The organism is Bilophila wadsworthia ATCC 49260 (assembly GCF_000701705.1).
Lineage (GTDB): Bacteria > Desulfobacterota > Desulfovibrionia > Desulfovibrionales > Desulfovibrionaceae > Bilophila > Bilophila wadsworthia.
In genome coordinates, this window is sequence record NZ_JNJP01000004.1 from 57,672 (window position 1) to 115,342 (window position 57,671).

42 protein-coding genes and 1 pseudogene (2 of these 43 cut by a window edge) are annotated in these 57,671 nt (G+C 60.0%); 25 read left to right on the forward strand and 18 right to left on the reverse strand.

What is annotated here, in order from left to right:
- Positions 1-486 carry the start of a magnesium-translocating P-type ATPase gene (gene mgtA, locus T370_RS0103075; RefSeq protein ID WP_029434711.1) on the reverse strand. Its footprint begins 2,217 nt before the window's first position, so 486 of the gene's 2,703 nt are visible here — the first part of the coding sequence; its start codon is at positions 484-486; its stop codon lies off the left edge, out of view.
- Between the two features lie 848 nt (positions 487-1,334).
- Here mgtA and T370_RS0103090 point away from each other — a divergent pair.
- From T370_RS0103090 to T370_RS0103130, 9 genes are all read left to right on the forward strand, one after another.
- Complete coding sequence (locus T370_RS0103090; RefSeq protein ID WP_029434713.1) at positions 1,335-1,970, forward strand: uracil-DNA glycosylase family protein; 636 nt, start codon at positions 1,335-1,337, stop codon at positions 1,968-1,970.
- Positions 1,971-2,143: 173 nt separating this feature from the next.
- Positions 2,144-2,914, forward strand: a complete 771-nt coding sequence (locus T370_RS0103095; RefSeq protein WP_005029730.1) for a helix-turn-helix transcriptional regulator — start codon at positions 2,144-2,146, stop codon at positions 2,912-2,914.
- 72 nt (positions 2,915-2,986) lie between these two features.
- Positions 2,987-3,658: a B3/B4 domain-containing protein gene (locus tag T370_RS0103100; protein WP_029434714.1), complete on the forward strand. Its 672-nt coding sequence runs from the start codon at positions 2,987-2,989 to the stop codon at positions 3,656-3,658.
- 68 nt (positions 3,659-3,726) lie between these two features.
- Complete coding sequence (locus T370_RS0103105) at positions 3,727-4,596, forward strand: DMT family transporter (protein WP_005029726.1); 870 nt, start codon at positions 3,727-3,729, stop codon at positions 4,594-4,596.
- A gap of 674 nt (positions 4,597-5,270) precedes the next feature.
- Positions 5,271-6,410 (forward strand): ABC transporter substrate-binding protein, encoded by a 1,140-nt coding sequence (locus T370_RS0103110; RefSeq protein WP_029434715.1) that lies wholly within the window; start codon positions 5,271-5,273, stop codon positions 6,408-6,410.
- A gap of 140 nt (positions 6,411-6,550) precedes the next feature.
- On the forward strand, positions 6,551-7,444 hold the full coding sequence (locus T370_RS0103115; RefSeq protein ID WP_005029723.1) for a branched-chain amino acid ABC transporter permease: 894 nt from the start codon (positions 6,551-6,553) through the stop codon (positions 7,442-7,444).
- Positions 7,441-8,484, forward strand: a complete 1,044-nt coding sequence (locus tag T370_RS0103120; RefSeq protein WP_029434716.1) for a branched-chain amino acid ABC transporter permease — start codon at positions 7,441-7,443, stop codon at positions 8,482-8,484. The genes T370_RS0103115 and T370_RS0103120 overlap by 4 nt, the downstream gene beginning before the upstream one ends.
- Positions 8,481-9,278, forward strand: coding sequence for an ABC transporter ATP-binding protein (locus T370_RS0103125; RefSeq protein ID WP_005029718.1), 798 nt, complete (start codon positions 8,481-8,483; stop codon positions 9,276-9,278). Before T370_RS0103120 ends, T370_RS0103125 begins: the two co-directional genes overlap by 4 nt.
- Positions 9,271-10,005, forward strand: coding sequence for an ABC transporter ATP-binding protein (locus tag T370_RS0103130; RefSeq protein ID WP_029434717.1), 735 nt, complete (start codon positions 9,271-9,273; stop codon positions 10,003-10,005). Before T370_RS0103125 ends, T370_RS0103130 begins: the two co-directional genes overlap by 8 nt.
- A gap of 66 nt (positions 10,006-10,071) precedes the next feature.
- Here the strand turns inward: T370_RS0103130 and T370_RS0103135 are convergent, their stop codons facing one another.
- The 10 genes from T370_RS0103135 to T370_RS0103200 all read right to left on the reverse strand — a co-directional run bounded on the left by T370_RS0103135 (position 10,072) and on the right by T370_RS0103200 (position 24,024).
- On the reverse strand, positions 10,072-10,899 hold the full coding sequence (locus T370_RS0103135; protein WP_029434718.1) for a formate dehydrogenase accessory protein FdhE: 828 nt from the start codon (positions 10,897-10,899) through the stop codon (positions 10,072-10,074).
- A gap of 356 nt (positions 10,900-11,255) precedes the next feature.
- Positions 11,256-11,900: a 4Fe-4S dicluster domain-containing protein gene (locus T370_RS0103145; protein ID WP_005030722.1), complete on the reverse strand. Its 645-nt coding sequence runs from the start codon at positions 11,898-11,900 to the stop codon at positions 11,256-11,258.
- An 11-nt stretch (positions 11,901-11,911) separates the two neighbouring features.
- On the reverse strand, positions 11,912-14,962 hold the full coding sequence (fdnG, locus tag T370_RS0103150; protein WP_148399558.1) for a formate dehydrogenase-N subunit alpha: 3,051 nt from the start codon (positions 14,960-14,962) through the stop codon (positions 11,912-11,914).
- Between the two features lie 849 nt (positions 14,963-15,811).
- Complete coding sequence (locus T370_RS0103160; protein ID WP_029434720.1) at positions 15,812-17,407, reverse strand: sensor domain-containing diguanylate cyclase; 1,596 nt, start codon at positions 17,405-17,407, stop codon at positions 15,812-15,814.
- A 331-nt stretch (positions 17,408-17,738) separates the two neighbouring features.
- Complete coding sequence (gene mtgA, locus T370_RS0103170; RefSeq protein WP_051643722.1) at positions 17,739-18,473, reverse strand: monofunctional biosynthetic peptidoglycan transglycosylase; 735 nt, start codon at positions 18,471-18,473, stop codon at positions 17,739-17,741.
- A 365-nt stretch (positions 18,474-18,838) separates the two neighbouring features.
- A complete protein-coding gene (locus T370_RS0103180) occupies positions 18,839-19,669 on the reverse strand; it encodes an SDR family oxidoreductase (RefSeq protein WP_029434722.1) in 831 nt (276 codons plus the stop codon).
- A gap of 56 nt (positions 19,670-19,725) precedes the next feature.
- Positions 19,726-20,649: a polysaccharide deacetylase family protein gene (locus T370_RS0103185; RefSeq protein ID WP_029434723.1), complete on the reverse strand. Its 924-nt coding sequence runs from the start codon at positions 20,647-20,649 to the stop codon at positions 19,726-19,728.
- A gap of 14 nt (positions 20,650-20,663) precedes the next feature.
- Positions 20,664-21,533 carry a polysaccharide deacetylase family protein gene (locus T370_RS0103190; RefSeq protein ID WP_029434724.1) on the reverse strand — a complete coding sequence of 290 codons (870 nt, stop codon included), beginning with the start codon at positions 21,531-21,533 and terminating at the stop codon, positions 20,664-20,666.
- A gap of 28 nt (positions 21,534-21,561) precedes the next feature.
- The gene (locus tag T370_RS0103195; protein WP_005030710.1) at positions 21,562-22,350 is read right to left on the reverse strand and encodes an SDR family NAD(P)-dependent oxidoreductase; all 789 of its coding nucleotides are present in this window, start codon (positions 22,348-22,350) and stop codon (positions 21,562-21,564) included.
- 81 nt (positions 22,351-22,431) lie between these two features.
- Positions 22,432-24,024, reverse strand: coding sequence for a sodium/glutamate symporter (locus tag T370_RS0103200; protein ID WP_029434725.1), 1,593 nt, complete (start codon positions 24,022-24,024; stop codon positions 22,432-22,434).
- Positions 24,025-24,166: 142 nt separating this feature from the next.
- On the opposite strand from T370_RS0103200, the gene T370_RS0103205 reads away from it, so the two are divergent.
- The 5 genes and pseudogenes from T370_RS0103205 (at position 24,167) to T370_RS23405 (ending at position 29,722) form a co-directional block, all read left to right on the forward strand.
- On the forward strand, positions 24,167-27,250 hold the full coding sequence (locus T370_RS0103205; RefSeq protein WP_029434726.1) for a sigma-54 interaction domain-containing protein: 3,084 nt from the start codon (positions 24,167-24,169) through the stop codon (positions 27,248-27,250).
- A 217-nt stretch (positions 27,251-27,467) separates the two neighbouring features.
- Positions 27,468-28,046: an EAL domain-containing protein gene (locus T370_RS22580; protein WP_029434727.1), complete on the forward strand. Its 579-nt coding sequence runs from the start codon at positions 27,468-27,470 to the stop codon at positions 28,044-28,046.
- Positions 28,009-28,137, forward strand: a pseudogene (locus T370_RS26240) (hypothetical protein); the annotation flags it as partial. The gene T370_RS22580 and the pseudogene T370_RS26240, both read left to right, overlap by 38 nt.
- Positions 28,138-28,213: 76 nt before the next feature.
- Entirely contained in the window at positions 28,214-28,588 is a 375-nt protein-coding gene (locus T370_RS25485) for an extracellular solute-binding protein (protein WP_051643723.1), read from the forward strand.
- A 42-nt stretch (positions 28,589-28,630) separates the two neighbouring features.
- On the forward strand, positions 28,631-29,722 hold the full coding sequence (locus T370_RS23405) for a 5'-nucleotidase (protein ID WP_156034321.1): 1,092 nt from the start codon (positions 28,631-28,633) through the stop codon (positions 29,720-29,722).
- A 307-nt stretch (positions 29,723-30,029) separates the two neighbouring features.
- Here T370_RS23405 and T370_RS0103225 read toward each other — a convergent pair whose 3' ends face one another.
- Genes T370_RS0103225 through T370_RS0103235 form a run of 3 tightly spaced genes read right to left on the reverse strand, consistent with a single transcriptional unit; the run spans position 30,030 to position 34,403 of the window.
- The gene (locus T370_RS0103225) at positions 30,030-31,874 is read right to left on the reverse strand and encodes a cytochrome c3 family protein (RefSeq protein ID WP_081847466.1); all 1,845 of its coding nucleotides are present in this window, start codon (positions 31,872-31,874) and stop codon (positions 30,030-30,032) included.
- Positions 31,871-33,226 (reverse strand): c-type cytochrome, encoded by a 1,356-nt coding sequence (locus tag T370_RS0103230; RefSeq protein WP_029434729.1) that lies wholly within the window; start codon positions 33,224-33,226, stop codon positions 31,871-31,873. Before T370_RS0103230 ends, T370_RS0103225 begins: the two co-directional genes overlap by 4 nt.
- Before the next feature lies 1 nt (position 33,227).
- The gene (locus T370_RS0103235) at positions 33,228-34,403 is read right to left on the reverse strand and encodes a hypothetical protein (protein ID WP_029434730.1); all 1,176 of its coding nucleotides are present in this window, start codon (positions 34,401-34,403) and stop codon (positions 33,228-33,230) included.
- A gap of 329 nt (positions 34,404-34,732) precedes the next feature.
- On the opposite strand from T370_RS0103235, the gene T370_RS0103240 reads away from it, so the two are divergent.
- On the forward strand, positions 34,733-35,044 hold the full coding sequence (locus T370_RS0103240; RefSeq protein ID WP_005030688.1) for a c-type cytochrome: 312 nt from the start codon (positions 34,733-34,735) through the stop codon (positions 35,042-35,044).
- Positions 35,045-35,325: 281 nt separating this feature from the next.
- Here the strand turns inward: T370_RS0103240 and T370_RS0103245 are convergent, their stop codons facing one another.
- Positions 35,326-35,958 carry a GntR family transcriptional regulator gene (locus tag T370_RS0103245; protein ID WP_029434731.1) on the reverse strand — a complete coding sequence of 211 codons (633 nt, stop codon included), beginning with the start codon at positions 35,956-35,958 and terminating at the stop codon, positions 35,326-35,328.
- 194 nt (positions 35,959-36,152) lie between these two features.
- The gene (locus T370_RS0103250; RefSeq protein WP_005030684.1) at positions 36,153-36,977 is read right to left on the reverse strand and encodes a DUF169 domain-containing protein; all 825 of its coding nucleotides are present in this window, start codon (positions 36,975-36,977) and stop codon (positions 36,153-36,155) included.
- Between T370_RS0103250 and T370_RS24780 the strand changes: the two genes are divergently transcribed.
- From T370_RS24780 to T370_RS0103290, 9 genes are all read left to right on the forward strand, one after another.
- Complete coding sequence (locus T370_RS24780; protein WP_156034322.1) at positions 36,976-37,227, forward strand: hypothetical protein; 252 nt, start codon at positions 36,976-36,978, stop codon at positions 37,225-37,227. The genes T370_RS0103250 and T370_RS24780 overlap by 2 nt on opposite strands.
- Before the next feature lie 54 nt (positions 37,228-37,281).
- Entirely contained in the window at positions 37,282-38,817 is a 1,536-nt protein-coding gene (locus T370_RS22590; RefSeq protein WP_248604196.1) for an acetate--CoA ligase family protein, read from the forward strand.
- The gene (locus tag T370_RS25885) at positions 38,763-39,434 is read left to right on the forward strand and encodes an acetate--CoA ligase family protein (protein ID WP_248604197.1); all 672 of its coding nucleotides are present in this window, start codon (positions 38,763-38,765) and stop codon (positions 39,432-39,434) included. Before T370_RS22590 ends, T370_RS25885 begins: the two co-directional genes overlap by 55 nt.
- A gap of 17 nt (positions 39,435-39,451) precedes the next feature.
- On the forward strand, positions 39,452-41,227 hold the full coding sequence (locus T370_RS0103260; RefSeq protein ID WP_029434732.1) for a thiamine pyrophosphate-dependent enzyme: 1,776 nt from the start codon (positions 39,452-39,454) through the stop codon (positions 41,225-41,227).
- A gap of 10 nt (positions 41,228-41,237) precedes the next feature.
- Positions 41,238-41,822 (forward strand): indolepyruvate oxidoreductase subunit beta, encoded by a 585-nt coding sequence (locus T370_RS0103265; protein ID WP_029434733.1) that lies wholly within the window; start codon positions 41,238-41,240, stop codon positions 41,820-41,822.
- A gap of 837 nt (positions 41,823-42,659) precedes the next feature.
- Entirely contained in the window at positions 42,660-42,932 is a 273-nt protein-coding gene (locus T370_RS25890) for an amidohydrolase family protein (RefSeq protein ID WP_029434735.1), read from the forward strand.
- A gap of 262 nt (positions 42,933-43,194) precedes the next feature.
- On the forward strand, positions 43,195-44,160 hold the full coding sequence (locus T370_RS0103280; RefSeq protein ID WP_005030670.1) for a TAXI family TRAP transporter solute-binding subunit: 966 nt from the start codon (positions 43,195-43,197) through the stop codon (positions 44,158-44,160).
- 79 nt (positions 44,161-44,239) lie between these two features.
- Entirely contained in the window at positions 44,240-46,156 is a 1,917-nt protein-coding gene (locus T370_RS0103285) for a TRAP transporter permease (RefSeq protein ID WP_029434736.1), read from the forward strand.
- A 28-nt stretch (positions 46,157-46,184) separates the two neighbouring features.
- Complete coding sequence (locus T370_RS0103290; RefSeq protein WP_029434737.1) at positions 46,185-47,333, forward strand: pyridoxal phosphate-dependent aminotransferase; 1,149 nt, start codon at positions 46,185-46,187, stop codon at positions 47,331-47,333.
- Positions 47,334-47,472: 139 nt separating this feature from the next.
- Here T370_RS0103290 and T370_RS0103295 read toward each other — a convergent pair whose 3' ends face one another.
- Positions 47,473-55,665, reverse strand: a complete 8,193-nt coding sequence (locus tag T370_RS0103295) for an autotransporter outer membrane beta-barrel domain-containing protein (protein WP_162177130.1) — start codon at positions 55,663-55,665, stop codon at positions 47,473-47,475.
- A 1,237-nt stretch (positions 55,666-56,902) separates the two neighbouring features.
- The gene (locus tag T370_RS0103300; RefSeq protein ID WP_029434739.1) at positions 56,903-57,502 is read right to left on the reverse strand and encodes a TetR/AcrR family transcriptional regulator; all 600 of its coding nucleotides are present in this window, start codon (positions 57,500-57,502) and stop codon (positions 56,903-56,905) included.
- 128 nt (positions 57,503-57,630) lie between these two features.
- On the opposite strand from T370_RS0103300, the gene T370_RS0103305 reads away from it, so the two are divergent.
- On the forward strand, positions 57,631-57,671 hold the beginning of the coding sequence (locus T370_RS0103305) for a rhodanese-like domain-containing protein (protein WP_029434740.1). It continues 373 nt past the right edge of the window; only the first 41 of its 414 coding nucleotides appear in the window; it begins with the start codon at positions 57,631-57,633; its stop codon lies off the right edge, out of view.

The window sequence follows — 57,671 nt, forward strand, 5'->3', positions numbered from 1 at the left end:
TTCCCGGCTCTCGCCGTCACGCAAGACCGCAATGGTGGTCTTGACCATCGCCTGCAAACGTTCCGCCGCGTTGCCCGAGCGCACTTCCTGCACAAACCGCAGCGTGCCGCTGATGAAAACCATGATGCCGACGATGAGAACGGCGGTGAGATCGCGATCCTCCGGCTCGACGATGACGTAGTCGGTGATGAAGGAAATGACCGCCAGAACAATGAGAACGACGGTAAACGGGTTGATGAAGGCTTTGAACAGACGCTTCAGGATGGAGTCCGCCTTTTTGCGGGCAAGCTCGTTCCGTCCGAACAGCGCCCGCATGATGTCGGGCCGGGGCTGTCCTTGGGGCGTCGTTTCGTAGGCTGCAAAGACCTCTTGCGGCGTCTGGCGGGCCGCCTCAAGAAGCCGGGCGGACGCGGGGCGGGCGGCAAGTCCGCGGACCTCCTGCGTGACGTTCAGGTCCTTTTCCGTTTCGAGCTGCTTTTTAATCATAGTTTCAACCTCATGAATGCTTTTCGGATCAGGCGGGAACCGATCCGACGGTGACTCCGAATCACGGCTGCAAGGCAGCCTTTCCACGCGCGGGGAACGAACGCCGCATGAGCGGCGGGGTTCCCGGCGAACAGCCTGCGGCAACAGGCAATGTCCACAAGACACCTCCGATGTTGTCATTGATAAAACGAAGCGGCGACGGAGCGCAGCCTCATGCAACGCTGAGTGAGAAGCCCTGAAAAGGGCACGGCAAGAGACGAACGGCGGTTAACGGCCGCGTTCGTGAGGAGAAAGGCGCAATCCGAAGAGGGTGCGCCGCGAGAAGGACGGGCGAAGAGAGAAAGCCCCGGCCATACGGAGACAGCCGAAAGGCGCAAGTAAAGACGCCGGGAGCTGGAATTCCCGAAAAAAACGGACAAGGGCACGCGAGACGCCGCCCGCATACGAATACGGAGAGAAGAAGGGCATGGAAACCTCCTGAGCCGCCGGGGGTGCGCCCCGGGCTCGTCAGAAGGCCAGGAGAAGCGCGCCGGCAGCGGTTGCTGTGGCACTATCAGTTGACGGGCAACTGTGGCTACTGTCGGACGACATGCTTTTCCTCCTTGGCGAGATGTGGAAATGCCGCTTTCGCAGCTTCCGGGGCGATCCCTAAACAACTCTCCCGTTAAAGTCAACGCATGATATGCGATCGTACAGCTTCCAATACGGTATCTGCGGCGGCAAACGGGCTTTTCCGGTTTTTGGCGCGGAACAACGTGATTTCAATCATTGTCTTCCCCGAACCCCGGCGTGTACGGGTAGGAAAAGGCCGCCGATTTCAAGGCGGCGCAAACCGCCGGAGGGGTCCCATGACCACAGCTACGGACACGTTCAGGCAGCATCTGCAAGAAACCCAAGCCATCCATTTCCTCCCCTACATGGGGGACGGCTACGCCGACGCCAGCCCGCGTATCCTCATGATCGGCGAAGCCAACCACGGCACGGCGCCGGACGGAGCCGACAGAACGTACACTGACGGGGTCGTGCGCCGGGCGCTCCAAGACGCCGCCGAAGGCAACGGCAACCACTGGGTCCGCTACATCCGCAACATCTCCGCCATGCTCACCGGGAACGCTTACGGTGGGTCCAACGCGGTGTGGGATACCGTGGCTTACGGCGTATTCTTCCAGCACATGGAAACGGAAACGCACCGCAACCGGTCCCGCGCCACGCCTGAAGAAATCGCGCTCGGACGCAGGGCGTTCTTTGCCATGCTCGACGTCCTGAAGCCTGATTTCGTGATCGTCTGGGGCTTGACCTTATTCAAACAACACTGGCTGTCCCCCGAAAGCGGCATCACCATGCTTGCTCCCGGCCTCTGCGCGTATGTCTTCACAGATCGCCCGGATGTCCGTATCTGGCACTGCCACCACCCGTCGAGGGATTTCAGCCATGTTTCCGAACACCAGAAATGGGAGGCCGTCCGGAAACTGCATATCCGCTGATACCCCTCCCGGCCTTATTCAGGTTTCCCTTACGCGTCCGGATGCCGCCTCCCGGATGGGGCCCGGCCTTGTAAGCCCGGAGGCTTTGGGCTTATAAGGTGCCGTATGCGCCGCACGGACAATCCCTTGCGGAAAACGGCGCATCTTTTTCGGCATCCATTGCGAGGCGGGCCATGTCCATCCGGATCGATTTCTTGAGCTACGAGGGGGAACGCAACAACGAGCGGCACCCCCACGCGCAGTTTGTCCTGCCCATCGCCGGTGAACTGGAAATCTCCATCGGCGGCGCGGAAGGCAGGCTTACCCCCTCCTGTGCGGCGTTCGTCGCGCCCGGCGTCCCGCATTCGCAGCTGGCGACCGTCTCGAACGCCTTTCTTATCGTCAACTGCGATCTTGCCGAATGCGGCGTCCCTGCGGCGGAACAACTGGCGGAACAAATCTTTCTTCCCGTTTCCGAAGCCACCCGACACCTGATCGGGTTCGCGGAGCTGTCCAGAGACCGCTTTTCACAGCCGGGCACCACGCAATGCTGGATGCCCCTGCTCCTCAATTCCTTCCTTGAGCGCCCGGTATGCCGCCCTTCCCGGCTCGCCGTACTGGAAAGGCTGATCGATGCCCACCCCGGCGCGCCGTGGACTGTGGGCGAAATGGCCCGGCGCATCGGCATCAGCCCAAGCAGGCTGCACGCACTGTCCCGCTCCGAATGGGGCCTCAGCCCGCAGGCATGGCTGGCGGAACGCCGTATCGGGCATGTGCGGAAATGGCTGGCGGAATCGGATCTGCCGATTGCGGATCTGGCGCTGCGGGCCGGGTACGCCGATCAAAGCGCGCTCACCCGCGCCATGCAGCGCCTGACCGGCCTGACGCCCGCCGCCTACCGGAGGCAAACGCGATTGGAACAAAAAAACAGGAGTCCGGAACAAGACTCCCGGACCCGCCCGTGATATTGTCCGTTCCGGCATGAGGACGAGACGGCCGTTTCGCCCTCGGCAATCCCCATTGCACAAGGAGCGGACATGTCGGCCCTCAACGTCACCATCGATCCATCCATCAAGGGCGCGTGGCCCGAAGCGCGTCTGGGCTGCTTCATCTACACGGCGGACGTACGCGCCCGCGAAGACTCTCTCTGGACCTGCCTCGAAAACGAGGTTGCCCCGTACCTCAAAACCATGCTGGAGACCACGCCGCTGGCCCAGATCCCCAACCTCGACGAATCCCGGAAGGCGTACAAGGCCTTCGGCAAGGACCCCGGACGCTTCCGCGTTTCGTCCGAATCGCTGTACCGCCGGGTGCGCCAGGGCAAGGCCCTCTACCAGATCAACAGCGTCGTGGACGCCAACAACCTTGTCTCGCTCGAAACGGGTTTCTCCCTCGGCTCTTACGATACGGCCCGCATCGGTGCGGACATCGTTTTCCGTCTGGGCAAGGCCGGGGAGGTGTATCCGGGCATCGGCAAGGACGACATCGCGCTCGAAAACATGCCCCTGCTCGCAGACGGGGAAGGCGCGTTCGGAAGCCCCACCAGCGACTCTACCCGCGCCATGATCACGCAGGAAACCCGCTCCTGCCTGACGGTCGTGTTCTCCTTCTCCGCCAGATCCAAGCTTGAAGAAGCCCTTGCCCTGACCGTCAAGCGTTTCGGCCAGTATGCGAACCCCTCGCACGCGGAATCCTTCATCATAGAATAGCATTCAGGCCGGGGCGGAACGCAGCCAAGCCCCGCGCGGAACCGCCGACCCTCTGGAGGAAAACGTTTATGGCAAAGGATCCGAAACAGATGACGGGCTATCTGTATGTGCTCGCCGCCGCCGTCCTGTGGTCGCTCATCGGCCCTTTTTCCAAAATCTGCATGGAAGAAGGCCTTGCGCCGCTGGAGGTGGCCTTCTGGCGCGCCCTGCTCGGCGGCATCTGCTTTTTTGCCCAAACGGGCATCTGCGGCGGGGCGCGCATCCCTGTGAAGCACGCGCTGTTCTTCTGCCTTTTCGGTGTGTTGAGCATCAGCGTGTTTTTCAGTTCGCTGCAAATCTCCATCCAGCTGAGCGGAGCCGCCATGGCGATGGTGCTGTTGTATACGGCTCCCGCATGGGTGGCCGTATTCTCCCGCATCCTGTTCCATGAGAGCTTCTCCTCCCGTAAGGGCATCGCTCTGGGGTTGGCCCTCTTCGGAACGGCGCTGGTGTGCTTTTCCGGCGGAAGCCTGAACGCCGAGCCGTCCGTGCTCGGCATCGTCTGCGGGCTCATATCCGGCCTTTGCTACGCCTCGCATTTTCCCTTCTATGTCTGGTGGCAGCCCCGCTACTCCACCGCCACCCTGTACGCCTACATGCTGCTCGGAGGCGCGCTCGCCCTATTCCCCTTCGTGGATTTCGCCCCCACCCGCTCGTGGACGGCGTGGGCCAACCTGCTGGCCCTCGGCGTGGTCACGAACTATGGGGCCTACCTCGCCTACGGGCGGAGCCTCCAGAGCATCAATCAAGTCAAGGCCGCCATCATCGGGAACATCGAGCCCGTGCTGGCGACATTCTGGGTCTGGCTGTTCTGGAATGAAAACTTCTCCGCCTACGGGTGGGCGGGCAGCGCGCTGGTCATCTCGGCGGTATTCCTGCTGACGGCGGATCGAAGCTGATACGGTTCTTCCCCCGTTACGGCACACGGCATGTTCTTTGGACATGCCGTTTTTTTTGCGTCCTCCCGTAACACGTTTTTTCAAAAATATATTTATGATTTCAATGCAATATGATATTTATATCTACCATATTCCATTGAATAAACAAACAACATCTTTTCTTTGAACCAGATAGGAATGCAAACATTCAGGCACTGTAAATCATGAAAGTTGAGTGCACAATCTATAGTATGCCTTCTTTACGTTTGAGCAATCAATTTAGATCTTTTCTTTATTTCATCATGCTGATTGCTTCCATATTGAAACTGTTTCATGAAAATTCTTATGTAACGTGATAGACGTCTTTTACTGTTTATTCAAACAATGAAACATATACAGAATGGATTTTTTATCCAAAAAAATACTTTATCTTTATTCTTGACAAAGAAAATAGTTTCTGTATGAACTGAACCATCGCGCAATCGGTAGTTAATGCATTACATCCACAGATTGTTATATTATTCATTATCTATCCTGTGTGGTATTTCCGGCATACTGCGTTTCTTTAGTACACGCAACGTTCGCCGGATTTCCTTTTCGAGATAGTGCCTGTTCAGCAGTAATCCTCTGCATCAGGTTTTATCTATTGTTTAGAGGCTGCTTCAATAACAATCTTACAGTTGGAGGATGGAAGCATGAAACTCGGCACTCTTTTGAGCGCGTTTGCCTGTATGGCCCTGAGCATGGGGTTCGCCACCCCCGCCAAAGCGGAAGATCCCATCAAGATCGGCGTCTACATGCCTCTGACCGGACAGAACGCCTTCGCCGGGCAGCTTGAACTTGAAGGCATCCAGCTTGCGCACAAGATCACGCCCACCGTCCTCGGCCGCCCCGTCGAACTGGTCATCGTCGACAACAAGTCCGACAAGGTCGAAGCCGCCAACGCCGTGAAGCGCCTTGCCGAGCGTGACAATGTGACGGCCATCATCGGTACGTATGCTTCCTCCCTCAGCCTCGCCGGAGGCGAAGTCGCCGAACGCGCCAAGGTGCCCGTCCTCGCCACTTCCAGCACCAACCCCCTCGTGACGCAGGGCAAGAAGTACTACTTCCGCGCCTGCTTCATCGACCCCTATCAGGGAGCCGCCGCCGCGGCCTACGCCTACAAGACCCTCGGCTACAAGAAGGCCGCCGTCCTCACCGACGTGGTCAGCGACTACGCCGTGGGCCTCTCCAACTTCTTCAAGAAGTCCTACAAGAAGCTCGGCGGCGAACTCGTTGCCGATATGAAGTACAGCTCCGGCGACCAGGACTTCACCGCCCAGCTCACCGAGCTCATCAGCAAGAAACCCGACATCGTCTTCATGCCCGCCTACTTCGCCGAAGGCGCCATCATCATGAAGCAGGCCCGCGAACTCGGCGCGACCTTCGTGCTCATGGGCGGCGACGCCATGGACAACCCCGACACCGTCAAGATCGCCGGCAAGGCCGCCGAAGGTTTCATGCAGACGGCGTTCCCCTATGACATGACCATGAAGGACATGAACGATCAGGCCAAGGCCTTCACGGAAGCGTGGAAGAAGAACTTCCCCAACAAGGACCCCAACGTGAACGCCACCCTCGGCTACACCTGCTACGACATGATCATCGACGCCCTCAAGCGTGCCGGAAAGGCCGACCGCGAAGCCGTCACCAAGGCTCTCGCCGAAACCAAGGACCTCGCCACCCCTGTAGGAATCATGACCCTCAACGCGAACCATGATGCCGAAATCCCCGTCGGCATCCTCAAGTACGAGAACGGGAAGCGCATCTACCTCGGTGAAATCGTCCCTGAATAAGCCCCCCTGTCCACGGCGGTGGAGGAAGGTTCCGCTTTCCTCCCCGCCTTTTTTGCCGTCCCCGGCCTCATTCGGGAGGGTTCCTCCCAGGCGGAAGGATTTACGGATTCCAAGGATTTTAAACGGATAAGGCAGGCACTATGAGTCTGGACATGTTTTTCCAGCACTTCTTCAATGCCCTGACACTGGGTTCCCTGTATGGCCTCATCGCCATCGGGTACACGATGGTGTACGGGATATTGCGGCTGATCAACTTCGCCCACGGCGACATTCTCATGTTGGGGGCCTATTTCGTCTTTTACGGCACCACGACATTCTTCCTGCCCTGGGGGGTGGCCGTGGTGGTGGCCATCCTCGCGGCCAGCGCCGTCGGCATCCTGGTGGACCGCATCGCCTACCGGCCCCTGCGCGACGCCCCGCGCATTTCGGCGCTCATCAGTGCCATCGCCGTGTCCTTCTTCATCGAAAGCCTCTCCGTGGTGGTGTTTTCCGGCCTTCCGCGCCCCGTGTACCAGCCGGAATGGCTCATGACGCCCATCAATTTCGGGCAGTTGAAGCTGCTGCCGATCACGCTGGTCGTGCCCGTGGTCAGCTTCGTGCTCGTGCTCGGGCTCCTGTGGATCATCCACCGCACCAAACCGGGTCTGGCCATGCGGGCCATCTCCAAGGACATCGAGACCACGCGCCTGCTCGGGGTGCGGGTCGACCGCATCATCGCGCTGGCCTTCGGGCTCGGCTCCGCGCTGGCGGCGGCCTCGGGCATCATGTGGGCCCTGCGCTACCCGCAGATCAACCCCTACATGGGCATCTTCCCCGGCTTCAAGGCCTTCATCGCGGCGGTGCTCGGCGGCATCGGCTCCATCCAGGGCGCCATGATCGGCGGGCTGCTGCTCGGCTTCATCGAGATCATGACCGTGGCCTTCATGCCCAGCCTGTCCGGCTACCGCGACGCGTTCGCCTTCGTGGTGCTGGTGCTCGTGCTCCTCGTCAGGCCCACCGGCCTTTTCGGGCAGCGTTCGGAGGAAAAGATATGAAGACCTCCATGCGCAACCTGCTGCTCAATCTCGCCGCCATCGGCCTGCTGGCCCTGTTCCTTGTCTGGGCGGAGACCAACCTCGACGGCTACAAGGTCCAGATCCTCAATCTCATCGCCGTGAACGCCATCCTCGCGCTGTCCCTGAACCTCATCTACGGCTTCACCGGGATGTTCTCGCTCGGGCACGCCGGGTTCATGGCCATCGGGGCCTACGTTTCCGCCCTGTGCGTGCTCCCCGCCGCCCAGAAGGAAATGATGTGGATCCTCGAGGACATCATCTGGCCCTTCTCGGTCATCCATACGCCGTTCTGGTTCTCGGTCGTCGCCGGGGGCTTCGTGGCCGCGATCTTCGGGCTGTTCATCGCCATCCCCGTGCTGCGGCTCGGCGGCGACTACCTCGGCATCGCCACGCTGGGGTTCGCGGAGATCATCCGCGTGCTCATCGTGAACCTGACGCCCATCACCAACGGCTCCCTCGGCATCAAGGGCATCCCCTTCCACGCCTCGCTGCTGGTCAACTACGGGTGGCTGCTCATCACCCTGTACTGCATGGTCAAGCTCTTGGGCAGCAACTTCGGCAACATCTTCAAGGCCATCCGCGACGACGAAATCGCCGCGAAGGTCATGGGCATCGACACCTTCAGGACCAAGGTGCTCTCCTTCTGCCTCGGCGCGTTCTTCGCGGGCGTGGGCGGGGCGCTGCTCGGCAACCTCCTGACCACCATCGACCCGAAGATGTTCACCTTCCTGCTGACCTTCAACGTGCTCATGATCGTCGTGGCCGGCGGCCTCGGTTCGCTCACGGGCAGCATCCTCGGCAGCGCGGTCATCACCGTCCTGCTCGAATGGCTGCGCGCCGTGGAAGACCCCATCACCCTCGGCGGATTCGCAATCCCCGGCATCCCCGGCATGCGCATGGTCGTGTTCTCGCTGGTCCTCCTGTGCATCATCCTCTACCGCCGCGAGGGCATCATGGGAATGCGTGAAATCACCTGGGACGCCATCTTCGACTTCTTCTCCCGGAGGAAACGCGCATGACCTCCTTCGCTCAGAACGGACTGCTGCTCGACGTGCAGCACGTGACCATGCGCTTCGGCGGGATCACGGCGGTCAACGACCTGTCCATGCGGATCCCCACGGGGTCCATCACCGGGCTCATCGGCCCCAACGGCGCGGGCAAGACCACGGCCTTCAACGTCATCAGCGGCTTCTACAACCCCCAGGAAGGCGACATCCTGTTCAAGGGCCACAGCGTGAAGGGCTTCCCGCCGCACCGGATCTGCAGGGCGGGCATGGCCCGGACCTTCCAGAATATCCGGCTCTTCGGCAGCGAAACCGCGCTGGAAAACGTCATGGTCGGCTGTCAGGTCCGCCGCAAAAGCCAATGGTGGATGCCCGTCTTCAGCCTGCCCAGCGCACGGCGCGAGGAAGAGGAAATCCGCGAGAAGGCGAAGGGCCTCATCCACCGCCTCGCGCTCGATTCCTACATGGACGAAAAGGCGTCGAGCCTGCCCTACGGGGCGCAGCGGCGCCTTGAAATCGCCCGCGCCCTGGCGACCAGCCCGGACTTCCTGCTCCTCGACGAACCCGCCGCCGGGATGAACCCGCAGGAAAGCACCGAACTCATGCGCTTCATCCGGCATATCCGCGACGAGTTCGACCTGACCATCCTGCTCATCGAGCACGACATGAAAGTGGTCATGGGCGTGTGCCAGTACATCTGGGTGCTGGAATACGGCCAGCTCATCGCCGAGGGCGATCCGGACGCCATCCGCAACAACCCGAGGGTCATCGAAGCCTACCTCGGAGAGGACGTCAGCAACCATGCTTGAAATCAAGGATCTCCACGTCCACTACGGCGGCATCCATGCGGTGCAGGGCGTCAGCATGCACATCCCGCAGGGCCGGATAGTCACGCTCATCGGCGCGAACGGCGCGGGGAAAAGCAGCGTCATCCGCTCCATCTCCGGCCTCGTGAAGGATACGAAAGGCGAAGTGCTGTTCACCCCGGCGGCCCGGGACGGCAGCGGGCCCAGGACGGAACAGCTCCTCGGGAAATCCCCCGAGGACATCATCCGGCGGGGCATCTCGGTGAGCCCGGAAGGCCGCCGCATCCTCCCCCACCTCACGGTCGAAGAAAACCTCATGCTCGGCGCGTACATCCGCAACGACAAGGAAGGGATCGCGCAGGACATCGACTGGGTCTACAATCTGTTCCCGCGGCTCAGGGAACGCAGCTGGCAGAAAGGCGGCACGCTCTCCGGCGGCGAACAGCAGATGCTCGCCGTGGGCCGCGCGCTCATGAGCCGCCCGGATCTGGTGATGCTCGACGAACCCTCGCTCGGCCTCGCCCCTCTACTGGTAAGGGAAATCTTCGACATCATCCTGAAAATCAACGCCGAAGGCAAAACCGTGCTGCTCGTGGAACAGAACGCCCTCGCGGCCCTGTCCATCGCGCACTACGCCTATGTGCTCGAAGTCGGCCGCGTCGTCGCCGAGGCCCCGGGGCAGGAACTCCTCAAAGATCCCAAGGTCAAAGAAGCCTATCTCGGTGGCTGATCCCCGTTCTCCATTCCACAAAAAAGGCGGCTTGAAGCCGCCTTTTTCTGTGCAACCATTTTGGCGCTATGCAGATTCCCCAAGGGGTAAGAGCCCCTGCTCCTGCATGAGAGCGTCCAGATAGCCCATGCCGAGGCACACGATGGCGGCTCCGTCCAAGGCCAGATCCCGCTTGCGGATGTCCGCTTCAAGGATGTAGTGCCCGCAATTCTTACAGGAAACGGCGCGTTCGTCCGGAGTGCTTTCAGCAAAATGCAGGCGCAGATTGTCCGGTTTGTCGCACCCGCATGAGGGGCACGCCGTACGCTGGAAACGCCAGTGCCGTCCGCAGTCGGTACAGAACAAGCTCCGGTGGCCTTCCTTCTCATGAACGATGCTGAGTTCCGGTTTTCCTCCACAGTACGGGCACGTCTTCCGGGCCGGATCGAAGGGCGCTTCGGGCAGGCTGCCCGCTGTGCGGGCCATAAGGATTTTCACCGTCTGCGCGATCACCATATCCAGCACATCCGGCGGCAGGCCGTTTTTCTCCGCGAACAGGACCAGCGGTTCCGGCTCATGCGCGAGGCTGGCCTTGCACAGGCGGCGGACGCTTCCGGGCTTGAGCGCACCGCGCACCGCCTCCACCTGTTCCCGCGCGCCGGGGAAGCCCTCGGCAACGGCTTCGAGCACTGCCGACGCAATGGCTCCGGATTTTTCCGAGCATACGGGCAGCTCCTCAAATCGGAACATAGGAAAGCCGTCCAGCGGCTTGGTTTTCCGCGACAGCGCGTAGGCATCAAGCAGCTTGCCGCGCGCCAGCGCCAGCGGCGTGAACGCCCGGATCACGGCGGCGTGCTCGGGGTGGGATGCGGCCAGTTCAATCAGCAGACGGCGCAGGGCGGTATCATCGTACATCGGAAATCCTTTAGATTAGAGCAAATGATTTTTGAGCGGATGTGCGGGGGAAAGGAGAAGCCTCTTCTTGAAAGCGGGAACATCCGCGAACTTCTCCCCTCCCCCACGCCCCCGCCGTCCATGTTCCCATGTCTTTATACATGGCTGTCCGGCATCCATGCGGAAACGTCCCATCAATGCAAAACCATCAAAAAATCCGCTCAATTCATCCATCCCGCTGCGGGAACAGACTTCAAGTGCAACATAAAAATCCGAGGGGATCCGGGGGGAATCATTCCCCCCGGCGGAGCCTGAGGCAGAGCCTCAGCGGGTGCGGGCAGAGCCCGCATCATCTCCCTCCCCTCGCTTACTGTCCGCTATGCGCCGACGTGCTCGGCGTACTTGTCCGGGTCGTCCGTGATGACGTAGATCACGCGCACATCATCTGGATCGACGGCATGGGCCTTGGGGAACTCCTTCTTCAGCTCCTCCACGCGCTTGTGCGCGAGTTCAAGCATGGCGGCGCGTTCCCCGAAGCGCATGGCTCCGGTGGGACAGGACTGCACGCACGCGGGAATGCCGCCCGCGCTGATCCTGTCGATGCACATGGTACACTTCACGATGGCCCCGGTCTTTTCGTTCTTGCGGGGGATGCGGTACGGACAGGCGTCGAGAAGCACGTCGAAATCGTTCTCGGCGGTCTTTTCCGTATACACCACCGCGCCGGTGGCCTCGTCGTGAATCATGGTCCCCTCATCGGCGGCGAGCACGCACGGCGGGTTCACGCAGTGGCGGCACATGTCGGTGAAGAAGTTCCAGTAGGGTTTGCCGTTTTCATGCCGCCCTTCGCGGAACCGGACGATCTTGTAGGTATCGCCGTTCATATCGGGCGGGTTCTGGTAGGAACCGGTCTGCACGGTATCGGTAGCGGGCAGCTCGTTCCACTGCTTGCAGGCCACCTGACAGCCGCGGCACCCGGTGCAGCGGGATACGTCAACGAGAATAGTCTTTCCGTCGGACATGGCCTTCCCTCCTAAGCCTTGATTTTGTCGATGTTGACCATGAACGCCTTGTATTCGGGCGTCATGCTGTTCGCGTCACCGACCATGGGACTGAGCAGGTTTGCCGTGTCGCCGCATTCCTTGGGCTGCAGCCAGCCGTAGTTGAAGGTCATGCCCACCTGATGCACGGTTTTGCCTCCGCACTTGAAGGGCGTGAGGCGCACCGTGACCATAGCCACGGCGTCGACCGTGCCGCGCGCCGAGGAGATGCGGACCTTTTCCCCGTTGGCAATGCCCTTTTCCTTCGCCAGCTCCTCGCTGATCTCCACATACGCCTGCGGCTGCGCTTCGACGAGCCACGGCTGCCAGCGGGTGAACGCGCCCGTGCACCAGTGTTCGGTGCAGGAGTACGTGGTCATCACCAGCGGGAAGTCGGGCGATGCGTTGGCGATCGGGTTCATGTCCTTGCCGAAGCTATGGAGGGCCGGGTTGACCCGCTGGGCGGACATGATGTTCTTCTTGAAGGGGCTTTCCATCGGCTCGTAATGTTCCGGGAACGGGCCTTCGGCCAGTCCGGGGCCGTACAGGGCGCCGAGGCCCTCCGGCTGCATGATGAACGGCAGCTTGCCGCCCTGCATGGCCAGCGGCGGGGCCGGACCGTCCGGCACGTCGCCGATCCATTGCCCGTCCTTCCACTGCACCAGCGCCTTTTTCGGATTCCACGGCTTGCCCTGCGGGTCCACGGAAGCGCGGTTGTAGATGACACGGCGGTTGACCGGCCACGAGTAGGACCATTCGGGATAGAGGCCGAGCCCGGTGGGGTCGACCTTCTTGCGCCGCTTCATGAGGTTTTCGCCAGCGCGGGTGAAGCTGCCGGAACAGATCCAGTTGCCGCACGAGGTCGAGCCGTCGGCCTGCAACAGCGGGAAGCCGGGCACGCATTCGCCCTTCTTGTATTCCACGCCGTTGATGGTCACGTCCTTGAGGAAGTAGCCGTTGATGTACTTCGCCACCCGCTCGGGATCGTAGCGGCCCTTGCCGTCCACGAAGTCGGTGTTCGCCGCCAGAATCGGCTCGGGGAACGTGCCGCCGTCCTTGGCGTACAGCTCCTTGAGCTTGCTCATGACGCGCCAGAACACGTCGCCCGTGGAGATGGCGTCGCCGGGGCCTTCGGCGGCGGCATACTTCCACTGCATCCAGCGCCCGGAGTTGGCCTGGCTGCCTTCCTTTTCCACGGAGGCGGTCACGGGAAGCAGGAAGCATTCGGTCTTCACCTTCTTGGGATCGAGGCCGGGGCCCTTCCAGAAGGATGCCGTCTCGTTGTCGAAGATGTTGACGTGGACCATCCAGTCAAGGTTCTGCAACGCCTTCCGGACCTTATTGGAATTCGGGAGGCTGCACGCGGGGTTCTGGCCCACACAGGTGAGGCCCTTGATCTTGCCCGCATACATGGCGTCGATCATGCTCATGACCGAGGCGTCCTGCCCGTCGTCGAGCTTCGGCAGATAGTCGTAACCAAAGCCGTTTTCAGGCGTCCCGCCTTCGGGATAGAAGGCCCGCATCAGGCTGGTGGCGTACTTGCCGGTATTGCTCATCCAGTTCAGGGACTGCGGGTTCGCCGTCTGGGGCGTGGTGCCCGCGATGTACTGCTCCAGCGTCTGCCACGAAGCCTTGGGAGCCTTGAGGTAGCCGGGCAGGTAATGCGACAGCAGGGCGTGGTCGGTGGACCCCTGCACGTTGGGCTCGCCGCGCAGGGCGTTGATGCCGCCGCCGCAGATGCCGATGTTGCCGAGCAGGAGCTGCACGATGGTCATCGTGCGGATGTTCTGCACGGCCACGGAATGGTGGCACTGGCCGAGGGCATACATGATGGTCCCGGCCTTGTCCGGCTTGCCGGTGGCGGCGAAGGCCTTGTACACGGCCAGCAGATCCGCCTCGGGCGTCCCCGTGATCGAGGAAACCTTCTTCAGATCGTACCGGTCGTAATGCTTTTTCATCAGCTGGAAGACGCAGTGCGGGTTCTTCAGCGTATCGTCGCGCTTGATCAGGCCCTTGCCGTCCTTCTGGAACGACCACGAGGACTTGTCGTAGGCGTGTTTCTGCGCGTCATAGCCGGAGAACAGACCGTCGTTGAACGAGAACTTGGGGTTCACGAGGAACGCGGCGTTCGTGTAGCTCAGTACGTAATCCTTAAAATAGAGATCATGATCGAGGATATACTTGATCATGCCGCCGAGGAACGCGATATCCGTGCCCGAGCGAAGCGGGGCGTACATGCTTGAGCGTGCCGACGTGCGGGTGAAACGGGGATCGACGTGGATAACCTCGGCCCCCTTGTCCTTTGCCTTGAGCACCCATTTGAACGAGATCGGGTGGTTTTCAGCTGCATTGCTGCCTTGAATGAGAATACAATCACTGTGCTGGAGATCGATCCAGTGATTCGTCATCGCGCCGCGTCCGAACGACTCTGCCAGAGCCGGTACAGTGGGGCCGTGTCAGACCCGGGCCTGGTGATCGATGTACACCAGGCCGTAGGAGCGGGCGAAGACGGCCATGGACCAGCACTCTTCGCTGTCGACGTTGGAGCTGCCCAGATGGGCAACGGACTCGACACGGTTGACTGTCTGCCCTTTCGCATTCTTCTTGACGAAGCCGGCGTCACGCTCTTCCTTGAGGTGCCGCGCGATGCGATCGATGGCGAAATCCCAATCCTTTTCCTCCCACTTGTCGCCGTAGGGAGCGCGGTACAGCACCTTGTCCAGGCGGCGGTCGTTGGCGGCCGTGGTCTGGTAGATGCCCGCGCCCTTGGCGCACAGCGAGCCTTCATTGATGGGATGTTCGGGGTCGCCTTCGATATTGATGATCTTGCCGGTCTTCGTATCGGTGCTGCACAAAAGCCCACACCCCACCGCACAGTAGCAGCAGATGGAGGTGGACTGTTTGGCGGTTTTGATCCGGTCGTATTTGGTCAGTTCCTGAGCAAAGGCTTCGATGGGAAGCACACTCACGCCAAGGCTGGAGAGCAGGATTCCCGCGCCCAGCCCGCATGACAACTTGAGAAACGATCTGCGTTCCATAGTCACTCACACGATGATGAGGGTTATCCGAATGCCCGGACCGCTGACGGCGGACGGATTTTCGGAGAATTCCCAGTCACGGTACAGGAAGAAACCGTTTCATTCAAGGCGACCCCCTTTCTTTTTCGTAATGTTAACAGCCTATTGAGAAAACAAGTGCAATCTTCAATTATGCTTATAAAAGCATAATAAATCAGTAAGCTGTACGCGGAGGCAGCCCTGTCCGGAGCCTTCCGGCCCAAATAGGGCGTGTCGTGCCCCCACCCAAAAAGGACATGGTCTCACGGTATTAGGAATCTATCAAAAAAAGCAGATCTCTTTTGGGACAATCTCGGAAAATGAGCAGAATGTCCGCAATGTCGCGGAAAAACCGTTCTCCGGGATACGGCGAAGGCGTGGGGAAACCGTTTTAGCGGCGGGGCAAACATGGATACCGAGCCTCTCCTGCGGGTGCCACAGGGAATCCGCCTCATGGCCGGGACAGGGAACCTCCCGGCATCCGTTCATCCTGCGCAGCAAAAAAGGACTGCCCCAAACAGGGCAATCCCTTCCGTTGCATGAAGGCGACGGGCCGCCAGTGAGGAGCGCACATCAGAAGCAGCAAGTAAACAGAACCATGAAAAACCGTCATGGAATCGCACGCCTTGAGCCGAAGCCTCGACCGGGCTGCCCCCTGCCCTGCATCCCGCCCAAGCCACACACGAGGCGGCGAGAACACTCTCCCCAAGAAAAGGGAAAAACACTCCAGAAGAAGCGCCATAGACGGAAAAGCACAACGCTTCCGACTCATACCGCCACCGCTCATCCCCTCATCCGGCCAACAGCCTCTCTCCGGCGCAACGCCTCAACGAAACGTCATTTTTTGATCAAACCGGACGAATACACGCAACAGCGGGACTTCCCGGACTGCTTCGCCGCGTACATGGCTATGTCGCTCTGCCGTACCAAGTCGTCCAGCTTCGTTCCCGGGTCCGCGCTCGACGCGATGCCGATACTCGCGGACATCACGCGCAGGTAATCCGAAACCTGAAACGCCTCCAACAGACTTTGCAAAAGCCGATTGGCCTTCTCTTCCAAAAACGCTAAAGACCGCTCACCAACAAGGCAGATCAAGAACTCATCACCGCCGAGCCGTACGATGAAATCCCCGGGGAACGCTTCCCGCATCAGCCGGGCAACGAGTTCGAGCGCCCCGTCGCCGATGTGGTGGCCGTGAGCGTCGTTCACTTTTTTGAAATCGTCCAAATCGACATACAGGAGGCTGAGCTGGTTCTCTTTCCTGTTCTCGTTCATATACTCATAGAAGAAGCGGCGATTGTATAATCCGGTCAGGGCATCGGTATTCGCGCTGATCCAGATCTGGTGCTCGAATGTCCGTTCGATGGTTACGTCACGGCAGAAGCAGAACTGCCCCACCCGGTTGCGGAATACGTCAAAAATGGGTTCTTCATGGAACTCCAGAATCCGCTCCTCGCCGTCGCCGTGCAACCGTATTTCGAAGTGCCCCTCCCCGTAGGTCTTGCAGAGGCTTTTCTGGATAACGTGCTTCCATTCCTCATAGGGCTTGCCGACGATGTTCTTTTCCTTCGCGGCGAAATATTCCTCAAACTTGGCGTTCACATTAATGATCCGCCCGTCGTTGCCGCTGATGAGGATCGCAAACGGCATATTCCTCAGGAAGATCTCCAGCTCCGCGCCCATGTTCGCAAGATCGGTCACGTCATGCGCGATGCCGACCGTCCCGAGGATCGTCCCGTCGTCGTCGAACAGCGGGGACTTGTATGTCTTGAACTGACGCATCCCCTGTTTGCTCTTGACCATTTCGTCAAAAAGGCAGGTACGCCTTTCCTCAAGCACGATCTCGTCAGACTCCAGACAAATATACTCGCCCTGCTCGTATTCTTCCTTCTTCAGATCCCATATGTAATAGTGGCCGCGTCCTTGTACGTCCTCCTTCTTCTTGCCTACGGCATGGCAAAAACCGTTGTTGACCTTCAGGTGCGACCCTTTTACATCCTTAAACCAAATAAGATCGGGAATGCTGTCGATGATCGTATCCAGATACGTCTGGGTCAGGCGGCTGTCTTTCCTATGCTTGATGCCCGCTAATATCTTTTTGAAGCGTACCGCACCGAAATCCCTATGGAAAGGCTTCACCCAGATGTCGTCGGCGGCCTCCAGGGAAGGGGTGCGGAGAACGGCGAACGCTTCCGCTTCCATGCAGAACACCAGGATCGCCCCCGGCTTGCACAGTGCTCGAACCGCTTCCGGACGCTCCGCCACGGGCAGATCAAGAACGATGATATCACTGCCCCGCACGGCTTCCGGAGAAAAACTCCGGTAACCGGAAACCTCATGCTCAAACCGTTCCAGCGGAGCGATGTTCCGTACGTCTGCCAAAAGCAGAGGATCCTCGCTGAAAATCCTGATGTCGAGCTTACACCTGTACACGTCCTATCCCCTTAAATGATGTATCACGGACACCATGCCCGGCCTTCGTCAAAACCGGGCCTCCTCGGAAGCACGAAGGCCCCTCTTCCCCCAGCTCTCAGTGAAACGATTCCTTTCCCAGCAAAAACGGTTCCCTCATTCTCTTGTTTACGGCACTTTGACGTTCCTCTGGGTCAAAACAGGCTCCTCTCCCGCCGGTTGGCTAAACCGGGAGCCCCTTTGTATCAGCCTATGCTGTTCAGCATTGCAATGCCAGCACTGTTTTGGGCCCTCCGTCGGTGCTATCGCGTAACCATCCATCATGATTTCCTTCATGCGGCACAGATTTTCTTCAGCGCGGCATCCGTTTCAAAAGCCGGGACGAAAGGCGTTTCACGATGGCCGAAGAAGGGGTGCGCCGCAGCGGGGACGGCAGCATGACCGCCAGCCGGGCGGCCTCGCCCCGTGAGAGGCTTGCGGCGGATTTTCCGAAGTAATGCCGGGCTGCGGCCTCCGCCCCGTAAACGCCGTTGCCCCACTCCGCGACGTTCAGATACAGCTCAAGAATCCGCTCCTTGTCCAACGCGAGTTCCAGACGCCATGTCATGATGGCTTCCTTGAGCTTCCGCAGGATAGAACGCTCAGGCGTAAACCACAGGTTCTTGGCAAGCTGCTGCGAGATGGTGCTGCCCCCGGCGGCCATCCGGCCTTTATCCCAGTTACGCTTCAACGCATCGTACATTTGGGAAAAATTGAATCCGTCGTGCTTCCAGAACAGATCGTCTTCGGACGTCACCACGGCTTGGCGGAGCGCCGGAGCAATGCGCTTGAGCGGGACCCACTGCTGCCGGATACGCATGGCCTTGCCGTCCTTCGCCCTGGGGCCGTTCTGCCATTGCTCCTGACGGTATTCCATAAAAGACGTGGTCCGCGGCTGTTCCGTCTCCAGCCAGCCGACGGGAGGCCACACCAGATATCTTCCGATATCCAGCATGAGGAAGAGGGTTACCCCGAAGAGCAAACTGCGTACCGGACGTTTTCGCCACGACGCGGCTCTATTTCGCACGAATGTTGTGAAAAAAGACATCGCAGAACCGTACCCCCATCACCCCGCTCCTGCAAGGAGGGATGCAATCCCTGCCTGTGGAAAAGGCCAGCATTCGGAGAAAGGAGCATGGGGCTCCGAGCTTGGGAACCTGCGGGGAGAAGGATTGGAAAGCATCAAAAAAGATTAAGCGATAGGCTGTTACAAACTCTCAGGCAACGCTACAATGAGAATATCCGCCGAAAACGTTTTCCGCCTTCGAGCGCCCTTTCCCCGACCCGAAAAAACGGCGCTGCCGGAATCCTTTTCCGACAGCGCCGCGCGCATACAGGGGAGACGTCATACGGAAACGCTCCCGTTCCTTCCCTAAAGTTTGCCCGCCATGCGGCAAAGCCGGCCCCCTGCCGTCAGGCCGGGGAATCGAGGAGATACCCCCCGTCGACGGTCACGGTGATGCCCGTCACATACGAGGAGGCGTCCGAAGCCAGCCAGACGAGCGTGCCGATAAGCTCGTTGGGATGCCCCATCCGGTGCATGGGCGTGGCGTCCACCCCGCGCTGCGCCTTGGCGCGGTAGCTGCCGTCAGGGTTGAACAGCATCTGGGCGGGGTTGTTGTTCGGGAAAAACCCCGGAGCCACGGCGTTTACGCGCAGTTTCGGGTTGAAATCACGGGCGAGGTGCGCGGCGAGGGACTGGATGAAATTGCTCACCCCCGCCTTGGCAGCGGCATAGGCGATATGTCCACGGATAGCCGTGAACGCGCTGATGGAGCTGAAATTGATGATCGATCCGCCGCCGGGGTTGTCGAGCATCTTCGCGCCGTACGCGAGGCAAGGCCAGAAACAGCCGCCGAAGAGGTTCAGCGTCACCGTATCGAACTGCGGCTGTGCGTCGAGATCGAAAAGGCTCTGTTCGTCCGTGTAATACGCGCCTTTGACGTTGCCGCCCGCGGTGTTGATCACCACGTCGATCCCACCGAAATCGCGCATCACGTCTTCGGCGTGTTGCCGGATCTCGTCCTGGCTGAACGAATTTACCTTGTAAGGCTTTATCTCCACACCCACGTCGCCGATTTCGGAGATCAGAGTGTCCAGCCGTTCCCTGCCGGAGTTGTAACACGCCGCCACGTTGGCCCCCGCATAGGCCATCGCCCGCACGGCGGCCCCGCCAAGGGCCCCGGAAGCACCGGTCACAACGGCGGTTTTCCCTTTCAAACTGAACAGCGCATGAATATCCATCTCGTCCTCCTGACAGGTTAACGCGCGTTGTCTCCATCTGACTCCAACCGTGAAGCTCATTCCTCATCAAGCCACGCGGCCTTCTCGAAACGCAGCGTCCGATCCGCGGGATAGGCCTGCTTCCAATAGGCCGCGCACGCTCCAGAAGTGGCGCTCCAGAGATCGGGGTCACCCGTAACCGCCCGCATGAGCCTGTCCAGCACGGCCCGGGCCGCCCCGAACTGCATGAGGTACGGCTGGATCACAAATGTGGACTGCCTTCCCCACGCCCGCACGCCTTCCAGCTCGGCGGCCCAGTTTTCCCAAAGCGCCCGCGTCTGCACGAGCCCGCTCCCCTTGCCCACTCCGGGGAAAAACATGAAGAACTGCGTATCCATCGCGTAATAATAGGGCAACATGAGCAGCGTGTGCCGCCGGTCGTAATCCGTAATCCAGTAGTGCGGGATGTCGTCCGCCATGGAGTTGCCGAAATACCCGCAACCGGCTTCGAGCAGCAGTTCCCCTGTGGCGTCGGAAACCGAACCGCCCGGATAATCGTCCCCCGTGCGCGGCAGCGTGAACCATCCCTCAGGCCGCGTGCCCGTCAGCTCCGCAAGCCCCGAAAGCGTCCGCTCAATGCGTTCCCGTTCTTCGTCAGGGGAAAGCCCAGCCACGTCCTCCTTGGCGAAGGAACCGGCGGCGATTTCGTGGCCGTCCGCATGGGCGCGGCGGACGATCTCGGGAAAGGCCCGGGCCATCGCCAGCGGCACGGCGAACGTGGCCTTCACGCCGTAAGCGTTCAGATAGTCGATGAGCCAGCCGCCGGATACCGCATTGCCCCACACCGTCCGGGCATAGGCGATCGCCGCCTCATCAATACCCTCGGCACCGGCTGGCACGCTGTAGTCCACCACCACGGACACGGCGGCCTTGCCCGCAGGCCACACGATGCCGGAAGGCGACATTTCATCCGAAAGCGTGAAATCTTTTTTCCAAGGCATGGCGTCCTCCGGGATCAGGCTGAAGCCGGCCCTTCGGCCGGAAACCGTTCAAGGATGTAGTCAGCAAGCCACGCGGACGTGGCGAACAGCACGTCGCCGTCCTCCCGCGTCCGGCGGAAAAACCGCCGCAGCATTTCGAGGCGGCAAAGCCTCCCGCACAAGTGCGGATGGATCACGATGTTCATATAGCCGGTCGTTTCGCGGGCGGCGGCATAGGCTTCGAGAAGCGTCTGAAGGAACGCTTCGGGGGACTGGATGCGCTGCTGCTCGTTGCGGCTTCCGAACCATCCGAAATAGAAAAACATCGCGTCGTCATGGATAAAACTGATCGGCAGGTTGAGCATCCATTTCCCGATGTTTTCATAATAGACATAGAAGGGAAACTCGCCCTGCGGCGTATAGGAAACATATGTGTAGGCGTGATCCCGGAGCGCGGCGAGGTCGTGCTCGCTGCGCGTGCCCGCCGGGTATTGTCCCGTCAGCCCCTTGATGAGCGTATCCGTCCTGTCCATGTGGACGGCCTCCTCCTCAAGCGTCGGGGGGATGTGGTGATCCCACATGTGATTGGCGACTTCGTGCCCTTCCCGCACGGCGCGCCGGAGTACTTCCGGATATAAGAGCCCCGTCTGCCCGGGCAGGAACAGCGTCGTTCTGACGTCGAATTCGCCGAACACGTCCAGCAGCCGCCACAATCCGGTCCGGCCCCCGAACTCGCCCTGCGCGCACCAGAGTTTCGGTTCGCGGAGGAACTTCCGAAAAATCATCGCGTCGAAATCGACCGTAAAGTTGATGATGACCTTGACGCCGCCGGGAAAGACGAATCCCGGGATATCCTTGATCCGGCGGGCCGTTTTGTTCTTGAGCATCAACGGAGCTTCCTGCATCGCCTGTACTCCCTCTGGGTAAACCCCATTACACTTCAGTGATCATGCCGCCCGACAGATTGAGGGACTGCCCCGTCAGATACGAGGACACGTCCGAAGCGAGGAACAGCGCCGTCCTCACAATGTCGTCCACGCTGGCCATGCGGCCCAGCGGAATGGTTTTCCGGATGGCCTCGCGCAGGGTTTCGGCGGGAACGCCCAGACGTTCCGATTCCGCCGCCACCCGGGAATCCACCATCTCGCTCTCGACGGGGCCGGGACAGATGCTGTTGGCCCGGATCCCGTCTGCGGCGTACTCCACCGCCACGGACTTCAGGAGCATGATCAGCCCCGCCTTGCTGACGGAATAGCCGCTGTACCCCGGCAGGGGGCGCTTGCCCGCTCCCGACGCGACGGCGACCACGGACCCGCCGCGTGCCCGCATGAGGGGCAAGAACGCGTGCAGCAGGCGGAACGTGCCGTGTACGTTGATGTCCTGCGTGCGCAGCCACGTTTCAATGGAGTCTTCCGTCAGCTTCACGGGATCGGGGAAGACCCCCGCGCACTGGATCAGGATATCGATGCTCGGAAACAAGCGCCCGACCGCATCCCGCATAGCCTCGACCTGCGCGGCGGAGCATACGTCCGCCGTGAACGCCCGGGCCACCACCCCTTCGGCTTCCAGTTCCCGCGCCCGTTCGAACACACACCCGTCCCTGTCGGCGAGGCAGACGGATACGCCCTGCCGGGCCAATGCTCCCGCAATGTGAAAACCGATGCCCCTTGCCTTCCCGGCACCCATCACAAATGCCGTCTTGCCTTTCAAATCCGTATACATAACGTGCATCCCTTGTTGTGGGCCGGACGGCAGCGGAGGAAGGAGGCCGCCCGGCCCGGGAGTGGAGAATTCCCAAAAAAGCTAGAACTGGCGCGGCCCCCAGATCTTCATCCTGTGCCCCGCGAACAGGATGGCCGCACAGACGGCAATCATGACGACGTGCATGATGAGCATCCCGGAGATGCCGAACCCGCCCGGCATGGTCACCGAGAGCAGCAGGAAGGGGAACAGCGGGATGAGGGCGTACACGTTGTTCAGGCCCACTTCAGCGGCCGCGGGCGTCTTGAAATCGCTGTCCACGATGCGCAGCAAGGCGAGCCCGCTGGCCGCCGTACCGGTAACCAGCCCGAACACGACCAGCAGCCGCTCCAGCCCGAAGGAGCCGACCCTGCGGCCGAGGTACAGCACGCCGAGAAGCGTGATGAGCGTGCACACGGCGATGACGAGGATGAACGGAATGAAATACTTCATGACCGTCGCGGCGCTGACCGCCATGAGCGCGGAAATGATCATGTAGTCGATGGTGGTCCCGAGGATGCGGTTCTGCGCGTCATCGCTGTAGAAGGCATTCGCGGCGGTGTGGTTGATGACGAGGCGGACGATCATGCCCGCGAACAGCGCATAAAGGTAAATGAACCCGAAAGAGGCCGTCTGATAGTTCGGCGGAAGGACGAAATACTTGAGCACGTAGCAGACGATCCAGCCCAGCCCGTACACGGTGGCGGCGACGGCGAAGTGCAGCGCGAACGTATCCACGTTGCCGCTGTGGGTCGTCAACTGGCAGGCGGGGACCCGCTTATCCTCCGGGCGGAGGCCCTTCAGGAAATCGGAGGAAAGCTCCTTCGTGCCGTAGGTCGCATAGCCCTTGCGCAGCCCCCAGTTGGCGAGGGGCACGCCCACGAAGTTGGCGACCATGAACCCCGCCGCCGCGTAGGCCAACCCCATGGAAACGCAGTCCGGCAAGCCATAGTCGTTTTGCCACGACATGCCCACGGAAAGGGCCTGACCGGGACCGAAAGCAAAGCCGAACCCGGCGAGGAACCCCGTCGCGGCGGTCAGGTCGGACCCGGTGATCTTGGCGTAGAGCTCCGTAATCCCGTAGCCCACGGTCGCCTGAAGGCCGTAGAACAGCCAGAACAGCAGATCGATCCACAGAGCGCCCTTGATGAGCGTCATGCTGCGGCCCTTGGTGTGCGTGCTGAAGCACCCGAGGCCGATGATCCCGAACCCGAAACTGAACAGATGGAAAGAGATCATCCCGAAATCGCCGACCTTGAGCGGCACCCAGCCCTCGGGCGAGGGATAGCCTATCCACCCCAAGTTGATCAGCGCAAACCCGAGCGTCCCGGCGATGATCCCCGCCGGAACAAGGTACTTCTGCAGAAACGTCACTTTGGCGCGCAGCCAGACGCTCAGGAGCAGAAGAAACGACATCCACATGACCGCCATCAGATAAGGAAGAAACGAGCTTTCCATGCTGCACCCGGAGAGTTGCGGGGCGCTTCCCGGCATGGGGAGGCGCGCCCGGGTTTCGAGGCCCTTCGTCCGCCCGGCGGCGACGAGGGAAAAGCCGGTGACGCGGGGAGGCAGTGGCCTGAGCACGGGAAGGAACACCCCGTTCAGGCGCTTCTCGTTCAGAAGGCACTTGTAGATAAGCAAACATAATGCCAACATGATATTCCATATAAAAGATGAAATTTCAGTATGATATTGACAAATCAGGATCAGCGTTATATTCCTTTTCCAAAAAACGGGACTGCATAATCCCGAAAACGGGATTTATCCGTAAAACGGGAATGGCCTCGGAGGTTCCGCCATGTACGCAGGGACAGTATCGCCATCGGACCCCATCCTCGCCGCGCTGACGCTCTCGCTCCGCCTTTCGGCAGCCCCGCTCAGCGAGAGGCACCTCTCCCTCATCACCGGACAGCCCGAAGAAAACATCCGGCAGATCTTATTGGATTTGGAAGGATTCGGCTTTGCCGCAAGGACCGAAGCGGCATGGACCTGCGGCACAGTCCCGCCGTCCCTGCTCGGCGCGATGGCCGCCACGGTCCGGGCCAAGATTCCCGAATCCCGGATGCCCCACTATCTGGGCTTCCTCCTCCCGGACGCCCCGCTTGAAGAATGCGAACTCGTGGTGCGGTATCTGGACGAGGAACTGAACCAGCAGGCCCCGGAAACCCTGCTCTGCCTCGAATTCGTCATCCGGTACCTGCGGGACTGGGGAGAAACCCACGCCGACGCGGCCTTCCAAAAAAGCTCGCAGTACGCGGAGATGGTCCTCATCGTGCAGAGCCAGTGCCTGTTCCTCAACAGCCAGATGCAGATGGCGGTCAAGCTGACGCCCATCGCCTACGCCCTGACGCAACAGTCCGGAAATGAGCGCTTCAGGACGCTGGTGGCAATTTTCGGGTGCTACCTCAAGGTGTTTTCCGACGAGCCGCTGCCGCAGGACATTTCCCGGTACGTAGAGCGGCTTGGGGAACTCCCGGATCTCGGGGACAAGGAAATGCAGGACTGCCTGCCGCTGTTCCGGGGCATCCTGCATTACGTGCGCGGCGAGTACCCGCATGTCCTGAAATATTATGAACAAAAACTGGAAGTCTACGGCTGGAAATACCGGCGCTTCGCCATGCTGCTTGCATCCTGCGCCAGCCAGTCCGCGTTCTACCTGCGGCAATACCACCTCTCGCTCGGCATCAACGAATCGTCCCGGCGCACGGCGGCCCTTGCCGGGGACCGCATGCTCTCCATGTTCTGGATGCTGCATCTGGCCTTCGCCATGCTCCGCGTCGGGGACATGGACGCCGCCCTCCTCAATCTGGACTGCCTGTTCATGGCATTCGACGCACGGCAGTACAACAAGACCGCCGTCAGCACCGTCCGGGGCATCGCGCTCTACCATTATCTGAACGGGCGCCTCCGGTCCGCCCATGCCCTGCTCACCGGGCAGACCGCGAGGGGCGTTTCTCCCAACGCGCCGCACGTCCCCTTCGAAGACCCCCTCAACCTCGACATGCTCTATGCGCTGGAACAGGCCGGGTTTCCGCCAATCTCGCGGTACCCGCTCGCTCTTATCGTAAAAAAGCTCAAGGAAGGCACCAACCGCCAGCTCAGGGGGGCTGCGCTGCGTATTGAAGCCCTCCGGCTGCGGGATCGCGGCGGAGATCCGAAGCGTGAGCAGACGCTGCTGCGCGAGAGCCTGGACTGCATCTCCGGAACGGGCGATCGCCGCGAAGAAGCCCTCAGCGCCAATGAACTGGCGAACGTCCTCGAACGGACCGGCGATGCGGCCTCGGCGGCGGCCCTGCGGGATCAGGCGGAAGCCTGCGCCGGGTTCCGCGTCGACCGGAGCGTTTCCTACCAGCAGATGGTCCTTCTTTTAACCCGCCATTCCCAGGGAAACAGGCTCCCCGCCCTCGGCGACGGGCATTACGACTGCCCGCAGGACTCCTGCGTGGAACGCTGCCACCGCGCGTTCAACGCTTTCTCCAATGAAACATGCCTGACCAGCGCCCTGCACCGTTTGGTCGCCATCGCCCAGAAGGAATTGAAGTCGGAACGCGGAGCGCTGTTCCGGCGGGACGAGGACAACCGGCTTGCCTGCGTCGCGGCCGTCAACCTGACCGACATGGAACTGAAAAGCGAGCAGATGCGCCCGTGCCTCGAATGGCTCGACGGCTTTTCCGACCGCCCTGCCGCTCCGGGACGCGGCGAGCAAGGGCTTTGTTTGCCTCTCGACATCGGCGAATCCGGCCTTTGGCTGCTCTACCTGGACAGCACCTTTACCGACGGCCCATTCGCCCACCTCCATCAGCCCGAACTCCATACCCTCTCCTATTTGTTCGCCTCGGAAGTACGCTCCGCCCTGCGCCTCAAAAAAGTGCGCGACGAGGAATCGCGGCACCAGAAGGAACGCTTCCAGTCCGTCGTGCTCCAAGAGGACAGAAACATTGCCCCCTTGTTCGGAACCGGCCTCGGGGAGCTGCTCGAACAGGTCAGGCACGTGAGCGTGACGGACGCGCCCGTGCTCATTCTGGGGGAAACCGGCGTCGGGAAGGAGGTCATGGCCCGGCAGATCCACCTCATGAGCCGCCGGAGTGGGCCTTTCATCGCCGTTCACCCCGCGAGCACCCCGGAACACCTTTTCGAGAGCGAGTTCTTCGGCCATGAGCGCGGCGCGTTCACCGGAGCCATCAAGCAAAAGCTCGGCTTCTTCGAAATGGCCGACGAGGGGACGCTCTTCATCGACGAAGTGGGAGACATCCCTCCGGCGATCCAGACGAAACTCCTCCGCGTCCTTCAGGAGCAGCGGTTTATCCGGGTCGGCGGCACGCGGGAAATCTATTCTTCCTTCCGGCTCATCACCGCCACGAACAAAAACCTGTGGCACGAAGTGCAGGAAGGCCGTTTCCGTGAGGACCTGCTCTACCGCATCTCGGTCGTCCCGCTCATGCTGCCGCCGCTGCGCGAACGCAGGCAGGACATCATCCCCCTCGTGCAGAACTTCATGGAGCATTTCTGCCGCCGCTACAATCAGCTCCCGTTCGCCTTGAATCAGGAGGAAACCGCCGTCCTCCGCAGTTACGATTGGCCCGGAAACATCAGGGAGCTCAAGAACGTGATCGAGCGGGCGGTCATCCTGAACCGCCTTCCGGCCCTGAACGTGCCGCACTCGCCGCCGCACCGGAAAACCAGCGAGGAAACGCCAAACCGCCGCGGGTTTGTGGTCGACGACATTCCTACACTCGACGAACTTGAGAGGCGTTATCTCGAATATATTTTTAATATCGCCTCCGGCTGCGTGTACGGGGAAAAAGGCATGACGGAACTGCTCAATCTCAAGCGTTCCACGTTGTACACAAAGCTAAAAAAACACGGCATTATGCTGCGATAACAGTCCGCACGCCGCCAGCCCTCGCCGTATGGCTTCCATCCGGCGCGGGCCAGCTGAACGAGGAATTCGGCCGCCAGACGTGCGACGAAATGCTGCGCTGCCTTCACGGCGGCATCATGTCGGAGCTCTCCGCCCCATGAATGCATGGGACGGCTGTTTGCCGACACCTTCTGCATTCTGGCCGTCTACGCCAATGAAGAGCAGACACTGAAGCGCTTTGTATGAGGCCGCCGGGCGTTTGCAGGGCGCCAAAAGCGTATGGCTCTCTCCCATTGTGGAGTTCGGCGTCTACGTCATCAACAACGATTCCCTGCCCTCCCCCCACATGATCGGCCGGGCCAAGGCCCTCAAGGAAACCTCCACCGAACTCAGAGGACGGCTGCGCTACGCCGTGTATGACGATGCCATCCGCCGCCAGCTTTTCCGGGAGAAGCGTCTTAAAAACATCATGGGAGCGGCCCTGCAGAACAGGGATTTCCAGGTCTACCTGCAGCCCAAGTACCGGACCGAAAGCGAAACCATCGGCGGCGCAGAGGCGCTGGTCCGCTGGATGGGCGCCGAAGGCATTATCTATCCCGACGGGTTCATCTCGCTGTTCGAAAAGAACGGGTTCATCATCCAGCTGGACCTTTGGGTGTTCGAAGAGCTTTGCCTCCGCATCCGGGCGTGGCTCGACGCCGGGCTGCCCCCGGTAAAAGTACCGGTGAACTGCTCCCGCGTGCAACTCAAATCCCCTTTTCCTGGAGCGCTACATCGAAATTTGCCAAAGGTGCGGCACGCCGCCGCAATACATTGAAATCGAGCTCACGGAAAACGTGGTGTTCGAGGACGTGGGCAAACTCAGCAAGATTATCGAAGCCATCCATGCGGCCGGTTTCGGTTGCGCTATGGACGACTTCGGGAGCGGCTATTCCTCCCTCAACCTGACTCAGAACATCCCGCCGCCTGCTCGATCTTTCGAGTATGCCTTTCACCAGCAGGTACAACACCGCCATGCTCAACAGTATAGCCCGCGACGGCAAACTCTATTGCCTGCCCTGCTCGGCGCAGGTGCGGGACATCGTATACAATACAACCCTCTTCGAGGAAAAAGGCTGGAAGGTCCCGTACGATTTCAACAGGTTCATAGCCTTGTGCCGGACAATCGAAGCCAGAGGCATACGTTCCATCCATCTCAGCTTCGGCAATTCCGAATTGCTGGATACGGCCTTCGGGGCTACAGCTACGGAAACGGTTTCAGCACTCCGGCCGATGCCCAATGGCTGGCCGACTACAACAGGGGCCGGGGCAGCTTCGGGGAGCATTTCCGCCCCGCCCTCAATACGTTTCAAACCATGATCGACACCGGCGTCTGGAAAAAAAGCGATCTGAGCCTGACCTATGCCGAAAGGGAAACCATGCTGTTCAACCGCCAGTACGCCATGGTCGAGGATTCAGTGCTCATGGCCCGAAGGGGGGTACGCCCTCACCGGCTCCACCGATCAGTTCGCGCTCATGCCTTTCTTCAGCCCCGGCACCCCTTGCGACTGGGCCCGCCTCTATATGGTGTGTTATATCGGTTTGAACAAACATCTGGGCGAACCCCAGAACAAAAAGAAATACGATCCCGTCATGCAGTTGATGGATTACATCAGCACGCCGGAAGGGCAGCTCGCCCTGGCAGCGAACACGGGGGCCATGTATTCCAGCGTAAAGAAAGTCCCCGCGCCGGATATCCCGGAAATTGCGGACATGCTCCCGGCCTTGAGCCACGGGCGGTACGCCATCTTTCCTGAGTCGAAGAACGCTCAGGACGCCTTGCGGGAAGGTTTGGCGGGGATGCTCGCGGGTGCCCTCACGCAGGATGACGTCATCCGGATGGTGGATCACCAAAACAAGAACCCTCCGCCTCCGAAGGCTTGCACTGTCATCGGAGAAGCAACCGCGGACTTCACGCTCATAGAAACGGGGAATTTCCTCACCGACGCCATGAGGGCCAAGGCCGGGGCGGACGTCGCTCTCTTCCTCGACAACGGCAAGGACGGGAAATACAACGGCAAGGGGGCCAGCGCACGGTTCAGGCCCCAGACCACCAATGACGTGATCCGGGCCCTCCCCGATATGAAGCACGGCGAATCGGGCGTGTTGCAGATCGTGGATATGACGGGTGAAAACCTGCTCCGGACGTTGGAATACGCGATACAGGCCGACAACGACATCCGAGGATGGTTCTACTACTTCTCCGGCCTGAAGATGACCTACGCGCCCTCCGCCATGCCCGGAAAACGCATCATCAAAATAACCGATGCGGAGGGCAAGCCCCTTGAGGCCCAGCGGGTCTATACTGCCGCGGTTATGGATCAGACCTTTCCTGAAGATGCGATCCAATCCTTGACGGACACGGGGCTCAGCATCCAGGCCCTGCTGACTGAAACCATACAGTCGCGCAAAACCGTCACTCCCGGCAAAGACGGGCGGTTCATCATCCGGTAGCCTGCTCCACGCGGTACAGCCGTATCCCCGCCTACGCGGGACCTGCCCAATCTCGAAAAGGCGAATGGCCAAGGGGAAGATCCCTTGGCCATTCAGCATGTTGATGTATACGCAGTCTCTTACGCTTCCGAGGATGGAATGAACTTTTGAGCGGCGACACGTTTAAAGGTTCATTCAGCCGAAAACCTCATTTTCGGCTGAATCCACACAGGATTGCCTCCCCGCGCGGACGTCCGCGCCAGCGTATTTCAAGCCGAATACCTCTAAACGCATATAAAAAACACCCGCCAACATCCGTACAGGAGCGCTATTGCGCCGCTGCGCCGGAACCCCCGGCTTCCGCCCCATGCGCCCATAAGGGGGAAGGCGCCTGATGGCAGGCCTTGCAGTCCGTGGGCCCCGCCGGTTTGCCCGCCGCAAGCGATTCGGTATGGCAGGCGACGCAACTCGGGTATGGCCCATGAAACGCGTTATAGAAATAGAAGGGATTCAACGTGGGCTTGACGTTCTTGTCGGTGCGCAGCGTGGCGGTCAGGCCGTCATGGCATCCGGAACTCGTGCACAGGAGGGACTTGCCGTCCACGTATCCCGTGTGATGGCAAATGGTGCAGTTGATCAGCGGCGTATGCGCCTGATGGGAGAACCGGGCCGGGGGCATGGTCTGCCGCGCTCCGGAAGGCACATGGATTTCCCTTTCGCTCCACTGCACCAAGGGATGGTGCGCCGAAAAGTCCATGGGCTGGCCATGGCACAACGCACAGTTGCCGTAACTCCCGAGCGTGGCCGCCTGTTGCTGGTACTGGAGAGGCGGGAGGTTGTCGAGATTGTCGGCAAGCGGGTTCCTCGCCGGATACACGGCGTGTGGCGCGCCGTGACAGACGATGCAGCGCACCATGAGCATATCGTCGCGGCGTCTGCTGAAGAGTCCGGACAGCCCCTCGCTTCTGGGCGTCCACTTGTTGAAGGCCGACGCGGTGAGCAGGTTGGGCTTTTCCGAGAAATTGTGGCAACTGGTGCAGTCCGGTTCCTGTACCCAAGGCAGCCGCCCCTTGATCTTGTCCAAAGGGACCTCGCGTGCCGTGATGCCGGACATGAGCTTGGCGGCCTGCGGTAGCCCAGCCTCTTGCTCGGCCTTGAGCAGCGCCAGGGAATGATCCTCCATGAACCCGTGGCAGCGCACGCAGGAAAGCCCCCTATCCACATGAAAATCACGGGCGAACAGACGGCGCGGGGCATCCTTCGGATCATCTCCCGTGCGGCCCAGATCCACATGGCAGGTCTTGCAGGCGTCAGCGCCCCTGTCGGCCAGGTAGGTGGCGTGCCAGCCGTGGATGGCGGCGGAAACGCTGAGTTCCGGCCCGCTCTTCCCTTCACCCGCCTTCCCGCCTTTCAGGCCGACATGGCAGGATCGGCAGGCAATGACCTCACCTTTCGCGTGCTTTTCCATAAAGTGGGTGGACTGGTGGCGGTCGTGCACTTCCAAAATGGCCGTCCCGGCGTTCGCGTGGCACTGGGCACAGCCGAAGCCGGGAGAAACAGCCAGCACGGCGGCGCTTTCGGCCAGGAGTTTCCCGGTCTTTTCATCTTTGGCGCGCAGCGTAATCACCGGATACGGGTTGAGCACACCGTCGGCGTTGACGGCGCTCACGGGAATCGACGCCGCGAAAAAGGAATCCTCCACAGCGTTCATCCGTCCCTGACGTGTCGTGGAATCTTTCGCCAACCCTGCTTGCGGGCCCAGCTCCCACGTTACATCGACGCCCTGGGTCACGATCTCGGGGACGGGCGGCCCACGCTTGATGACTTGTGCGTTGAGCTGCGGCTCGGGATAGGAAAGGGTCCAAACGTCGTTCGGCGCGGACGTCTGGTAAAATCCCTGCAACCCGGCTCCCGTCAGCACATATTCCTGAGAAGCCGTAAAAGGCATATTGGGAGTGGTCAGCGAACCCTTGGCGGGCAGAGTGTCCAGCACAGTGCCGAGATCGCTTTGCGCAACCCCCGGAAGGGACGGTTTTTCGGCCTTTCCCTCGATCGGAGACGTGGAAAAAAGAACCCAGCCCAGCCAGATCAGGAACAAAGCCAGCGCGGCCAGCCAAGCCGCCAAGGCCCACGCTCCATAAGACGTTGACGAGGATGACGCGTGCTTGCTCATTGTGCCTCCGGGGAAGGAATGGTCTGGCGCTGTGCGCCCATACGCTCAAGATAGTCCGCCAATGCCTGACGATCCGCAAGATTGCCTGCAAAAGGCGGCATGTAGCCGAGCCACGTCCCCTGGCCTTGAAGCTGCGCCTCAAGGCCATACCGGGTCAGACGCCGCACCCGGGGAATGATGTCGATACGCGGCCCGCCCAAGCCGTGGCAGACGTTGCATTGCAGCGCGAACAGCATGGAGCCTTTGCTCAGCCCGTCGGCAAGGGGCGCTTCAAGCTTCAGGGAACCGCTTTCGACCGCATCAAGCGTCCGTACCCAGCCGGACACGGAGGCGATCCCCCCGGCCTTGGCCCGCGCATCCTGTGCAACACTCATCCCGTTGGAATACATGTAGCCTTCGGCCACCCAAGGACGGCGTGCGGTTTCGCGTACCCACTCGAAACTCCCCACCAAAAACAGCCCCGAGCACAAGATGACGATACTCAGGGGCTTGCGGAGGCGCTCGGCCCGCACAAAGGCCACCACCCCGGCCAAGAAGACCACGGGCAGCATCCAGCCGTATGTGATGAGGAAGGGGTGGATATCGGAGGTCCGGCTCAGGACGGCTTCCTGCCGATCCGGCGGCAACGCCATGAAATACCACACGGAACCGCCCAGCAGCAAAAAGAAGGGAAGGATGATCCACAGGCCGCTCACCCGTACCGCGATATGCCGGGCCTCGGCCGAGGCGATGCGTAGGGCGGTGAACAAAGCGAACATCCCCGCTAGGATCAGACAGATTCCCAGGCGGACAACCACACTCGGCCAATAGGTGGGGTTGAAGAAGCCAAGCCACACGTTTCCGGTGGCCAGCCCCTGTCCGGGAGTCAGCATGAACGTGATGATGCCGTTGATCAGCACGAGCGACAGGAAGCCCGCGCAGGCATAGACAATGCCTATGCGCATGTGGGTTTCCGGGCTCATCCGGCCGCTGCGGCTCCAAGGATAGGTATAGTAATAGGCCAGCAGGGAAACCACTTCTAGCAGGAAAAGCCCCCACTCCGCGGCCCAGAAAAAGACGAAATTATGGATCAGCATGGACGTGGCCCCAGGGTTTACCACGCTCATGGTGAACCAGATGCCTACGCCGCTGAGCCCGCCGAAAACCATGGTCAGGAGCAGGAAAAAGTGCGTATGGCGCTCCAGCCATTGCAAGATCTCCGGTGCGCCGTCCCGGTAGGCTCTCCGCTCCATCCATACCAGATAGATCCCCCCGCCCACGGCGAACTGGGCCACGAAGACGTGTAAAACGGAGACAATCCCGATGATCAGCCCTGAACCGATGCCGACGAAATGCCAGACGGGCAATTCCATGTCATCCCTCCCGGATTTCCGAGCTTTCGCTGCGGTTCAAGGCATGAAAAAGGACGCGGCCCAGCCAGACAAGGACGGCAACCACCAAGACGGTGGCTACCAGAAAGAGCGACAAGGCGGCGGTCTGGCCATGAGGCATCGCCAAAGCGGTGGGAGCCGGAGACGCCGCGCCGCTGTAGGGCTGAAGCATGGCGTCGCGTACCATGCCGCGCACGCAGACCATGACCAGAATGACGCCAAGGGCTGCTGTGCTGGCAAGCTTGAGCCCGCCCTGCCGGACAAGGATGAGGGCGATGCACAGCCCGGATACGGCTAAAATCAGGGCCGCCGTGGACAGCGCGTCTCCTCCCAGAAAAAGGCCGCGCACATCCGGGGGCAATGTGAACAGGAACAGCAGCCCCACCGGAACCTGCGCCAAGGAAACGTAGAAAAACCAATCCAGGCCCCGGCGGAAACGGCGCTCGGCCTCTTCCCTGTCCACTTCCGGATCACGCTTGCTCCACCGGACGCGCCAGGCCATCGTCAGGCCGCCCACAGCCAGAGAAGCCAGTAAGATATGCAGATAGCGCGGGAATAAGGTGGGATCGCTTGTGTTCAAAAGATGCCCGTGCGGCTCGGAGAACCACCGGAACCAGAAGTCCGGGCGCAGCATCAGGGTACTTGCGTTGCTCAGCAGAAACGCCGTCATCAGAAGCAGCAGCGCGGACAGGAACAGTATCGGGGTCCGCCGCGCAGGCCTGACCGCCCCGTCGCTCACGTAAAGCCCGTAATACGCCAGCATGGCGAACAAGGCGACGAACATCCACCACACGGCCATAAGCACGATGCTGGGGTACAGGAAATGCCCGTACAGCACCTGCAAAAAGAGAAAAGGAGCGACGCCGAAGTTCACGGCAAGGGCCAACACCTTGGGCATGAAGGCCACCCCGCCCTTTCTGTCCGAAGCCGAAGCCCGCCGATCGATGACCGACAGGATCACCGAACCCAAGAGCACGTTGACCAACACCAAATGCACAAAAAATGTCAGCAGCAAAAGCACCTTTAAAAACCCGGACGGTACCGGCAACGCCATCGGGGGAGAAAGCAGGCGCGGCGCCTCGGGCGAAGCGTAAGCGACCGCAGCCCAGAGAAACATGCCAAGGGCCATGACGGCAATGCCTATCCGTTTTTTGCTCATGCGTCGTTCCTTTCGTATCCCAAATCCAGCGAAAAATCGGCTCAGACGTATGCTGTTGACGCTACCCGCCCCTCGCCTCCTTTTCCATTATAGATGAGGAAATACCATTAGACTCATACCCTGTGGGCAGGCATTGGGGAACCTCCGTGCCCTTGAAGAACGAAAACGCAACTCACACGGGAATAAACCATATTATCATGGTGCTTTCACTCCCATGCGGCTACTCAACGGAATAGAAACATGTGAAGAGCACGCCTCAAAACACGTTTCCTGAGGCGGATCCCGCAAGGGTCCGTACGGTTCAACAGTAAAAAGACAGGAGAAATACAGTGAAAAAGGTATTGATCGTCTTTTCAGCCGTGATGCTTCTCTCTTCCTTCGGCGTCGCGTTTGCCGACGGCGATGCGGCCAACCTCTTCAAAACCCACTGCCAAGGGTGTCACGGCGCTGACGGCGGACGTGTCCCCGCCAGCGGCATTGAACCCATCAAGGGCCAGAGCGCCGCCGATCTGCTCAAGAAACTTGAAGGATACAAGGACGGGTCCTTTGGCGCCCAACGCAAGCTGGTCATGGAAAACGTCGTCAAGCAGCTTTCGGACGAGCAGTTGAAAAGCTTGGCCGACTATGCTTCCACGCTGTAACTGAACGTTACCTCCGGCCCCATTCCGGATCGTTCCCCAAAGGGGCGGCCCTGATGTTTTCTGTAAGGGACGCGCCGAGACGCCTTCTCAAGGAAGTTTTACCAACCCCGGCGCGGCGTTCCCGCTCCGCATGAAAAATCTTTACGGCCCATTGGGGTCCACTTTCGCCAGCATTCTTTCGACCAAAACACAAGAGGCCACCAATATGGTGGCCTCTTGTGTTTTGAGGAATCGGAAAAATCTCGGTGCTGCCTTCCTGAAACCTTCCGGAGCGTAACGGGCTATGCCAGATCAAACTTTCCGGTCACTGCACGAGAGACGGAATAATTGATGTGTACGCGCATGGCCTTCTGCGCCAGATCGGGATCGCGTTTTTCCAGCGCTTTCAAAATATTCGGCGCGCCGTCCGCATCGCTGAGGAAGTCTTTGTCCCACAATTCCAGATAGTACCACAAGCGCATCATCGTCTGAAGCAGATCGTTGACGACACGGGTGAGCTCCGCATTGCCCGCGGCTTCATACAGGAGCTGATGGAATTGCGCATCCCACGCGGCCGCCGCATCGCTCTTGCCGTCGGCGCAGGAATGGATTTTCTCGACGAGTTCCCGCAGATTCCCAAGCTGTTCGTCCGTAATGCGTTCCGCCGCCAGCTTGGCGACCACGCATTCCAGTTCCAGACGCAACTCCACAACATCGCGCATATGCTTGATGTCAAGCCGGGTAACAACGGTTCCCATGCGGGGAATGGTTTCGATGAGGTTTTCCTGCTGCAAACGGACCATGATCTCGCGCATGGGAAGGCGCCCGATACCGTAGTCCTGCATGATCTGCTTTTCTTTGAGCAGCTCGCCGGGCTTGAGCTTCGAGGTGATGATGTCGTGCTTGAACGCCGTATAAAATTCGTCGCGGTTCACAATGCGCCCTGACCGTTGAGGATAGGAAAGGAAGCGATCCTACCAAAGCCCCATATCCCTGTCAAAGGAATATACACTATACTGTATTCTATACATACCAAGGCCTTCCGGAGAAAAACAGGGCAACATCCCCTTCCCCGGAAGGCCTCTCCAAGCGGAAGCCGACACATTGTCCGGACGTAGCCGGAACACGACTACTTGTTCTTGGTGATCAGCTTGCCCTTCGCCTTCTGTACATCCAGCTCGTGTTGCGTGACGACATGGACCTGATCGAACGGCTCATCCATCTGCGCCTTGAGGTCCGGGCGGCGTTCGAGCAGCAGCTCGACGTCGTCGGCCAACAGGGCAAGCTGTTCGATCGGGACGCCGAACCACATTTCATTGCCGGTGATCTTCATGAACTGGCGGGCGCCGAAGCAGCCGAGGGAATACATGGGCTGACGGGTACAGAACGGGCCGGCGATGACGCTCTGGCAGGTGCCGGGGCCGGTCATGCCGTAGCAGATGCCGCCACGGGAATACAGGGTGCCGCGGGCCAGATACATGGCCTGACGCGGATTCAGTACGAAGATGGCCACCTCGTCCCCGCGTGCCGGGCCCTCATTGGCCTTTTCCAGCGGCATGTAATAGGCGCACTTCACCGTACCTACGCGCACTTTCGGGGATTCTTCATACATTCTGCGGGAAAAAGCGGGAGCCCGGAACAAGGCACGCCCGTTGTCGGGATAGTCGCCCGTAGCCCATTCGCCGCTGAAATGGCCTTCGTAGCTTTCATCAAAGCCAAGCCAACGAATGGCGTTCTTGCATTCATAGTGATCGTTCTGAACCGTATAGAACGATTTCCCTTCAAAGCGCACCGTGTCCAGCATCTGGCAAGCCTTGAGCGGTTCGCCCTCATAATGGGGCAGGTTGGCGGGAGGGGTATCGGACAGGCCAATGACGACAATCCGGTGCTCCAGACGAAGAGCTTTGCGCAGTCTTTCGGAAATATTCGCAAAATCAGGAAGTTTGGGAGGCATGACCGGCTCCTTGGTTGATGTTGCAAACAGGCCGGGGAATCATTCCGGCCATTCCCGTACCGCACGTGGAATGCGTCGCCTCTCGGCATTTGAGGCATCCCGCGACGATCCGGCGTATACCGTTCCGTTGCGCTCAAAAAATCATATCAATGGATTCGTGTCAAGTATCATCACTGATATTATCAAAAATATTTTTTATGAGTTTATTTTTAAGTTTAATCTATTGACAAGCTTTAGTCATATCAATTAGCTTCGAATTACAGACTTAATTTCATATTGTGGATTTTAAAAAGACGAGGTCATCGTGAAACGCTCTCCGTGGAAGCTCTCGCCTCTCTTTTCCCCACATTCCATTGCCGTCATCGGGGCATCCCCCAAAGGCGGAGCGGGTTCCATCGTCATCAGGAATCTTCAGCGCCTCGGGTTCGCGGGAACCATCCATCCGGTCAACCCCAAGTACGCAGATGTATTGGGCTACCCCTGCCACCCCTCATTGGAGACGATCCCCGGCCCCGTGGACTGCGCCGCCGTCCTGCTCGGGGACAAGGCCATCCTTCCCATCCTGAAGACGGCCCACGCACGCGGCGTCAAGGGTGTATGGGCCTTTGCCAGCGGGTTTGCCGAAACCGGCGAACAGGGAGCGGCCATGCAGCGGGAAATCCGTGATTTTTGCCGGGAAACGGGCCTGCTCTTCTGCGGCCCCAACTGCGTCGGCTACGCCAACATCACGGACGGAGTCGGCATGTACAGCGCTCCCCTCCCCCGCTCCTTCCGCAAGGGCAGCATTGGCGTCATCGCCCAAAGCGGCGCGGTGCTGCTGGCCCTCGGCAACTCGCCCCGGGAAGCCGGGTTTTCCCGGCTCATTTCCTCGGGAAACGAAGCCGCCCTCGGGCTGGCCGATTACATGGATTACCTTGTGGATGACCCCAAAACCGCCGTCATCGCCCTGTTCGTGGAAACCATCCGCGATCCCGAAGGCGTAGCGGACGCGTGCCGCCGGGCCCGTGGCGCGGGAAAGCCCGTCATCGCGCTCAAGGTGGGACGCTCGGAACTGGCCTGCCTGGTGGCGGCAACGCATACCGGAGCCATCGCCGGGAGCGACCGGACGCTCGACGCCTTCTTCCGGCGCTGGCACGTCATCCGGGTCAACACGCTGGACGAGCTGCTCGAAACCTCCATCCTCTTTTCGGGGTTGCGGGGGGCTCCCACGACCTCGCGGCGCGTAGGCATGAGCACCGTTTCCGGCGGCGAAATGGGGATGCTCGCGGACATCTGCTCCGACTACGGGCTTGAGTTCCCTCCCCTTTCCGAAGAGGGCAAGGCCGGGCTCCGCAACGTGCTGCCGCCTTATGCCCCGCTCGCCAACCCGCTGGACGCATGGGGAAGCGGCGACCTCAAGGAAGCCTACCCCGCCAGCCTCAGCATCCTCGCGCGGGAGCCCGCCGTGGATCTGCTTATCGTCTCGCAGGACATGCCCTCCAATATGGCGGACGAACAGATCGCCCAGTTCTCCGACGTGGCCGCAGCAGCAGTGCGGGCACGGGCGGACTCGGGCAAGCCCGTGGTCGTCGTATCCAACATTTCCGGCGGGATAGATCCATCCATCCGCAAAATCCTTGATGACGGCGGCGTCCCCGCCCTGCAAGGCAGCACCGAAGGCGTCGGGGCCGTCGCGGCATGGCTGGACTGGAACAGGGCCCTTCCTGAAGAAACGGCCCCCCCCTTCCCCTTCCAACCGATCTCCTTGCCGAGCTGGACACCTGCGGCGGCATCGTCCCCTACGCGTTGTCGACGCGGGTTCTCGCCCACTTCGGCATCACGGCCCTGTGCGAACGCCTGACCCAAACGCCCGAAGAAGCAAAGGCCGCCGCCGAAGCCATCGGCTATCCCGTGGCGCTCAAGGGCATCTCGCCGGACATCACGCACAAGACGGAAACCGGGCTCGTCAAGCTCAATATAGCTGACGCGGGGGCCCTGCGGCAGGCATGGGACGAACTTGAGCGATCCATGAACCTCCACCACCCCGATGCCCGCCGGGAAGGGATGCTCATCCAAAGCATGGTGACCGGCGACGTCGTGGAAACCATCGCCGGGGTCAACCGCGATCCGGCCTTCGGATCGGCGGTCGTCGTCGGGCTCGGCGGCATTTTCGTCGAGCTGCTGCGCGATGTTTCGCTGGAGCTGGCCCCGCTCTCCCCCGCAAGGGCGAAAGCGATGATCAACCGTCTCCAAGCCGCCAAACTCCTTCAGGGGTTCCGCGGCAAACAACCCGCCGACATAGCCGCGCTGGAGGAAACGCTTGTCCGCCTTGGGCGGATGGCCCATGCGCTCGGCGAGCGGCTGGTCTCTCTCGATCTCAATCCTCTCATGGTGTTGCCGGAAGGACAGGGGGTACGCATCGTGGACATCGTGATGCAGGCCCGGCCTTCCGGAGTTTCCCCCAAGCACCTTCCGTAACGCTGGAGAAATGATTCATGAAGGAACTCTTGTCAGGAAATGAGGCCTTGGCGCGCGGCGCGCTGGAAGCGGGCATCGAGATCGCCTGCGGCTATCCCGGGACGCCCAGTTCCGAGATCCTCGAAAACGTGGCGAAGTACAAAGAAATCTATTCGGAATGGTCCGTGAACGAAAAAGTCGCCATGGACGCCGCCGCGGGCGCGGCCTACTCGGGACGCCGCTCGATGGTCACGACCAAGCAGGTCGGGATGAACGTCCTTTCCGACTCCTTGTTCTACACGGCCTACACGGGCGCGGAAGCCGCCCTCGTGGTGATCACGGCGGACGATCCGGGCCTGTTCAGCTCACAAAACGAGCAGGACAACCGCCATTACGCCAAGCTCGGCAAGTTCCCCATGCTGGAGCCTTGCGACAGTCAGGAATGCAAGGATTTCATGGGCGAAGCCGTGGCCATCAGCGAGCGGTTCGACACGCCGGTGGTCATCCGCACGACCATGCGCACCTCGCACTCCAAGTCCGTAGTCGAACTGGGCGAACCGGCATCCTATGGGAAGCAGGTGGGGCCGTTCCCCCGCAACATGGAGAAATATAACTGCATGTGCACGTGGGCCCGCGAACGCCATTATGTGCTTGAGCAGCGGCTTCTGGATCTGGAAGCCTTCAGCAACGAATGGCCGGGCAACGCCATCCACTGGGGCGACCGCGAATACGGGTTCATCGCCGGGGGCATCCTCTACGAATATGTCCGGCAGGTTTTCCCCGGCGCCTCGATCCTCAAGATCGGCATGTGCTATCCCCTGCCGAAAAAGCTTATCCGCGAATTCGCGGAAGGCGTGAAGAACGTCATCGTCGTGGAAGAACTCGATCCGTTCATGGAAGAACAGATCCGGGCAATGGGCATCGACGCGCGGGGCAAGTCCATCTTCCCCATCTGCGGCGAACTGCTGCCGGAGGACATCGCGGAATGCTGCCGCAAGGCGGGCATCCTGAAGGACGCCCCCTCCGCCAGAGCCAACGAGGCGATCCCGGATCTGCCGATCCGCAGCCCGTTGCTGTGCTCCGGCTGCCCGCACCGTTCCACCTTCTACCATCTTTCCCAGATGAAGCTCCCCGTCGCCGGAGACATCGGCTGCTACAACCTCGGCACCCTGCCGCCCTTCAACGCCCAGCATACGATGGGCTCCATGGGCGCGAGCGTGGGCGTACTGCACGGCATGGGGCTGTCCGGCCTGCCCGAGCCCGCCGTGTGCACCATCGGCGACGGCACCTTCTTCCATGCGGGCGTCGCGCCGCTGCTGAACATGGTCCACAACAAGGGCAAAGGCACGGTCATCATCATGGACAACCGCACCACCGCCATGACCGGGCATCAGGACAACCCCGGCCTTTCCAAGACGCTCTCCAACGGGACCATCGAGCCCGTGGACATCGCCGGGCTGTGCCGGGCCTGCGGAGTGGAAAAGGTCGTCACCGCCAACGCGTTCGACATGAAGGAAGTCCGCAAGGGCCTTGAAGAATGCACCGCCTACGACGGGGTTTCCGTGCTCATCACGCGCGGGGACTGTGTGTTCGTCTCCCGCAGCCCCAAGCCCGCCCGCGTGGTGGATGCCGACAAGTGCATCGCCTGCGGCAAGTGCATCCAGAGCGGCTGCCCCTCGGTCGTACTCTCCGACGCCGTCCATCCCAAAACCGGAAAACGCAAGGCCCGCATCGAGCCGGTCACCTGCGTCGGCTGCGGCGTCTGCTCACAGATTTGTCCCGTACAGGCCATCTCCGGCCCGGAAAACGCATAGGAGCCCGTTCATGCAAGCAACCCGTTTTCTCATCACCGGCGTCGGCGGACAGGGAACCATTCTGGCGAGCGACGTGCTCGCCGAGGTCGGGCTGCGGCTCGGCTACGACGCGAAGAAATCCGACATCCTCGGGCTGGCCGTGCGCGGCGGCTCCGTGGTCAGCCATATCATCTGGGGAGGCAAGGTCCGCGCGCCCATGATCGATGAAGGCTCCGCCGACTACTACATCAGCTTCGAATGGCTCGAAGGGCTGCGCCGCATGGCCTACACCAACCCGGACACCGTGATCCTCGCCAACGACTGGCGCATCGATCCCGTGGCGGTCAGCTCGGGTCAGGCCGAATACCCCGCCGTGGAAGGCATCCGGAACACCATGCGGGAACGCTGCGCCGCGCTCCACGTCCTCCCCGCCACCCCCATGGCCGTGGATATGGGCAACGCCCGTGTATTCAACAGCATCATCATGGGCAAGCTGTCCCTGCTCGTGGGCGGGGACGGGGACGTCTGGCGCTCCGCCGTGGCGGACACCGTCGCCCCCAAGGTACGCGACCTGAACGTCAGGGCCTTCGACGCCGGGCGTTCCTTCAGGCTGTAGGGCATCCCCCCGCACCACCAAGCAACTCTCCTGGCACACGATCGCTCTGGAGGGCGGCATCCTCTGCCCCGGCTTCGTCGACGGGCACAGCCATTCCGAACGTCCGCTGCTTTCCGGCGAACCCACCGACTGCAAAACCATGCAGGGCGTGGCCACCGAAAACCTCGGGCTGGACGGCATGTCCCCGCCCCTATGCGACCTATCCCCATATTCTGGGGAGGTACGCGCGCGAACTGGGTGTGCTGTCGCAGGAAGAGGCCATCCGCAAGATGACTTCGCTAACCGGCCCGCAAGATCCGGCTGGCGCACAAGGGCGTCACCCTGCCCGGATTTGACGCGGATCTCGTGGCCTTCAACGAGCGGACCGTGCTGGACACCAACGGCTGCGACAATCCCCGCGTCCATCCCGCCGGGATGCCCCATGTTCTGGAGAACGGGGCGTTTGTCGTCGGAAACGGCGTCATGACGGGTACGGGGCCCGGCAGGGCGATCAGGGAGTGGCCCTCTCGAGGCGGTTTCCGAAAGGCGGAGCCAAGGCGGTTGGTTCCCAAAAAGGTTTTCCGATCCGCGCACTTCGGATTGTTGGATCAAGGCGGCATGGGGTGTTGACGTTTCCCGGCCTTGAACCGGTTCTGCAACAAGCGGGGGATCCCATGCGAACAGTGCTTGTCAAAAACGGTATCATCGTTGATTCCGGCGCACTCAGGGCGCTGGGCATACTCATCGCCGGGGACAGGGCTCCGCACGGCACGCCCGGCGTGGAAACCCCGTTCGGCGTGACGTGGGATGAGGGCATCAACAGGGGGGCGCATCGCCGTCACGGATTTCGTCAGGATCATGAGCCAGAATCCGGCGAAAACATTCGGACTTTACCCGCAAAAAGGAACACTGCGGCCCGGTTCCGACGCCGATATGGTTCTTGTCGATCCGGGATGGCCCCGGACCGTACCCGAGCGCAATCCCCATCTCGTGGTGGGTTCCAGCATCTTTATGGGCAGACAATGCCTCGGCGGTCCCGTGACCGTCCTCCGCCGGGGGAAATCATCCGCAAACGCGGCGAAATCACGGGAGCCCTTCCCGGCCGCTTCCTCCCCGCGGGCCCCATCCTAAAGGGCTGACGCACCATTTCCCAAGCCTTTCGGGAACCAGCCGGAATATCGGCCGGGGTCTTCTCCCATTGCCGAATATAAGAATATATCTTTTTGAAAAAACTGAATAAAAAGTAGATAAAAAACCTTTACAGCCTTGTGATATTACCAGTAGTATACACTTAAAGATTCATGAAGGGCGAGATTTCGTCCACCTCCAGCAGGCCAAGGCAGCCACCCGGTTTTCTCATTCACGTCAAACCGCGTTTCTCAGGAGGATCATCATGCTCAAGCGTACACTGGCAGCTCTCATCGTTGCCCTGACCGCCTTCTGCGGCGGAACGGCACAGGCCGAGCCTCTCAAGCTCACCTTCTCCACCGGCTCCGTGGGCGGAGGCTTTTTCGCCGTAGGCAGCGGCATCGCGGGTTTCGCCTCGCAAAAGATCCCCGGCATCAGCATTACCGCGATCTCCGCCGCCGGCGTCGTGGAGAGCATCAACAGGCTGGAGCAGGGCAAGGCCGATTTCGCCATGCTCAATACGCAGGACCCGCCACTGGCGTGGGAAGGCAAGGCCCCCTACAAGAAGCAGTATCGGAACATGCGCGGCATGGGCATCCTGTACATGCAGGCCGCCCAGCCCTACACCCTCAAGTCCTCGGGCATCCGCACCTTCAAGGATCTCAAGGGCAAGACCCTCAGCGTGGGCGCTCCCGGCGGCACCATGCATCTCGACTTCTTCCGCTGGGTCGAAGCCAATGGGCTTGATCCCAAGAAGGATTTCGGCAAGGTGCTGTTCCTGCCCGCCAGCGAAGCCATGGAAGCGGTCAAGACCGGACAGGTGGACGTCGCCGTGGAACTGTCGTCCATCCCCTCGCCGCAGATCTCCGAACTCTCCATCCTGCGTCCCGTGCATATCCTCGAATTCCTGCCGGGAGCACGCGCCGACATGATGCAGAAGTACCCCCAATACCTGCCTACCACCATCGAAAAGGGAGCCTACAACGGCATCGACCAGCCCATCGAAACCGTAGGCACGGGCGCCATGTTCGCCTGCCGGGCCGACCTGCCGGACGACCTTGTCTATGAAATCGTCAAGACCGTCTACAGCCAGGAAGGCGTCGACTATCTGGGCAACGTCATCGCCGCGCTCAAGAGCATGAGCCCCAACCTTGCCGTCAGCTACAAGCCCATACCCCTGCATCCCGGCGCGGAACGTTATTTCCGCGAAATAGGCCTCATCAAGGATTGATTTACATTCGTTCGGCGCCTCCGGGGAGCCTCGGAGGCGCCTTCCCCCTTCCCTTACGGAAAGCCTACCGAGGAATACCATGAACGAAACGCCTCTCCATGAGCCGCTTATTGCCGAAGAAGGCAAGGAAAAGGAACGCGTCTTTACCGGCACCCCGGAACGGATCGTCAATATCTGCCTTGCGTCCATATCCGCGCTTATAATCTATTGGACCGTCTACGTCAGCGCCGACGTGATGTGGAAGCACGGCCTCTACATCATGACCGTCTTCTGTATGACGCTGGTCATTTACCCCTTCGAAAAAAAGCCGAAGGTCAACCACGTCTCCCTTGTGGACTGGCTGCTCATCATCGGCAGCATCGCCGGTTCGGCCTACGCCATCTGGGAATATCTGGATCGCTTCATGCGGCTGGGCATGTTGACGGAAATGGATATCTTCTTCGGCTGCCTGATGCTGTTCCTCGGCCTTGAGGTCGGGCGCAGGGTCATCGGCTGGTCGCTGACGCTAGTGTCCATCGTCCTCATCCTCTATTCGCTGTACGGATTCGTCATCCCCGGGCACTTCGGGCACGGCGGCTTCGATCTCGAAGCGGTGGTCACGCAGGTCTATGCGGGCATGGAAGGCTACTACGGGCTTTCCGCCAAGATGATGATCCAGTACGTGGCCCCGTTCATCCTCATGGGCGCTTTTCTGGAAAAGTCCGGAGCCGGGGATTTCTTCATCCGTCTGGCCTTCGCGCTCACCCGCAATACCGTGGGCGGACCGGCCAAGGCCGCCGTCATCGGCAGCGCGCTCCTCGGCTCCATCTCCGGCAGCGCCGTGGCCAACGTCTCTTCCACCGGCGTGCTGACCATCCCTATGATGAAGAAGGTCGGCTACCGGCCTCATGTGGCGGGCGCCATCGAAGCCGCCGCCTCCACGGGCGGGCAGATCATGCCCCCCATCATGGGCGCCGTGGCCTTCCTTATGGCCGAATTCACGCAGATCCCCTACCTTACCATCGTGACCGTCGCCACCGGCCCGATCATCCTGTATTACATCACGCTGATGGCCTTCATCCATTTTGAAGCCAAAAAGCACAACATCGGGCAAATGAAGGATCATCACATCCCCTCCGCCCGGACCGTCTGCAGCGAGGGGTGGCACTTCTTCGTCGCCATCATGGTCATCATCGTGATCATGGCCTTCGGGTATTCGCCGGGCATGTCCGCGCTCGGCGGGATCATCACCCTCATCGTGATCCACAGCATCAAAAGCCGTAAGGTCGACTTCAAGATGCTGTATGAAGCGATGGTGCTCGGCGGGCGCTACTCGCTCGGCATCGGCAGCCTCGTGGGTTGCATCGGCATCATCCTCTCGCTCGTCGGCCTGACGGGCGTCGGGCTCAAGCTCTCGTGGCTGTTCACGACCCTCGCCAACGGCAGCCCTCTCGTCGCCATCCTGCTCGTGGGCCTCATTTCCATGATCCTCGGCATGGGCCTTGCCAGCGGACCGGCCTACATCGTCACCGCCATTGCCGTAGGCCCCGCGCTGGCGGATATGGGCTTTCCGCTGATGACCGCCCACTTCATCATGATGTGGTTCAGCATCGACTCGGAAATCACGCCTCCGGTGGGCCTCGCCTCCATCGTGGGCGCGGGCATCGCCAACGCCGACCCCATGAAGACCATGTTTACGGCCTTCAAATACGCAAAAGCGTTGTATATCCTTCCCATTCTCTTCTACTACCGCCCCGCGCTGCTGCTTCAGTCGAGCCTGTTCGACATCGCGCTCACCTTCGTTACCGTCATGCTCGGCCTCATCGCTTTCGCGGCGGTCTGGGAGAACTACCTGATGCGCCGGACCACGCTGCTCGAACGCATCCTGCTGCTGGGCGGCGCGCTCCTGCTGTTCATTCCCGGCCATATCTGGGACTTCGCGGGCATCGGCCTCTTCATCATCGTCTACTGTCTGCAACGCTACTACTGTCCCGCCGGATTCCGGCAGACGGCCTAGCCCTTCCTCACGCTTCAAGGAGACCGCAATGCAACTCGCACTTCGCACGGAACACATCCCCTTTTCCAGCCTCTGCGCCTTTTTCGACGCGGCGGAAGCCCGACAGCGCGCCGGGCAGGACATCATCAACATGGTCATGGGCCGCCCGGACTTCCTCCCCGCGCCGCACATCAACGAAGCCGTCAAGAAGGCCGTCGACGACGGGCAGGTTCACTACACCTCCAATTACGGCCTCCTTGAACTGCGGCAGGAAGTGGCCCGCAAGCTGAAAGACGAAAACGGGCTCGGCTACGCCCCGGAAACCGAAATCGTCATCACGGCGGGCGTCTCCGAAGCGCTGCACCTGAGCATGGCCGCCCTGCTCAATCCCGGCGACGAGGCGCTCATACCCGCCCCCGCGTTTCTGAGCTACGGCAGTTGCGTACACATGGCGAGCGGCGTCCCGGTATTCGTGCCCACGGAACAGGCCAAGGGCTTCCAGCCCGAACCCGATGTTCTGGAGCGTCATATCACCCCGAAGACCAAGCTCATCCTCATCAACTCACCCCAAAACCCCACAGGAACGGTTTATCCGCGCGAAACGCTGCAAGGCATCGCGGATCTGGCGATCAGGCATGATCTCATCGTCGTCAGCGACGAAATCAATGAGAAGATCATCTTTGACGGCGAGGAACACATCAGCATCGCCTCTTTGCCCGGTATGCGCGAACGTACCGTCGTCCTGAACGGCTTTTCCAAAGCCTATGCCATGACAGGCTCGCGCATCGGGTACGCGGCGGGTCCGGAACGGCTCATAGCCCCCATCTATTGCGCGCATCAGTATTCCGCCATGTGCCCCTGCACCTATGCGCAGTGGGGGGCCGTCGCCGCTTTGCGCGGCCCGCAGGGACACATTGCGGATATGGTAAAAGAACTGGATCGCAGGCGGCTCATGCTGCTCGACCGGCTGGCCGCCATGCCCGGCGTTTCCTTCGTGCGCCCCAAGGGAGCGTTTTACATCATGGTAAGCATCCCCGGTCTGGGAACGCCCATGCAGGCCGCCGAATTTCTGCTTGACGCGGGGCTTGCCATCGTGCCGTGGGATGAGGAGCACCTCCGCATCTCCTACGCCAATTCGTATGAAAACCTGAGCATCGCCATGGACCGGATGGAAAAGGCCCTGCGCGGACGCTTCTGATTCTCCCTCCTCCCCCAAAAGCGGGCCTCCCGGCTTCCCAAAGGCCGGGAGGTTCCTCCTTCCCCCCACTCACCGAAACAGAAAGCCCGGCGACCGGAATATTCTCCGACCGCCGGGCTTTCTGTTTCTGATTGGGAGGTTAGAACTTGTAGGTGAAGCTCACGTTCACGCCATGTCCCGCCTTATGCTCCGAAGCGCGGATGCCGTAGTCGAGGCCGAACGAGATGTTGTCCTTCTGCACCTCAAGCCCGAGCGTGCCGTCAAAAGATACGCTGTCCATCATCCGGGCCTTGATCGTATCGGAAGCCGCGACGCCCGGCACCCGGACCTTGGTCTTTGCCTTGAGATCACCCGCAGCGGGCACTACGGAAAGGTCGGCCCTCGGCTTCACCTTCCAGCCGGACGACGTTTCAAAGTCGCGGCTGAAGCTCACGCCGATCGGGAATGTCCAGATCTCCTGCGTATCGCGTCCCACGCGGAACACGTCGTGATCGTCGATCCGAGATGTGAACCCATCCGTCCGCAGGTTGTAGTATCGTACCCCGACATGCGGCGTCACATCGGCCCAATCCGTTTCGAACCGGTATTCGCCGCGCAGACCCGCCGTCAGCACGCCCGTATCCACATCGGCCCTGAGCTGGCCGAGCTGCATGGTTGTGGGCAGATCCTGCTTCACCTCGTTCTTGTTGGCGGAATAACCGAGATCGCCCACGATATTGAACTGATCCCGCGACCAGCTCCCGTACAGGTTCATGCCCCAGAAATCGAAATCATTCTTGGTCGCGTTGAAATCCCCACGGGAACGGGCCGTACCGCTTCCGGCGTTCAGGGCCATGCCGACCCGGAAATCGCCGAACGCGTAGTCGCCGCCAAAGACGATGCCGCCGAAATCGGCATTATAGCCGCCATCAAGAGAGCCCGCGCCCAAATTGCGCGCGTGTTCCGCTCCATACAGGGCATTGATCCAGAGGTTCAATCCGTCCTTACGAATGGCCCCTTCACGCGTGGTGGTCATATGTGAAAGCGACGCGTGATCCTGAATCGCCCGAACCGGGGCATCCGCCGCCGCGACGGCCATACCCTGCACGCCTCCGGCCACGGCGATCTGCGCCGCGCCGTCAACAGTATGCACCGTGTCCGCCTTGGGCAGATGGTTTTCATTCACCGCCCGAGAGAGGAACCGGATGCCCATGTTGCCGCTTTCGGTGTCGTTCAGCCCCTTGCCCCAGATGGCATCCATCGTGTTGACGAGGGAAAGCCCCCGGAAAACATCGGACGAGCGCCGGGCTGTGGCCTGTACCTTCATCGAACCGTCGGCATCCTTGCCCAGCACAAGCCCAATGAGATTATCCGGCGTGGAAAGGTTGTCTCCGTTCCAGCCCTGCACGTTGCTGACCGAGAATCCGGACGTAATCGCGTATTCGCCCTGCGTGATGTTGTCGATAAGCAGCTTGGCGCCCGCATCCACATTCAGCGTCCCGCCCTGGGACGTCAACGCCGCGGCGCCGTTGAGACCGCTCCCGTCAACGAGCAGCAAAGAACCGTCAGCGAAAGTCGCCGTATTCGGAGTCAATACCGGAGCGCTGGTCTTGGTTCCGTCCACCATCACCGCGCCTAGCGTACCGTTCAACGTCTGCGGCTTCCGGATAGCCAGCGCGGCGGTTACGCCGTTCTGTCCCCACTGGAGGCTGGATCTGCCGAACGCGTCCAGCGCCCAACCGGTATCCGTGTCACCCAACACGAGCAGGGAATTCTGCCCCGCCGTGAGCAACCCGTCTATTTCATTGTTCACAAAGGTGAAGACGCCGTGCGACGCATCAGCCAATGCATCATTGCCCTTCCACGCGGGATCAAGGAATACCCTGCCGCCCTGCAACTGAGCCTGACGGGCGACCACTCTACCGGCGCTCCCTTGATCGCCGATGTTGAGCTGGACATCGGAAGATGTGGTCAAGACGTCCGCCGCCAGCGTTCCCGCAACCTTGATATCTCCCTTGGAGGCTGTGACGGACGAAGAATCCACAGCGCCGGAGACATTCAGGGCACCTCCGGAAAGTTCGACAGAAGCGGAAGTCAGCTTGCCGGAAACATTCGTCTGCCCATCGGCCTGACGTATCGTCGATTGGAGATGTGCCCCCTCGGCAATGTTGATCGTGCCGCCGTTGTTGTTCATCCCGGCGACGTCCGCCGTGCCGGTGGTTTCATTGGCTTCACCCGTGATGACGTGCGTTCCCGCACGGACATTGACGGTGCTCGCCGCGGCGATTTCTATATTTCCCGAGAGCGTGCCGCCGGAATCCATGACCGGCGTGCCAAGGTTCAGCACACCAAATGCCCCTTCCCCAGTACCTCCTACATGAACATTGACGGGATTTCCCCCTGCCGTGACCAAAGGCGTATCGGAGGAACCTCCAACCAATGTCAGATAATGGCCGCCCACTACGGAGATATTCCGACCGGAGGAACCGAGATCGATGTTCTTCCCACCAATGCTGCCGCTTATCGAGTCCGTCTTGTCGTCCTTCGCACTCGCGCCGACAACGAAATCCTTGCCCGAATCCGAACTTGTGCCGGTAGTGATGGTTACATTGCCAAGAACAATATTGTTGGCGTGGTTATTGTTCAATTCGTCAACGGAGACCTTTCCCGTGCGATCTTCATCGGGCTTCGGTTCAGGAGCGGGGGGAGTCGGGTCAGGCTCCACAGGGGGAACCGGATCTGGGCCAGGATCCACAGGAGGAACCGGATCTGGGTCAGGCTCCACAGGGGGAACCGGATCTGGGACAGGATCTACATACCCCGTTCCGATGAATGTGATCTCCTTCGCGGAGGTGGAGCCAGCCCCCTCACCCGCTTCTACGTTGTTCGCTCCCAATGAATCAGCCGCTGCCTGAGCGTACGTAAGGTTGTACAGAGCGTCATTGAACGCTATCAGTCCAGAATCAAAGCTCCAATTGTCTCCGCTCAGCTTTACGGCACCGGGATCCTTGTTATCCCCCTCCGCGTTCAATCCGTTTATGAAGATCTGTCCCGTTCCGGTCTCCAGGATGCCACCAGCAAGGATCAGCTTGCCGCCAGCGACATTGTTCCCTTCACCTCGGGCAACAAAGGAAAACGCAGGCATCTTCAATCTGCCGCCCGTAATGGTCACCGTATTCTTGATGAGCCACTTCTGAGCAATTTCCGTGCGCCCGCCCTCAAAGGCAGCCGTTCCCAGAAAACCATCCATCGAGGCATTGAACAGCAATGTACCGCTCCCCGTCTTCTTCAGGGCCGGCGTTGCGCTTTGAGACGACAGCGCATCATTAAAGACGACCTTGCCGTCTCCCGTGATGTCCAGACTGGAACCGTCGCCCATGAAGATCGCGTTCGAGCCCGTGGAGTCCGTATTCCCGTTGAACACGATCTCCTGCCCCGCGCCGGGATTGAGGGTAATGGAACGGGTGTTGTAAATGGCCCCGCCAAGCCCGCCGGCCGTATTGCCCGTGAAGCGCGCTCCGCCGTTGAATGCGAGGGAACCATCCGTAGTCGAGGTAAAATAGTTATAAACGGCACCGCCATAGGTTGCCCTATTCCCGGAAAAGACCACGTTGCCGGAAGTGGTCAGCTGGCCGTTATTGAATACGGCGCCCCCATAGCCGGCGCTGTTGCCCTCGAAGCTACTGTCCGCAATGGCGAGATTCGAACTACCGCTGATCCCCGAATAGATGGCCCCGCCGTTGCCGGTATTGGCCTGATTTTCCTTGAATACGGCATCTGTAAACGCGATATCCGAGGTGCCGCTGCCGCCCAAATAGACGGCACCGCCCGAGGTGGCGGTATTGCCCTCAAATACCACATCCGAGGCGGCTACATTCACCGTACCGCCAACGCTCGCCGACGCGTACACAGCCCCGCCGTAGGTGCCGCTGTTCTTTCCGAAAACTGTGTCGACAAACGTGAGCTTCGCGGAGGCATCCTTGCCACCCAGTACGTAAATCGCTCCGCCCTTGACGGCCTGGTTGCCTTGCAGCCTCGTTCCGCTTCCCAGATCCACGGTACCGTTCTGGACATAAACGGCGCCACCGTTCGTGGTTGCGCTGTTCCCCTCGAACAGCGTGCCCGCGTCACTCCCCGCTTCGCCGGAAGTAGTCGTCAGCATGCCGTTTTTGTCAATGAAGAACGCTCCGCCGTTCGTGGCGGTGTTCGCGGCGAACGTCGTGTCCGTGACACTCGCGGTTCCGCCGCCGGCGAGAAGGACGGCCCCGCCTCCCGCGGCCTTATTCTCTTCCATCCGGGAGTCGACGAGGACTATCGAGCCCCCGGCGCTATAGATGCCGCCGCCGTAGTTCGACGTGGCCACGTTCTTTCTGAACGTCGTGCCTGTCGCACTCACCTGCCCAGTGGAGTAAACAGCTCCGCCCGCCTGGGCCTGGTTGGATTCCACAACGGAACCGGTTCCGAGGCTCAACGCGCCGGTTACGGCAATCGCACCGCCCATGTACGAAGTCGTATTGCCTCGGACAATGGCCCCTTCTCCCATGCTCACGGAGCCCAGACTGTATATCGCACCGCCGTAATGGTAGCTCTCGTTGTTTGCAATGACCGCATTCTTGCCGAAGCGGACAGCGCCCTTTCCATCCAGGAAAATAGCCCCGCCGCCGTAGCCTCCGCCGCCTATGGCCAGCGCGGTCGAATTGCCGGACAGGACGGCATTGTCACCAAACGCCACGCCCTTCTTGGAGAAAATAGCCCCGCCGCCCTTGGTGGCATCCCCGGCCGAATGGTTGTTGAGGAGCGACACGTTGTCGCCAAAAAGGATTTCCCCACTCGAAGAGGCGACCGACGCGTGGTAAGGCATCAGCCCGGTGCCCCAGTTCTGGATGGTCAGAGGCCCGTCCGACGTGACGCGCACCCCGGAATCGCCGCCGTGGATCAGACACGCATACGTGTCGCTGGCATCTGACGTCTTGCTGCCGTCATAGACCCCGGACAGGAAACGGTACTCGCTCGCCTGCCCCGGGTCCGTCTTCACGGTGATGACGTCCGCGATCGCGATAGGAACCCCGGAGCTGTCCAGCCATCCTCCCACGGTTCCGTCCGAAGCGGCATCGGACTTGTTGCCCGTATAATAATACGGAGAAAGGGGCCCCGGATTGGGAATGTTCACATACGTCCCGGTGAACGTGATCTCCTTTGCGGAACCCGAGCAGGACGCCTCCGCCCCGACGTTACTGGCTCCCAACAACAGGGCCGCGGCCTGGGCATAGGTCAAGTTGTACTTGGCGTCGTCGAACGCAATCAAGCCGGAATCAAAGCTCCAGTTGTCTCCGTTCAGCTTCACGGAGCCGGGATTTCTGGCGTCTCCTTCGGCATTCAGGCCGTTGGCGAAGATCTGCCCTGTCCCCGTCTCCAGGATGCCGCCGGCCAGAACCAGCTTGCCGCCCGTAACGGCGTTCTCCGCGTCCTGCGACGCAAAGGAGAACTCGGACATCTTCAGCTTGCCGCCCGCGATGGTGATCAGGTTCTTGATGAGCCACTTTTCGGCAATGCTCGTAAGCCCGCCCTCGAAAGAGGCCGTGCCCAGGAAGCCGTCCATTGAAGCGTTGAGGAGCAGTTCCCCGCTCCCCGTCTTCTTCAGGGCCGGCGTTGCGCTTTGAGACGACAGCGCATCATCAAAGACGACCTTGCCGTCTCCCGTAATGTCCAGACTGGAACCGTCGCCCATGAAGATCGCGTTCGAGCCCGTGGAGTCCGTATTCCCGCTGAACACGATCTCCTGCCCCGCGCCGGGATTGAGGGTAATGGAACGGGTGTTGTAGATGGCTCCGCCAAGTCCGCTGGCCGTATTGCCGATGAAGCGCGCTCCGCCGTTGAATGCGAGGGAACCCGCACTCACGGCGTTGCCGTCCTTATCCTCGGAGAAATCGTTATAAACGGCGCCGCCGTCCGTCGCGCTGTTCCCGGAGAAAACGGCTCCGTCGGCAAACGTCAGCTGGTGCACGTTGAATACGGCTCCGCCACCGTCGGCAGCGGCGTTTTCAATAAAGGAAGCCTTGCCCAGAGAAGCAATCCCTTCGTTATAAAGCCCTCCGCCCACTCCAGCCGTATTCTTGGAAAACGTGGATTCCGCCGCCATGTTCAGCGTATTCAGGTTGCAAACGGCACCCCCGATCTTGCCGGCCGTGTTCTCAACAAACGAGACAGGACCGTTGAAGCGCACGTCGCCTTCGTTGATGATCGCTCCGCCATAGCTTCCCGCGCTGTTTTGAGTGAACGTCGCGGATCCCAATACCGCCTTGGCGGGCAGTTGGGGGCTCCAATCGCATACGGCTATGGCGCCGCCTGTGGACTTGGAGCTATTTCCCGTAAACGTGGCGCCGTCATCGATACTCAGCTCTCCCGACTGCACTTCGATGGCCCCGCCGTTCCCTCCGGAACCCAGCAATTCAACGCTGTTGTTCTTGAAAAGGGCGTTCTTCCCGATGTGTACATACTTTACGCGGCGCGCGCCGGACGCATAGTCGGGATCAGTGAGGTAGTCTTCATAATCGTCAACCACATTCAGCGCGCCGCCTCTGCGGCCCTTGTTGCCTTCAAAGACAACGTTGTCGCCGATCGTGGTAAACGATTCGCTGTAGAGGCCGCCTCCAGAACCTCCCGTACAGTTGATAAAACCGACGTTGTTTCCTATTTCCACAATACCGTGAGCAGTCCTGACGGCTCCGCCGGCACCGTCACCTACGCTTTCCGTATTCCTGAATTGGACGCCGTCACCGATAATCAGCTTTGCGGTACTCTTCCAGTTATCGGCAAAGTACCCCATATCAAAGAAAATGGCCGGGCCGAAGGACACGGGCCCTTCGTATCTGTCGCCAGAAGACGTCTTCAAGCCGTCAAAGGCAATATTCTGGATGGAAACAGTCCCGGAATCCATCCCCTTGAACCACAGGCCCGGGTAGGCTCCGCTTATCGTGTGCCCGTTGCCGTCGATGGCCAATGAGCGAGCGACGGGTGTGGTTCCCTGCAAGCGCTTGGATAAAACGATATCGCTTCCCAGCTTGATGCTGTCGATTCCGGTATCCAAAACGGCCTTTTGCAGCGTTTCAAAGCTGTCAGGATCTCCAGGGGGCAACTCGACAAGCGTTCCGGTGAACGTGATCTCCTTTGCGGAGCCCGAGCCGGACACATTGTCCGCCGCAACATTACCAGCCCCCAGCAGACCGGCCGCTGTCTGGGCGTATACAATGTTGTACTTGGCGTCATCAAACGCGATCACCCCTGAGTCAAACTTCCAATTGCTGTCGCTCAGCTTCACCGCGCCGGGGTCCTTCATATCCCCGTCCACGTTCAAAGCGCTCGTAAAGATCTGTCCCGTTCCCGTTTCCAGCGTACCGCCCGCAAGAGTAAGCTTGCCTGTCTTTTGGAAGGACAAGGTAGGAGCGACAAGTGCGCCACCCGTCACGGCTAACTGCGCCTTGCCAAAATACCCGGCTGCACCTTCACTCAAGAACGTCGTTCCGCCCTTTTGATTAAACACTCCGCTAAAATTGGAAATATCGCCATAGAATGCAAGAGAACCTGCGTTCTCCTTGTTGATTGTACCGGAGGAACCGGTAACACTCCCCCTCACCTTTGAATCCGCGCTTTCCTTCGTGACGGGGACATTGATCGGCGTAGGGTTATAGGCAAAGGTCACGGAAGCGCCGACCTGCTCTCCGGCCTTGATACTCGTGACAATCGCCTTGTCCGCATTTATAGTCGTAGGCCCATCAAACCGGACGTCTGCGAAAACATTCTCATTGCCGCCCCCCTCAACAAAGACGCCCGTGCTTCCCGTTATATTGATTCGCTGTCCCGTGAGGGAAACGCTTCCTCCCTGATTATTTATGCCATAACCTGAAGAATTCAGCGTTACGGCCTTCCCGTCGGTACCTAGGGAGATAACCGGGCAGATACCGGCTTGAGTCGAATAATCATAACGGTAGGTCGTATAAAGAGCACTACCGGATGCGCTACCCGTAACCGCAATCTCGACATCCCCAAGAAAGCTCATATCAGCTTTGCCGGAAGCGGTAATACCCTTTGCATCAAAGGGGGCATTGGTAACCAAACGTAACGAGGTAGGGCCAGAGACGACCATTTTGCCTGAGTCATTTGATATACCAAGCACTGAGGCAAAAGAGTCTTGCCCTGTCTGCGTTGCCGTCAGATCAAGATTCCCGGCAAGCTGCACATCGGAGGAACTCGCCGTAAGCTGGATACCCGTTGTAGCCTTGTTTCCCTCCACCACGATATCCAGATCCGTATCAGCACTTGTTTTGACCGTACCATCAGCACAGTTGATACCCACGCTGTTGGAATCCGTATTTTTTGATTCAATCAATACGGACTTACTGGCAAAGCCAATCATACCTCCATACTTGACGAAGGCCCCATTGGCATTGTTCCCTGTAGACGCTTTCGCCCGTAATGTCGTCCTGTCCCCTCCAAAAACCAGATTTCCCCCTGCCGCTGCAGCAACAAATGAGGCATACCCATTGGAGCCGTTCATCACGGCTTCGGCTTCACCAGTAATATCCCCAGAAAGAGTCAGCGTTCCTTTACTTTCACTCAAAAAAGCGCACACGCCCAACAGCTTTCCGCCGCCCACCATTGAGAAGGTTCCTGTCCCCACAAAAGAACCGGAACTTCCCGAACCAGCTACATGGAAAGCCGACGCGTATTGATCATAGTCAGAATAATCCTTTAAATAGATCCCATCAGCATTTCCAACAGCCATCGGACTGCCGTTGGACATGGAAATATCAAGTTGCCCTTGCCCCGACACATTGATGAGATACCGCAGCGCAGGCTCGGTCGACCGGAGACTTATATCCCCAACCCCAATAATATTTCGGGTATCTCCTGATAAAGATATCGGGGAAATGTCGCCTGATAATTCCTCCGCGCCGGCAAACCCCGCGTTTCCCGCGACAAGCATGCCGGCCACTGCTAATGACCCGAATACGTTCATCATGCGACACTTCCGCAGGACGGCACGGTACCTGTTGACCAGGTTCCCGATAGCTCCTCTCGATAAGGTCATGATTACATCCTCCTCAGGATGGATTTGAAACTTACGGCGTTAAAGATGTAGTTATTTCCCGATGAAAAAAGCCCACGCCGAGAGGCGCGGGCTTTTCACCGAGCGGAACCGAATACACTACGAGAGAGAGAGAGAGAGAGAGAGAGAGAGAGAGAGAGCCGGAACGGCAACACCGGATAATCTTCATTTTGGCCTCCCTTCCCCTATTCCGCTGACAGTTTTAAATACATTATATACCCGCATATTTTTCTTTACAAGATTCGGCTCAACAAAAGTGAAGAGGTATGAAAATCTTATTAAAACAAAAAACATGTTATAAAGACAAAACCAGTTTATAAAAACAAGTGACGCACGTTAAATAAGGCGATAAAGACTCTATAAAACGAGAAGGCACGAATATATGAACATTCGTGCCTTCTTCCCAAAATTTCTTTTGCCAAAAGAGTAAAAAATAAATTATTTCAATTAAATTTTTCCGTATTCTGCAGGCTGGCGGAGCGTCTTATGCCTCTAGGGAGGCTACGGCTTCATCCGTAAACAACGCTGTCAGCGTCTGCCTGACAACAACCTTTCCAGCGGCTTTATCAGGGCGCATCCGGGCCATGACTTTGAGGCCCCAAACCTGCACTTGCACGTACAGTGCCGCATCTTCCGGCGTCACCTCTGGCCGCAAGCCCGGCGCACGCTTGAGCGCGTCCTTGATTCTGCCGCGTATCTGCTCCATATAATCCGCTACCGCCATTGCGAAATCCGGCGTATCCGTCGAAATGTTGGTGACGGTGTTTACCAGAAAGCACCCTCGCGCACGCGGGTCCTCAAAACTGCCCATGGCATGTTCCAAGATGGCGCGTACTTGTCCGGCTCCCGGCTGCGTCGCGGCCAGCAAGGCTTCAAGCGCGTCGATTGTCTCCTTGGCATACAGGTCCAGCGCCGCAAGCATGATCCCTTTTTTGCTGCCGAACCGGGCATAGAGGCTTGCCGCGTTGACTCCCGTCTCCTGGACGATGACGCTGATGGGCGTCGCCGCGTACCCGCGCTCCCATAGGCAATCAATGATTTCACGCAGTAACATCGTATGATCATAGGATGGTGGCCTTCCCATTGCAAACTCCTTCATCACTTGCCATCAAAAACCGCTTGACAGAAACGGTCACCCGAGTATTTTAATGAGCGTTAAATAAAAAGCAACAGAGGCATTTTGCCCACAGCCGCATACCCCTGGAGGTCGCTATGCATTCTCTTCGTTCCAAATGGTTTGCCGTACTCTTGGC

Bases quoted from the DNA above. Each gene is read 5' to 3' on its own strand.
- T370_RS24780 (WP_156034322.1), top strand. From the start codon at position 36,976: ATGACCGGCTCCTTGGTTGATGTTGCAAACAGGCCGGGGAATCATTCC.
- T370_RS0103230 (WP_029434729.1), bottom strand. From the start codon at position 33,226: ATGGAATTGCCCGTCTGGCATTTCGTCGGCATCGGTTCAGGGCTGATC.
- T370_RS0103115 (WP_005029723.1), top strand. From the start codon at position 6,551: ATGAGTCTGGACATGTTTTTCCAGCACTTCTTCAATGCCCTGACACTG.
- T370_RS0103235 (WP_029434730.1), bottom strand. From the start codon at position 34,403: ATGAGCAAAAAACGGATAGGCATTGCCGTCATGGCCCTTGGCATGTTT.
- T370_RS0103125 (WP_005029718.1), top strand. From the start codon at position 8,481: ATGACCTCCTTCGCTCAGAACGGACTGCTGCTCGACGTGCAGCACGTG.
- T370_RS0103100 (WP_029434714.1), top strand. From the start codon at position 2,987: ATGTCGGCCCTCAACGTCACCATCGATCCATCCATCAAGGGCGCGTGG.
- T370_RS0103180 (WP_029434722.1), bottom strand. From the start codon at position 19,669: ATGGATATTCATGCGCTGTTCAGTTTGAAAGGGAAAACCGCCGTTGTG.
- T370_RS0103190 (WP_029434724.1), bottom strand. From the start codon at position 21,533: ATGCAGGAAGCTCCGTTGATGCTCAAGAACAAAACGGCCCGCCGGATC.
- T370_RS0103260 (WP_029434732.1), top strand. From the start codon at position 39,452: ATGAAGGAACTCTTGTCAGGAAATGAGGCCTTGGCGCGCGGCGCGCTG.
- T370_RS0103225 (WP_081847466.1), bottom strand. From the start codon at position 31,874: ATGAGCAAGCACGCGTCATCCTCGTCAACGTCTTATGGAGCGTGGGCC.
- T370_RS0103200 (WP_029434725.1), bottom strand. From the start codon at position 24,024: ATGTTGGCATTATGTTTGCTTATCTACAAGTGCCTTCTGAACGAGAAG.
- T370_RS0103120 (WP_029434716.1), top strand. From the start codon at position 7,441: ATGAAGACCTCCATGCGCAACCTGCTGCTCAATCTCGCCGCCATCGGC.
- T370_RS0103135 (WP_029434718.1), bottom strand. From the start codon at position 10,899: ATGTACGATGATACCGCCCTGCGCCGTCTGCTGATTGAACTGGCCGCA.
- T370_RS0103280 (WP_005030670.1), top strand. From the start codon at position 43,195: ATGCTCAAGCGTACACTGGCAGCTCTCATCGTTGCCCTGACCGCCTTC.
- T370_RS0103110 (WP_029434715.1), top strand. From the start codon at position 5,271: ATGAAACTCGGCACTCTTTTGAGCGCGTTTGCCTGTATGGCCCTGAGC.
- T370_RS0103250 (WP_005030684.1), bottom strand. From the start codon at position 36,977: ATGCCTCCCAAACTTCCTGATTTTGCGAATATTTCCGAAAGACTGCGC.
- T370_RS0103195 (WP_005030710.1), bottom strand. From the start codon at position 22,350: ATGTATACGGATTTGAAAGGCAAGACGGCATTTGTGATGGGTGCCGGG.
- T370_RS0103105 (WP_005029726.1), top strand. From the start codon at position 3,727: ATGGCAAAGGATCCGAAACAGATGACGGGCTATCTGTATGTGCTCGCC.
- T370_RS0103290 (WP_029434737.1), top strand. From the start codon at position 46,185: ATGCAACTCGCACTTCGCACGGAACACATCCCCTTTTCCAGCCTCTGC.
- T370_RS0103285 (WP_029434736.1), top strand. From the start codon at position 44,240: ATGAACGAAACGCCTCTCCATGAGCCGCTTATTGCCGAAGAAGGCAAG.
- T370_RS25890 (WP_029434735.1), top strand. From the start codon at position 42,660: ATGAGCCAGAATCCGGCGAAAACATTCGGACTTTACCCGCAAAAAGGA.
- mtgA (WP_051643722.1), bottom strand. From the start codon at position 18,473: ATGTCTTTTTTCACAACATTCGTGCGAAATAGAGCCGCGTCGTGGCGA.
- T370_RS0103095 (WP_005029730.1), top strand. From the start codon at position 2,144: ATGTCCATCCGGATCGATTTCTTGAGCTACGAGGGGGAACGCAACAAC.
- T370_RS0103300 (WP_029434739.1), bottom strand. From the start codon at position 57,502: ATGGGAAGGCCACCATCCTATGATCATACGATGTTACTGCGTGAAATC.
- T370_RS23405 (WP_156034321.1), top strand. From the start codon at position 28,631: ATGCCGAAAGGGAAACCATGCTGTTCAACCGCCAGTACGCCATGGTCG.
- T370_RS0103090 (WP_029434713.1), top strand. From the start codon at position 1,335: ATGACCACAGCTACGGACACGTTCAGGCAGCATCTGCAAGAAACCCAA.
- T370_RS0103265 (WP_029434733.1), top strand. From the start codon at position 41,238: ATGCAAGCAACCCGTTTTCTCATCACCGGCGTCGGCGGACAGGGAACC.
- T370_RS0103185 (WP_029434723.1), bottom strand. From the start codon at position 20,649: ATGCCTTGGAAAAAAGATTTCACGCTTTCGGATGAAATGTCGCCTTCC.
- T370_RS0103145 (WP_005030722.1), bottom strand. From the start codon at position 11,900: ATGTCCGACGGAAAGACTATTCTCGTTGACGTATCCCGCTGCACCGGG.
- T370_RS0103130 (WP_029434717.1), top strand. From the start codon at position 9,271: ATGCTTGAAATCAAGGATCTCCACGTCCACTACGGCGGCATCCATGCG.
- T370_RS0103205 (WP_029434726.1), top strand. From the start codon at position 24,167: ATGTACGCAGGGACAGTATCGCCATCGGACCCCATCCTCGCCGCGCTG.
- T370_RS25485 (WP_051643723.1), top strand. From the start codon at position 28,214: ATGCCTTTCACCAGCAGGTACAACACCGCCATGCTCAACAGTATAGCC.